Annotated in this window: 58 protein-coding genes, 4 tRNA genes and 1 other RNA gene (1 of these 63 cut by a window edge); 56 read left to right on the forward strand and 7 right to left on the reverse strand. The window is 42.1% G+C overall.

Annotated elements, in window-relative coordinates; genetic code table 11:
- The first annotated feature begins 143 nt into the window (after positions 1–143).
- The 3 genes from ACESPO_RS04330 to ACESPO_RS04340 all read left to right on the forward strand — a co-directional run bounded on the left by ACESPO_RS04330 (position 144) and on the right by ACESPO_RS04340 (position 448).
- Positions 144–216: transfer RNA gene (locus ACESPO_RS04330), tRNA-Asn, on the forward strand.
- 39 nt (positions 217–255) lie between these two features.
- Positions 256–327 (forward strand) — tRNA-Glu (locus tag ACESPO_RS04335).
- Between the two features lie 50 nt (positions 328–377).
- Positions 378–448 (forward strand) — tRNA-Cys (locus tag ACESPO_RS04340).
- 159 nt (positions 449–607) lie between these two features.
- Here the strand turns inward: ACESPO_RS04340 and ACESPO_RS04345 are convergent.
- Entirely contained in the window at positions 608–2,854 is a 2,247-nt protein-coding gene (locus tag ACESPO_RS04345) for a glycoside hydrolase family 3 protein (RefSeq protein ID WP_120106126.1), read from the reverse strand.
- A gap of 283 nt (positions 2,855–3,137) precedes the next feature.
- Between ACESPO_RS04345 and ACESPO_RS04350 the strand changes: the two genes are divergently transcribed.
- From ACESPO_RS04350 to ACESPO_RS04400, 11 genes are all read left to right on the forward strand, one after another.
- Positions 3,138–4,364, forward strand: coding sequence for a helix-turn-helix domain-containing protein (locus ACESPO_RS04350; RefSeq protein ID WP_009263311.1), 1,227 nt, complete (start codon positions 3,138–3,140; stop codon positions 4,362–4,364).
- 56 nt (positions 4,365–4,420) lie between these two features.
- Positions 4,421–5,293 (forward strand): DUF2238 domain-containing protein, encoded by an 873-nt coding sequence (locus tag ACESPO_RS04355; RefSeq protein WP_270602895.1) that lies wholly within the window; start codon positions 4,421–4,423, stop codon positions 5,291–5,293.
- 126 nt (positions 5,294–5,419) lie between these two features.
- Positions 5,420–7,354, forward strand: coding sequence for a DUF3114 domain-containing protein (locus tag ACESPO_RS04360; RefSeq protein ID WP_499788518.1), 1,935 nt, complete (start codon positions 5,420–5,422; stop codon positions 7,352–7,354).
- 23 nt (positions 7,355–7,377) lie between these two features.
- A complete protein-coding gene (locus ACESPO_RS04365) occupies positions 7,378–8,118 on the forward strand; it encodes a hypothetical protein (RefSeq protein ID WP_499788519.1) in 741 nt (246 codons plus the stop codon).
- Positions 8,119–8,198: 80 nt separating this feature from the next.
- Positions 8,199–9,008 (forward strand): class B sortase, encoded by an 810-nt coding sequence (gene srtB / locus ACESPO_RS04370; RefSeq protein WP_499788520.1) that lies wholly within the window; start codon positions 8,199–8,201, stop codon positions 9,006–9,008.
- Between the two features lie 38 nt (positions 9,009–9,046).
- Positions 9,047–9,235 (forward strand): DUF951 domain-containing protein, encoded by a 189-nt coding sequence (locus ACESPO_RS04375; protein ID WP_016439570.1) that lies wholly within the window; start codon positions 9,047–9,049, stop codon positions 9,233–9,235.
- Positions 9,236–9,365: 130 nt separating this feature from the next.
- Positions 9,366–9,653 (forward strand): 30S ribosomal protein S6, encoded by a 288-nt coding sequence (rpsF, locus tag ACESPO_RS04380; RefSeq protein ID WP_008976959.1) that lies wholly within the window; start codon positions 9,366–9,368, stop codon positions 9,651–9,653.
- Between the two features lie 19 nt (positions 9,654–9,672).
- Positions 9,673–10,122 (forward strand): single-stranded DNA-binding protein, encoded by a 450-nt coding sequence (locus tag ACESPO_RS04385; protein ID WP_008976958.1) that lies wholly within the window; start codon positions 9,673–9,675, stop codon positions 10,120–10,122.
- Between the two features lie 46 nt (positions 10,123–10,168).
- Positions 10,169–10,432, forward strand: a complete 264-nt coding sequence (rpsR, locus tag ACESPO_RS04390; RefSeq protein ID WP_008976957.1) for a 30S ribosomal protein S18 — start codon at positions 10,169–10,171, stop codon at positions 10,430–10,432.
- Positions 10,433–10,683: 251 nt separating this feature from the next.
- Positions 10,684–12,987 (forward strand): hydratase, encoded by a 2,304-nt coding sequence (locus tag ACESPO_RS04395; protein ID WP_390109135.1) that lies wholly within the window; start codon positions 10,684–10,686, stop codon positions 12,985–12,987.
- Positions 12,988–13,028: 41 nt separating this feature from the next.
- Complete coding sequence (locus ACESPO_RS04400; protein WP_499788521.1) at positions 13,029–13,739, forward strand: DUF6062 family protein; 711 nt, start codon at positions 13,029–13,031, stop codon at positions 13,737–13,739.
- On the opposite strand, the gene ACESPO_RS04405 is transcribed toward ACESPO_RS04400, so the two are convergent.
- On the reverse strand, positions 13,734–14,306 hold the full coding sequence (locus ACESPO_RS04405) for a biotin transporter BioY (RefSeq protein ID WP_499788522.1): 573 nt from the start codon (positions 14,304–14,306) through the stop codon (positions 13,734–13,736). The genes ACESPO_RS04400 and ACESPO_RS04405 overlap by 6 nt on opposite strands.
- A gap of 94 nt (positions 14,307–14,400) precedes the next feature.
- Here ACESPO_RS04405 and ACESPO_RS04410 point away from each other — a divergent pair, with 94 nt between their 5' ends.
- From ACESPO_RS04410 to glgB, 3 genes are all read left to right on the forward strand, one after another.
- Complete coding sequence (locus tag ACESPO_RS04410; RefSeq protein WP_270458006.1) at positions 14,401–14,535, forward strand: hypothetical protein; 135 nt, start codon at positions 14,401–14,403, stop codon at positions 14,533–14,535.
- Positions 14,536–15,456: 921 nt separating this feature from the next.
- Positions 15,457–17,892: a P-loop NTPase family protein gene (locus tag ACESPO_RS04415; RefSeq protein ID WP_499788523.1), complete on the forward strand. Its 2,436-nt coding sequence runs from the start codon at positions 15,457–15,459 to the stop codon at positions 17,890–17,892.
- Positions 17,893–18,077: 185 nt separating this feature from the next.
- Positions 18,078–20,000, forward strand: coding sequence for a 1,4-alpha-glucan branching protein GlgB (glgB, locus tag ACESPO_RS04420; RefSeq protein ID WP_035103069.1), 1,923 nt, complete (start codon positions 18,078–18,080; stop codon positions 19,998–20,000).
- A gap of 4 nt (positions 20,001–20,004) precedes the next feature.
- On the opposite strand, the gene ACESPO_RS04425 is transcribed toward glgB, so the two are convergent.
- Genes ACESPO_RS04425 through trmB form a run of 3 tightly spaced genes read right to left on the reverse strand, consistent with a single transcriptional unit; the run spans position 20,005 to position 21,176 of the window.
- A complete protein-coding gene (locus ACESPO_RS04425; RefSeq protein ID WP_009263299.1) occupies positions 20,005–20,337 on the reverse strand; it encodes a thioredoxin family protein in 333 nt (110 codons plus the stop codon).
- Entirely contained in the window at positions 20,315–20,488 is a 174-nt protein-coding gene (locus ACESPO_RS04430; RefSeq protein ID WP_165854660.1) for a hypothetical protein, read from the reverse strand. The genes ACESPO_RS04425 and ACESPO_RS04430 overlap by 23 nt, the downstream gene beginning before the upstream one ends.
- A gap of 22 nt (positions 20,489–20,510) precedes the next feature.
- Complete coding sequence (trmB, locus tag ACESPO_RS04435; RefSeq protein WP_009263297.1) at positions 20,511–21,176, reverse strand: tRNA (guanosine(46)-N7)-methyltransferase TrmB; 666 nt, start codon at positions 21,174–21,176, stop codon at positions 20,511–20,513.
- 205 nt (positions 21,177–21,381) lie between these two features.
- On the opposite strand from trmB, the gene ACESPO_RS04440 reads away from it, so the two are divergent.
- From ACESPO_RS04440 to tadA, 19 genes are all read left to right on the forward strand, one after another.
- Positions 21,382–21,693, forward strand: coding sequence for a hypothetical protein (locus ACESPO_RS04440; protein WP_117576926.1), 312 nt, complete (start codon positions 21,382–21,384; stop codon positions 21,691–21,693).
- Between the two features lie 3 nt (positions 21,694–21,696).
- The gene (locus ACESPO_RS04445; protein ID WP_016439575.1) at positions 21,697–22,746 is read left to right on the forward strand and encodes a V0D/AC39 family V-type ATPase subunit; all 1,050 of its coding nucleotides are present in this window, start codon (positions 21,697–21,699) and stop codon (positions 22,744–22,746) included.
- Positions 22,743–24,674, forward strand: coding sequence for a V-type ATP synthase subunit I (locus ACESPO_RS04450; protein ID WP_008976944.1), 1,932 nt, complete (start codon positions 22,743–22,745; stop codon positions 24,672–24,674). The genes ACESPO_RS04445 and ACESPO_RS04450 overlap by 4 nt, the downstream gene beginning before the upstream one ends.
- 26 nt (positions 24,675–24,700) lie before the next feature.
- Complete coding sequence (locus tag ACESPO_RS04455; RefSeq protein ID WP_008976943.1) at positions 24,701–25,129, forward strand: ATP synthase subunit C; 429 nt, start codon at positions 24,701–24,703, stop codon at positions 25,127–25,129.
- A gap of 4 nt (positions 25,130–25,133) precedes the next feature.
- Positions 25,134–25,442, forward strand: a complete 309-nt coding sequence (locus ACESPO_RS04460) for a V-type ATP synthase subunit F (RefSeq protein WP_008976942.1) — start codon at positions 25,134–25,136, stop codon at positions 25,440–25,442.
- A gap of 19 nt (positions 25,443–25,461) precedes the next feature.
- On the forward strand, positions 25,462–26,049 hold the full coding sequence (locus tag ACESPO_RS04465; protein WP_008976941.1) for a V-type ATP synthase subunit E: 588 nt from the start codon (positions 25,462–25,464) through the stop codon (positions 26,047–26,049).
- Positions 26,042–27,808: a V-type ATP synthase subunit A gene (locus ACESPO_RS04470; protein WP_270457995.1), complete on the forward strand. Its 1,767-nt coding sequence runs from the start codon at positions 26,042–26,044 to the stop codon at positions 27,806–27,808. The genes ACESPO_RS04465 and ACESPO_RS04470 overlap by 8 nt, the downstream gene beginning before the upstream one ends.
- Before the next feature lie 12 nt (positions 27,809–27,820).
- Positions 27,821–29,203 (forward strand): V-type ATP synthase subunit B, encoded by a 1,383-nt coding sequence (locus ACESPO_RS04475; protein WP_008976939.1) that lies wholly within the window; start codon positions 27,821–27,823, stop codon positions 29,201–29,203.
- Positions 29,204–29,253: 50 nt separating this feature from the next.
- Positions 29,254–29,868 (forward strand): V-type ATP synthase subunit D, encoded by a 615-nt coding sequence (locus ACESPO_RS04480; protein ID WP_008976938.1) that lies wholly within the window; start codon positions 29,254–29,256, stop codon positions 29,866–29,868.
- Between the two features lie 214 nt (positions 29,869–30,082).
- Positions 30,083–30,964, forward strand: a complete 882-nt coding sequence (locus tag ACESPO_RS04485; protein WP_008976937.1) for a YitT family protein — start codon at positions 30,083–30,085, stop codon at positions 30,962–30,964.
- 177 nt (positions 30,965–31,141) lie between these two features.
- Positions 31,142–31,214, forward strand: a tRNA-Lys gene (locus ACESPO_RS04490).
- 144 nt (positions 31,215–31,358) lie between these two features.
- A complete protein-coding gene (locus ACESPO_RS04495; protein WP_412402356.1) occupies positions 31,359–32,237 on the forward strand; it encodes a DUF5685 family protein in 879 nt (292 codons plus the stop codon).
- Positions 32,234–32,872 carry a J domain-containing protein gene (locus ACESPO_RS04500; protein ID WP_117500803.1) on the forward strand — a complete coding sequence of 213 codons (639 nt, stop codon included), beginning with the start codon at positions 32,234–32,236 and terminating at the stop codon, positions 32,870–32,872. The genes ACESPO_RS04495 and ACESPO_RS04500 overlap by 4 nt, the downstream gene beginning before the upstream one ends.
- Positions 32,863–33,399, forward strand: a complete 537-nt coding sequence (locus ACESPO_RS04505; RefSeq protein ID WP_120106138.1) for a hypothetical protein — start codon at positions 32,863–32,865, stop codon at positions 33,397–33,399. The genes ACESPO_RS04500 and ACESPO_RS04505 overlap by 10 nt, the downstream gene beginning before the upstream one ends.
- 129 nt (positions 33,400–33,528) lie before the next feature.
- Entirely contained in the window at positions 33,529–34,362 is an 834-nt protein-coding gene (locus ACESPO_RS04510; protein WP_270196716.1) for a M15 family metallopeptidase, read from the forward strand.
- 268 nt (positions 34,363–34,630) lie between these two features.
- Positions 34,631–34,990, forward strand: coding sequence for a hypothetical protein (locus ACESPO_RS04515; protein ID WP_008976932.1), 360 nt, complete (start codon positions 34,631–34,633; stop codon positions 34,988–34,990).
- A gap of 30 nt (positions 34,991–35,020) precedes the next feature.
- On the forward strand, positions 35,021–36,559 hold the full coding sequence (locus tag ACESPO_RS04520; protein WP_499788524.1) for a nitrite/sulfite reductase: 1,539 nt from the start codon (positions 35,021–35,023) through the stop codon (positions 36,557–36,559).
- Positions 36,560–36,676: 117 nt separating this feature from the next.
- Positions 36,677–37,507 (forward strand): hypothetical protein, encoded by an 831-nt coding sequence (locus ACESPO_RS04525; protein WP_499788525.1) that lies wholly within the window; start codon positions 36,677–36,679, stop codon positions 37,505–37,507.
- Positions 37,508–37,531: 24 nt separating this feature from the next.
- The gene (gene tadA / locus ACESPO_RS04530; protein ID WP_008976929.1) at positions 37,532–38,023 is read left to right on the forward strand and encodes a tRNA adenosine(34) deaminase TadA; all 492 of its coding nucleotides are present in this window, start codon (positions 37,532–37,534) and stop codon (positions 38,021–38,023) included.
- Positions 38,024–38,101: 78 nt separating this feature from the next.
- Here tadA and ACESPO_RS04535 read toward each other — a convergent pair whose 3' ends face one another.
- Entirely contained in the window at positions 38,102–39,439 is a 1,338-nt protein-coding gene (locus tag ACESPO_RS04535; RefSeq protein ID WP_499788526.1) for a C1 family peptidase, read from the reverse strand.
- 358 nt (positions 39,440–39,797) lie between these two features.
- Between ACESPO_RS04535 and ACESPO_RS04540 the strand changes: the two genes are divergently transcribed.
- The 7 genes from ACESPO_RS04540 to ACESPO_RS04570 all read left to right on the forward strand — a co-directional run bounded on the left by ACESPO_RS04540 (position 39,798) and on the right by ACESPO_RS04570 (position 47,367).
- Positions 39,798–40,349: a TetR/AcrR family transcriptional regulator C-terminal domain-containing protein gene (locus ACESPO_RS04540; protein WP_009263281.1), complete on the forward strand. Its 552-nt coding sequence runs from the start codon at positions 39,798–39,800 to the stop codon at positions 40,347–40,349.
- A 207-nt stretch (positions 40,350–40,556) separates the two neighbouring features.
- A complete protein-coding gene (locus ACESPO_RS04545; protein ID WP_009263280.1) occupies positions 40,557–42,164 on the forward strand; it encodes an ABC transporter substrate-binding protein in 1,608 nt (535 codons plus the stop codon).
- Between the two features lie 96 nt (positions 42,165–42,260).
- Positions 42,261–43,226 (forward strand): ABC transporter permease, encoded by a 966-nt coding sequence (locus ACESPO_RS04550; RefSeq protein ID WP_009263279.1) that lies wholly within the window; start codon positions 42,261–42,263, stop codon positions 43,224–43,226.
- A complete protein-coding gene (locus tag ACESPO_RS04555) occupies positions 43,216–44,133 on the forward strand; it encodes an ABC transporter permease (protein ID WP_009263278.1) in 918 nt (305 codons plus the stop codon). The genes ACESPO_RS04550 and ACESPO_RS04555 overlap by 11 nt, the downstream gene beginning before the upstream one ends.
- Before the next feature lie 36 nt (positions 44,134–44,169).
- A complete protein-coding gene (locus ACESPO_RS04560; RefSeq protein WP_009263277.1) occupies positions 44,170–45,192 on the forward strand; it encodes an ABC transporter ATP-binding protein in 1,023 nt (340 codons plus the stop codon).
- Positions 45,167–46,132 carry an ABC transporter ATP-binding protein gene (locus ACESPO_RS04565; protein ID WP_009263276.1) on the forward strand — a complete coding sequence of 322 codons (966 nt, stop codon included), beginning with the start codon at positions 45,167–45,169 and terminating at the stop codon, positions 46,130–46,132. Before ACESPO_RS04560 ends, ACESPO_RS04565 begins: the two co-directional genes overlap by 26 nt.
- 26 nt (positions 46,133–46,158) lie before the next feature.
- Positions 46,159–47,367 carry a MalY/PatB family protein gene (locus ACESPO_RS04570; protein ID WP_009263275.1) on the forward strand — a complete coding sequence of 403 codons (1,209 nt, stop codon included), beginning with the start codon at positions 46,159–46,161 and terminating at the stop codon, positions 47,365–47,367.
- A 353-nt stretch (positions 47,368–47,720) separates the two neighbouring features.
- Here the strand turns inward: ACESPO_RS04570 and ffs are convergent.
- Positions 47,721–47,982, reverse strand: an RNA gene (ffs, locus tag ACESPO_RS04575) — signal recognition particle sRNA large type.
- A gap of 132 nt (positions 47,983–48,114) precedes the next feature.
- On the opposite strand from ffs, the gene ACESPO_RS04580 reads away from it, so the two are divergent.
- From ACESPO_RS04580 to atpA, 13 genes are all read left to right on the forward strand, one after another.
- Positions 48,115–49,857 (forward strand): B12-binding domain-containing radical SAM protein, encoded by a 1,743-nt coding sequence (locus ACESPO_RS04580; protein ID WP_499788527.1) that lies wholly within the window; start codon positions 48,115–48,117, stop codon positions 49,855–49,857.
- Between the two features lie 59 nt (positions 49,858–49,916).
- On the forward strand, positions 49,917–50,090 hold the full coding sequence (locus tag ACESPO_RS04585; protein WP_499788529.1) for a hypothetical protein: 174 nt from the start codon (positions 49,917–49,919) through the stop codon (positions 50,088–50,090).
- A 56-nt stretch (positions 50,091–50,146) separates the two neighbouring features.
- Positions 50,147–51,166: an AIR synthase-related protein gene (locus ACESPO_RS04590; protein ID WP_016439583.1), complete on the forward strand. Its 1,020-nt coding sequence runs from the start codon at positions 50,147–50,149 to the stop codon at positions 51,164–51,166.
- Positions 51,166–51,648: an Lrp/AsnC family transcriptional regulator gene (locus ACESPO_RS04595; RefSeq protein WP_008976925.1), complete on the forward strand. Its 483-nt coding sequence runs from the start codon at positions 51,166–51,168 to the stop codon at positions 51,646–51,648. The genes ACESPO_RS04590 and ACESPO_RS04595 overlap by 1 nt, the downstream gene beginning before the upstream one ends.
- Positions 51,648–52,820 carry a pyridoxal phosphate-dependent aminotransferase gene (locus tag ACESPO_RS04600; RefSeq protein ID WP_499788531.1) on the forward strand — a complete coding sequence of 391 codons (1,173 nt, stop codon included), beginning with the start codon at positions 51,648–51,650 and terminating at the stop codon, positions 52,818–52,820. The genes ACESPO_RS04595 and ACESPO_RS04600 overlap by 1 nt, the downstream gene beginning before the upstream one ends.
- A gap of 14 nt (positions 52,821–52,834) precedes the next feature.
- Positions 52,835–53,332, forward strand: coding sequence for a tRNA (cytidine(34)-2'-O)-methyltransferase (locus ACESPO_RS04605; RefSeq protein WP_008976923.1), 498 nt, complete (start codon positions 52,835–52,837; stop codon positions 53,330–53,332).
- Positions 53,333–53,459: 127 nt separating this feature from the next.
- Entirely contained in the window at positions 53,460–53,699 is a 240-nt protein-coding gene (locus ACESPO_RS04610; protein WP_016439584.1) for an AtpZ/AtpI family protein, read from the forward strand.
- On the forward strand, positions 53,692–54,084 hold the full coding sequence (locus ACESPO_RS04615; RefSeq protein WP_008976921.1) for a hypothetical protein: 393 nt from the start codon (positions 53,692–53,694) through the stop codon (positions 54,082–54,084). Before ACESPO_RS04610 ends, ACESPO_RS04615 begins: the two co-directional genes overlap by 8 nt.
- Before the next feature lie 14 nt (positions 54,085–54,098).
- Positions 54,099–54,818 (forward strand): F0F1 ATP synthase subunit A, encoded by a 720-nt coding sequence (gene atpB, locus ACESPO_RS04620; protein WP_008976920.1) that lies wholly within the window; start codon positions 54,099–54,101, stop codon positions 54,816–54,818.
- A 62-nt stretch (positions 54,819–54,880) separates the two neighbouring features.
- Positions 54,881–55,147, forward strand: coding sequence for an ATP synthase F0 subunit C (atpE, locus tag ACESPO_RS04625; RefSeq protein WP_008976919.1), 267 nt, complete (start codon positions 54,881–54,883; stop codon positions 55,145–55,147).
- A gap of 72 nt (positions 55,148–55,219) precedes the next feature.
- Positions 55,220–55,735, forward strand: coding sequence for a F0F1 ATP synthase subunit B (gene atpF, locus ACESPO_RS04630; protein WP_008976918.1), 516 nt, complete (start codon positions 55,220–55,222; stop codon positions 55,733–55,735).
- The gene (atpH, locus tag ACESPO_RS04635) at positions 55,723–56,271 is read left to right on the forward strand and encodes an ATP synthase F1 subunit delta (RefSeq protein ID WP_008976917.1); all 549 of its coding nucleotides are present in this window, start codon (positions 55,723–55,725) and stop codon (positions 56,269–56,271) included. Before atpF ends, atpH begins: the two co-directional genes overlap by 13 nt.
- A 34-nt stretch (positions 56,272–56,305) precedes the next feature.
- Positions 56,306–56,656 carry the 5' portion of a F0F1 ATP synthase subunit alpha gene (gene atpA, locus ACESPO_RS04640; RefSeq protein ID WP_008976916.1) on the forward strand. Its footprint extends 1,152 nt past the window's final position, so only the first 351 of its 1,503 coding nucleotides appear in the window; it begins with the start codon at positions 56,306–56,308; its stop codon lies off the right edge, out of view.

A 56,656-nucleotide genomic window follows, 5' to 3' on the forward strand; every position in this document is an offset into this window, starting at 1 on the left:
AAGTGCAGTAATGTATGGAGCTGACTGTTACTAATCGGTCGAGGGCATAACCAAGTGGTGATAGGAGAATGGATGGAGAGAGAAAAAACTTAGAAAAGTAGTTGACTGTATGTGATTTTGAAGGTATAATATCTTCAGGTTAATCCTCAATAGCTCAGTCGGTAGAGCACTCGGCTGTTAACCGAGTTGTCGTTGGTTCGAGTCCAACTTGGGGAGTTTAGAAATAATTATTTCTAAAAGTGAAAAGACGAATAAGGCTCCTTGGTCAAGCGGTTAAGACATCGCCCTTTCACGGCGGTAACACGGGTTCGATTCCCGTAGGAGTCATTTGAGCATAAATGATTCATTTGGCTCATATAATAAAATATATAAGTTATGGCGCCATAGCCAAGTGGTAAGGCAAAGGTCTGCAACACCTCTATCACCAGTTCAAATCTGGTTGGCGCCTTAGAAAGTATCGAAGTGATTCGGTACTTTTTTGTGCGGTAAAAGTTCTTTGGATTTTGTGTAAGAATGATTATGTCAAAGATTTTTAACAATTTCATGAGAAATGAAAAGAGAGGGCAAACGGATGTGCCCTCTCCTTTTTAGTTATTGGGTAAGATTTTTAAAACTCAAGCCCAAAATTCATTTCATAGTAATTTCCTTCGCTGTCACGGTAAGCGTATGCTTTGCCGTTCTCATCCTTCATTTCTTCCGGCATATAGAAGTCTTTGTCATATCCCGGTACGTCGTTGCGAGATACGCAGACACCGTCGGCATTGACAGCGAGAACACTGTCATCTTTTGGAAGGGTGATCGGCATTTTTCCGCTTGGAGTATAGGCACCGGTAATAATATCAATCGTTGCTTCCGGGAAAGTGTCAAATCCAGCGAGCAGTGCGTCAGAATAACGTTCGACATTTCCCACCATCCATGCGAGTGTAAAGTTAATATTAGAAATCACCTTTCCTCCATTTGCATGGATTGCTTCTGAAATCACGCGGATCTCATCAGTGCCAAGAAGTGTTGTTTCTTCGTGTGTCGCCTCAGCTGGTCTTCCGAGATCGTCAACATCGTGGACAGTTTTGTTCTCGCAGATATCCAGTTCGAGATATCCTTTTGTTGCGTTGAAGTATTCTCCGGAACTTGGACTTGCGAAGAGGAATGCATAGTCAGCATCCTCGTAATGATCTGTAAGTGTCACTCCTGGAGTTTCGGCTAAGATGCTGTGCAGTTTTTCTGTAAGCGCCTTGGCAGTATCTTCTTTTGATGCAAATCCTTTTGCAAAGATTTTTTTGTCTGCAAGTTTTTCTGCTGTCAGAGGGAGAAGCTGTTCTTTGTTTTTCAGAAGGACAACAGATTTGCGGTGTACGTCATCGGCATGTTTCCAGTGTACCGGATTTGCAATCACTTCTTTTGCAGTCTGCGGATCACGGTATGGGTTTTCAAAGACACCAAGTTCGAACATTTCTTTTAATGTGTGTGCGGCCGCAGTTGTGAGAGCTTCTTCAGACAATGTGATCTGCTCTAATGTATATCCGTCAGGAATTTTGTGCGCACCGTCTGTATAGTAGCCATTTGTTCTTCTATCTAAAGCTTCTTTTGCGGCAAATACATCAAAGGAACCGCTGATGATATCGACACCGGAATTAACTGCAAGTGCGATTCTTTCAGGAATGTCAAGTTCTTCCACACCCCATGCCATATTGATGGTGATACCGGAGTCGCTGTTGATATAGCCTTGGAAGTTCATCTGATTTTGCAGAAGTTCCTTTAAGAAAAACTGGTTAAACGCAAATCCAACTGGAATCATTTCAATCGGATTTCCATTCATGTCGTACTGGATGCCGCTCTTTTCAGCTGCAGGTTTTGCATAATAAGGCATGATAGAGGATACGTGGTTTGCAATAGAAGATCGGAATCCTGGCAGATGGTATTTCTGTAAGCTGTTTTCTGTCTGGTAGACATTCCATTGTCCTTGTTTGTAGTGTGGGTCAAATCCATTTTCACGAGCACCGCCGCCAGGGAAATGTTTGACAGTCATTGCAACACCATCTGTTGTTACACCATCTTTGCTTCCCTGAATGCCTGGAACAAGGCGGTCAAAAATATTGTTGATCAGTTCTGGATCTTCGCCGAACGTACCGTAAGTACGCTGCCATCTCGGATCAGATACGACGTCTGCCATGTACATATATCCTTTTTTCATTCCGGTTGCATCCCATTCTTCACGGATGCATTCTGCAAAATCATCGATCAGGTCAAGGCTGCTTCCTTTTACGGCAGCGGCAATTCCCATTGTTCCCGGCCATGTGGCAAATACACCAGCGGCATCGTTCATACCGAAGACGATCTCTCCGTTTTCGTTTCGTGAGTTTGATACCATGAGAACCGGAATCGCATGTGTTTCGCCTTCAGCAAGTGCATTCAGTTCGTTCATCCAGTCTGCCAGTTCGTCCGGTTTTGGATTTTCGCGCAGGATAAAGTGTCGGATTCCCATATCTTTTACTGTATACGTGGTTCCGTGATATTTTTCGGCGTTAAAGATCGTAGTGTCTTTTTCAATTACTTTTTCATCAAGAAGTCCGGTTGCATCGACTGCCTCTTTGTCTTCCTGGTAAGCTCCCATTTTTAAAGAATTGATGAAGAGCAGACCGATCTTTTCCTCGGAGGAAAGTTCCTCTGCAAGTGCTTTGGCACGTTCTGAAGGAGTTTTTCTCCAGTCTTTGTAAGTATTTAATGTTCCGTCACCGTTTAAGTCTTTGAAATAAAGACCATCGGATTCGATCACATCTTTGGCTGTTACACCAATCGTAGGCCCATTTGGGTTCTTATAGTAGCGAATCATTTCTGTTGCCTTTTTTGTTGACATTATTTTTTCTCCAATCTTATAAATTTATTCTTTCAGAAATATTTGTGGCAAGTAGATTCCAATTAGCAATCACTTGGAAAATCCGGAAGAATATACTTTTATTTTATCGTATTTTGTGAGATGAGATATTAAGAAATATGCTATAATATTATTGAAATATGCTGTCAGATGAAAAATAGCGGACAGTAAAAGGTATGTAAAAATAAGTCTGATTTTCTAAAATAAGGTTTAGGAAAGAATAGGGCAGCTTAGGGGGAAGAAGAGTTGTGAAAGGAGAGGAAACATGAAAACACATGAAGAACTGGTGCAGACTGCCAGAGTGCTGCACAAGGCGCTGAAGGTTGACCTGACAATCTACGGCGGTGACAGAGACTGTATTGTGAAATTCACAAAAAACCCATATCCCGAGGAATTGTGTGGAAAACTTTGGGATCATCCGGAGAAAATGTGGAAACATCTTGGGAAAGCGAAGGAAGATAGTGTTTCTTATCAGTATTTTCCAGAATTTCATCTCGTCTGTATGAATCTGAAGGTCATAGAGGAGGATGAGAGTTATTATCTGTCAGCAGGACCATTTCTGACGGAGCATTATTCAGAGCAGCTTGTCTTGAAAATTCTTCATAGCCAGAAGCTGTCACTTTCCAGAAAAGGGAAGTATGAACTCTTGTATTCACAGCTTCCATATTTTTCAAACCGGGCAAAATCGATGGCAGATGTCCTTTCGTATCTGATCAAAGTTTGTCCTGAGTGGAAACAGATCCCGGTCATATATGAGGAGATGCCCGGGCAGGAGGAATGTGTGAAAGAAACAAGGAGAGAAAGGGAAGGGCTGTTAGAGAAGACAGATGTTTTGCTAAATTACGAGACGGAACGGCGATGGAGGGCTGCGGTGGAACAAGGAGATTTCCAGATGGCAAGGCGTGGAATCTCTCAGATGAGTAAAGGAGAATTTTTCTATCGAACCCCGGATAATCCGCTTCGTTCACAGAAGAATCTTTTGTTTACAGTCAATACAATCTGCAGAATTGCGGCAGTGGATGGGGGAGCAGATGTTGTGAGAGTACACGAGATCAGTGATTTGTTTGCGATCCGCATCGAGCAGGCGAGAAGCGGGTTGGAGACAACGATGTTGGAAGAGGAGATGTTGCGCGCATATTGTCAGATTGTGATGGAGACGAAGACGAGGGGACATTCAGCGCCTGTGGCAAAAGCAATCCAGTATATGTATGCACATTTTGATCAGCCGCTTACAATGGAGAAAATTGCGGAGGCGATTCATTTTAGTCCGGGGTATTTGTCGAGAACTTTCAAAGCAGAGATGCATGTGACAGTCGGAGAATATTTGAACCGGCTTCGCATTGAGAAGGCAGAGGGAATTTTAAAAACAGGAGATTTCCCGGTTATGGAGGTTGCGATTATGACTGGATTTTCCAGTTATGCGAAATTCAGTGTAGAGTTTAAAAAATATACGGGAAAAACAGCGCGGGAATATATGGCAGCCATTCATTGACTATCCAAGGAGAGTTTGCTATGATTTCATAAAATAAATGAACAAAGGAGGACGCTATGAGACAAAAGATAAAGGACCGGATGCGGGCACTGAAAATGGAGATTCGGGAGCACAAGAGTTCTTTTATAGTGTATGTGACCCTTCGCGCACTTGTGATCCTTGTGATGATTCTTCAGATATTCAATCGAAATTATGAAGGGGTTTTCTACTGTATACTGACCTTGATTCTTCTGATGATTCCAAGCTTTATTCAGATGGAACTGAAGATAGAACTTCCGACGACACTGGAGATTTTTATATTGATCTTCATTTTTGCGGCGGAGATACTGGGAGAAATCGGTTCTTACTATACAAAGGTAGCGAACTGGGATACGATGCTCCACACGATCAATGGATTCCTTGCGGCGGCGATCGGATTTTCCCTTGTAGATATTCTGAATCGGAATGAAAAAGTGAAAGTACAGTTATCACCTCTTTTTATGGCAGTTGTGGCATTTTGCTTCTCTATGACGATCGGTGTCATGTGGGAATTCTGGGAGTGTGGAATGGATTTGTTTTTGGGTATGGATATGCAGAAAGACACGATCGTACACAGTATTTCCACTGTGATGCTGGACCCGACCGGAGGGAATCGGGTAGTGCATATTGATAATATTAAAAATACTGCCATCAATGGGATGGAATTGGGCTTAGGAGGTTATCTGGATATTGGGCTGATCGATACGATGAAAGACTTATTTGTCAATTTCATCGGTGCGGTTGTATTCTCAATTATCGGATTCTTTTACGTAAAGCAGAGAGGAAAGGGAAAATTTGCAAACCGTTTTATTCCAAGGATCAAAGATGAGAATGCAGATTTCCTGAAAATTGTGGAAGAGGATAGAAAAGCTGAAAAAGTCCAGAAAGAGGATTCTGACAGCAATCCCTAGTATATAATAGAGACAAAAGAGAATAGACTACATAGGGAACGGGAAAACTGAAAGAAAGTTCTGAGATGCATATAAGAAGCGAAATCGGCATAAAAAAATTAAGATAAGAAAAGAAGCGGGAATCGAATGAGAAAGAGCGTGTGGAAAAAAAGAAGAAGGATCATTTTGATAATCTGTGCAGGCATTTTCGCGGGAATCACGCTCCTGACGGGGACAGGAAGCGGTGGAAATGTATTTGCACAGAGGGTCGATGAAAACGAGGCAACTGCATCTGGGGAAGCCAGACAGGATGGTAGTATCCAGAATGATCGTGTTCCGGATGATGGTGCTCGAAATGAGAATGTTCTGGGTGATGGGGACCAGGCGGAGAAATCTCAGGAGGAACAAGGGGAGATTTTTGTAAAGGATGTGCTGGAAGAACTCACCTATATGAGAGTGAGGCTTGGCAGACGTTATCTGGGGAGAGAGGCAGAGTATGATATTTACGGAGCAAGAACCATTGTGCAGCCAAATGAGGGAGAAAAACAGATTATAATCCGAGATGGGAATTGTGCAGAAATTTTTTATGGGACATACAGAGGTGTGAAAGAGTATGAGTCTTACACAGAGCTGTCAGATATGTTGGATGCACAGTTCTTTTTACTTCCCATTATCAACCTGGAATTGACGGATCAGAGGATTAAAGAACAGAATTATGAGATGGAATTTACAGAGGAAGAGCAGCTCGAAGGATTTCTGACGGCACTTTCTTATGTGGGAGCAGTGGATATTGAGGCGGTACAGCTTACGGCAGTGAGAATTCGGTTTGATGAAATGTATCGGCCGGAGGAGGTACAGTTTCATCTGCAGTCAGAGACGATTGCGGAGGAGGATCTCCGGACTGTGGAGCAGGAACTGCAACAGCAGTATGCTTACGATGATGTTGTGGAAGAAGTATCCTTTGAGGACAGGTACAATGAAATTTTGCTGAAGATACAGGAAATTGTCCCGGAGAAGGATGTGACGGCAGAACAGTATATTGAAGATTTGTCAAATGTGGCGCGGGCAGCAGATGAGAGTTTTCTTGCGATTTTGAGAGACCAGTCAAAGCAACTGATAAAGAAGGATGGCTGGGATCGCCGAGCAGTATTTGCCTATCTGGAAGCAATCGATGCAAGATTCGGGGAATTTCGGGAAGATTCTCTGACAGAGATCCCTCAGGAAACCTATTTAAAAGAACTGGAAGATACATTTGCAGAAGTACACAAGGTTGGCTCGGGTGTCTACACCTATATGTTTGAAGTCAGTGGGCTGAAAGCGAAAGAGAAGGCGCAACTTGTCATCTCTCAGATGGGTGGCTATATGGATGGGAATGAGATGCTTCAGTTGGCAGGTGAGTATCAGTTTGACAGTGAGATGCCGCCGCATGCGGAATTTCTGGAGTCCTATGCTGCCTGTGTACGGACTGCATGGCAGAAGAAGAGTGGATCGTATAAAATACTGGATGATCAGAAAGTACATCAATTTCGAATGTACATCGACAGGCAGAATATTCAGTATGTGAGAAGTCATTTTGCTGGGAAGACTGATTATGAAAAGCTGCAAAATTATGCGAAGCAGTATGAGTTTTCTCTATATTATGGGGAACCTTCCAGACATCACAATAAGATTCTGCGCAAAGGAAGATTTGAAGTGCAGGAATATGACAAGGTGCTGACACCGAACCGGTTGTCAGAATTTATTATCGACGTGCAGACAGGAGCCTTTATTACGGAGTGGGATATTTTGAAAGTGGATGAAGTAACAGGAATTGTGAGTAACTCGGAGGCATATCCAAAGCAGAAGACGATCGAAGGCAAGACAATTGTTGACACAGAGTCTTTTAACTATGCACCTGCAAATTATGAGGAGGCTCACCAATGTCTGGATGTGCTGCCGGCCTCTCCGGACAAGAAAAGGGGGGACGCAACCTATCTTGAGAATCAAGTGAAGAAGACAATGAAAAAAGTGTGGAAGAGTCCTGAAAAATATCATTACAGAGAGCGGTATCGTTCTGCGAAGGATTATAAAAAGGAAAAATAAAAGGGCAGTAGGAGGAAACCAGGATGAAAAAGGAGAGAAAGTGGCTGTGTGGTATACTGGCTGCAGTGATATTGGGCAATATGACCGGCTGTGCAGAGCAGATTTCGGGCAAGACAACGGTAAATCGTATTCTGGCAGAAGAATCTTATATTAATGTCATACTTGGAGAGGGTTATCATCAGCAGGAAGTGCGGTTTGATCTGAAAAATGACAGAGCAGTGATTCCGAAAGATGTGCAGTGGGGGATGCACAGTTATCGAAACGGAATTCAGGTCGGAATTTCCTACGGAGAGAGCGAAGGGTGTGAGATCTATGATTCAGATCCGGAAGTAAATCCAGAACTGTATGAAGAATCGTATTTGGATTCTATTCGAGAGCTCAAGTTGAATGTGTCGGATATCCGAAAAAATAATTATAATATCAAGGTTGTTAAAAAAAAGCAGCTGGAAGCATTTGAACAGGAACTTGCGCTGATGTCGGGAGTTGTGATCAAGGGGGAATATGAACTGACAGGAGTCAACATTGAATTTGACCGGAGATTCCGACCAGTCAAAAAGACCTTTCGACTTCAGGCGCTGGATGAGTCGCAAATGCATGAAGAGAAAAAAGACGAGAAAAAATGTATTCAGGAATTTGGATATAATATAGGAAAAGTCCGGTTTCAGACTTCTTACCGCGATGTCGAGAAAAAGATACAGAAAGAGTGGAAGAAAATTTTGGAAGCAGAGAGAACTGAGGCACTTCTTCCCTACAGGAATCAATAATTGCAATCAAGCCATGAATGTGCTACACTCCAACTATACAAAGGAAGCTTTGCATATGAGGAGGTGAAAGAGAAGCGGTTATGGCAAAAAAGCAGGAAAGATCAAGGAAAAAAGGAAAGAAGAAAAAATCAGGATTGCTGAGCAATCTTATTTTGATACTGGCAGTGTGCGTATTTGTATTTTCCGGCTATCAGCTCTACCAGATTTTTTCCGAGTACCATGAAGGAAAGAAGGAGTACGAGGAGATCAGAGAACTTGTCATTCAAGAAGAGCCAAAAAAGAAAGAACCGGAAGAAGAGAAAGAACCGGAAGTTCAGCCACGCTTTACAGTTGATTTTGCGACATTGCAGCAGATGAATCCCGATACTGTTGGATGGATCCGCTTTGAGGAGCCGTCAGAGATCAGTTATCCGGTTGTCAAAGGCAGAGATAACGAAGAATATCTGACGAGAACTTTTGAGGCGAATGACAACAAGTTAGGAACACTTTTTGTAGATAAAGATAATACTGGTACTTTTACAGACCGCAACACAATCATCTATGGACACAATATGAAAAATGGAACGATGTTTGCTCAGCTGTTAAAATATAAAGAACAGGATTTCTTTGAGAAATATCCGTATTTTTCTATCTATACTCCTGATGGAAAAGAATCAAAATACCAGATTTTTGTGGCGGGAGTTGTAGAGGATACTGCTGTAAATTATCAGTTTGCATTTCAGTCGGATGAGGAGTTTTTAAATTACATTGAGACGATCAAAGGAACATCACTGTATACGCCGAATGTGGAAATCGACGCAGCATCTCAGATTGTGACACTTTCTACCTGTACAAATGTTGCTGATGAGGAGCGATTTGTCGTGCAGGCAGTAAAAGTCAGTGAACAGTAAGACAGACAAGGAAGGAAACGGCAGAGGAGGGACAAGAGATGGCTAATGTATATGAAGTCGGGGACGTCGTCCGCATGAAGAAAAAACATCCGTGTGGTAGCTACGAGTGGGAGATTCTTCGTGTCGGAGCAGACTTCCGTTTAAAATGCACAGGTTGTGGACATCAGATTATGATTACAAGAAAATTAGTAGAAAAAAACACAAAAGAAATCAGAAAAAATGCTTGAAATCAGTAGAATCTTATGGTATAGTATTGACTTGTGATATATTGTTGTTTGCAGACAAGCGTCCGCGAACGATATTTCCTTGTTCCTGACAAGGTTCAGGGACCAAGAGACCATAAGGAGGTGCAAGAACATGAACAAGTATGAATTAGCTGTTGTAGTCAGCGCAAAAGTTGAAGATGACGTTAGAGCAGGAGTAATCGAAAAAGTAAAAGAGCTTATCGCTCGTTTCGGTGGAAATGTGACAGACGTTGATGAATGGGGTAAGAAAAGATTAGCTTACGAAATTCAGAAAATGAAAGAAGGATATTACTATTTCATCCACTTCGAATCTGATTCTACTGTTCCAGCAGAGCTTGAGAGCAGAATGCGTATCATGGAAAACGTTATCAGATTCTTATGCGTAAAACAAGAAGCATAGAGAAAAGAGGATAAATCGTATGAATAAAGTAATTTTGATGGGACGTCTGACAAGAGATCCAGAAGTGAGATATTCACAAGGTGACAGCGCAACTGCTGTTGCAAGATATACATTAGCAGTAGACCGCCGCTTTAAACGTGACGGAGAGGCAAGTGCCGACTTTATCAACTGCGTAGTTTTCGGAAAATCAGCAGAGTTTGCAGAGAGATATTTCCGCCAGGGATTAAAGGTTGTTGTAAGTGGTCGTATTCAGACAGGAAGTTACACAAACAGAGATGGTGTGAAAGTTTACACAACAGATGTTGTTGTAGAAGATCAGGAATTTGCTGAGAGCAAAGCTGCAAGCGAAAGCAGCATGGGAAGCTACCGTCAGGCAAGTCCAAGTCCATCACCAGCTCCAAGTGCAGATATTGGAGATGGGTTCATGAACATTCCAGATGGAATTGATGAAGAATTACCATTCAGTTAGACGATACAATGAGTAGATTTGTATAAATATAGGAGGTAATACCACAATGGCTTACGATAAAGGTAACAAAGCTGATTCTCCAATGAAGAGAAGAGGCGGACGCAGAAGAAAAAAAGTTTGTGTATTCTGCGGTAAAGAAAACAACGAAATCGATTACAAAGACGTAGCAAAATTAAGAAAATATGTTTCTGAAAGAGGAAAAATTCTTCCAAGAAGAATCACAGGAAACTGTGCAAAACATCAGAGAGCTCTTACAGTAGCAATCAAGAGAGCAAGACATATCGCTTTAATGCCATACGTTCAGGACTAAGAAATGCAGAGGCTAAAATCTCAGAAAAGAGGTTTTGGTCTCTTTTTTTGTCTATTTGTCAAAGGCTGGGGAAAAAGAAGTTCCCTTGCAGTTCGGTGTAAAAGTACATTTTGTATGAGAAAGAACAGTTTTCCTAGGTTTGTATTATCTAAATAATATTCGCTATTGAAATGAATGACAGATAAGTCTATAATAAATCCATATAACTCGAAAAAATCAGACAACTGCAAAATGTACAGGAGGTACTGTGTATGGTGAAATTATATAATCAAGGAGTGTATCTGCTAAATGGGTCAGAGATTGTGCCAGATGGAGAAGATGCTGTAAGGGAGATAGAAGGCAAGGTGGGGCATGTTGTTTCCAAAGAGGAAGCGGCAAAGGAGACTATTGCATACCGCATTCTGAAGGAGCACAATACGTCTCCGGATATGGAGCACCTCAGAATCAAATTTGATAAACTGACTTCGCACGACATCACTTTTGTGGGAATTATTCAGACGGCAAGGGCATCGGGACTGGAACGGTTTCCGATACCGTATGTGTTGACGAATTGTCATAACAGTCTGTGTGCGGTCGGTGGGACGATCAATGAAGATGATCATATGTTTGGACTGACCTGCGCGAAGAAGTATGGAGGAGTGTATGTTCCACCGCATCAAGCGGTAATCCATCAGTATGCAAGGGAAATGCTTGCAGGCGGAGGCAAGATGATCCTCGGCTCTGACAGCCATACACGCTATGGTGCACTCGGTACAATGGCAATTGGCGAAGGAGGACCGGAGCTTGTCAAGCAGCTGCTGAATAAAACATATGACATCCGCATGCCAGAGGTGATCGCGGTATATCTGGATGGACAGCCTTCAGTCGGTGTGGGGCCACAGGATGTAGCGCTTGCGATTATCAAGGCGACTTTTGCAAACGGATATGTGAATAATAAAGTCATGGAATTTGTAGGACCGGGAGTAGAGAAATTAAGTGCGGATTTCCGAATCGGAATTGATGTGATGACGACAGAAACGACATGTCTGTCTTCTATCTGGAAAACAGATGCTGTCATAGAGGAGTTTTTTGAGATCCACGGAAGAAAAGAGGATTTTGAGAAGCTTTCTCCAGGTGAGACAGCTTACTATGACGGAATGGTATATGTAGATCTTGACAAGGTTGAGCCGATGATCGCGATGCCGTTCCATCCAAGCAATGCCTATACAATCCGCGAACTGAATCAGAATCTGAGCGAGATTCTTCATGATGTGGAGCAGAAAGCGCTGGTAAGTCTTGGAGGAGATGTGAATTTCACATTGCAGGATAAGGTGCGGAACGGAAAGCTTTATGTGGAACAGGGCATCATCGCCGGATGTGCAGGTGGAGGATTTGAAAATATCTGTGCTGCTTCTGAGATTCTTTCAGGATGCGGAATCGGAGCAGATGAGTTTACACTCAGTGTGTATCCGGCAAGTACACCGATCTACATGGAGTTGGTGAAGAATGGGGCTGTTGCAAAACTGATGGAAGCCGGGGCGGTTGTGAAGACAGCATTTTGCGGTCCGTGTTTCGGTGCAGGGGATACCCCGGCAGATGGGGCGCTCAGCATCCGGCATTCTACAAGAAACTTCCCAAATCGGGAGGGATCAAAATTACAGAGTGGACAGATTGCTTCTGTAGCTTTGATGGATGCAAGATCGATTGCGGCAACTGCGGCGAATAAGGGATACCTTACATCGGCGGCAGATATGATGGACAGAGAATATCAGATGCCGAAGTATCATTTTGATAGTAATATTTATGCGAATCGTGTCTTTGACAGTAAAGGAATTGCAGATCCGTCAGTCAAGATTAAACTTGGACCAAACATTAAAGACTGGCCGGAGATGCCGCCGCTTCCGGAACATCTCCTTTTGAAGGTGGTATCAGAGATTCATGATCCAGTCACGACGACTGACGAACTGATTCCGTCTGGAGAGACTTCCTCCTATCGGTCCAATCCGCTTGGATTGGCAGAATTTGCCTTGTCGAGAAAAGATCCGGCATATGTAGGCAGAGCGAAGGAAGTACAGAAGGCACAAAAAGCAATTGAGCAAGGACAATGTCCGCTGGAAGTGTTGGAAGAGCTGAAGGATGTGATGGAAGTTGTGCGCAGGAGATATCCGCAGGCAGGTGAGGGGACACTTGGAATCGGAAGTACGATATTTGCAGTGAAGCCGGGCGACGGATCTGCGAGAGAGCAGGCAGCCTCCTGTCAGAAAGTACTTGGCGGATGGGCAAATATTGCAGAAGAGTATGCTACCAAGCGCTATCGCTCAAACTTGATCAACTGGGGTATGCTCCCGCTTTTGACAGACGAAAAGGAAGAACAACTATCGTTTCACAATGGAGACTATATTTTCTTCCCGGATATTTTAGAAAAAATCAAACAAAAGGAAAATAAGATTACAGCTTACATTGTAAAAGATGATCTGGTGGAGGTCACATTCCGGTTGGGAGAAATGACGGAGAATGAGCGAGAAATCATCCAGAAAGGCTGTCTGATCAACTATTACAGGGACCAGAACAGGTAAGTGCTATAGGATCCTGATTAGATTATGAGGAGAAAAAACAGATGAAAGAGAAGTTATATACGATTCCGGTAAATGATGCGTTTCGGGAGGACTGTGAATGTCCTCTCTGCAGTATTTACCACAAGCTGGAACAGGATGCTCTTGAATATGCACTGCGTCCATCTACTTATATGGTAAGTGAGCGCAGGGAAGAGAGTGATAAAGTAGGATTTTGCAAAAGACATGCAGCGATGTTAAATGAGATGCCGGATCGGCTGGGGCTTGCACTGATCTATAAGACGCATATGGATTCTTTTATCAAGGAAATTGAACAAAGGCAGAAAGAACCGGTAAAGCAGGCATCGTTTTTCAAGAAAAAGACAGAAGCCTCAGGATTGGCTGCTTATATCGGGCAGTTGGAGAAATCCTGCTTTGTCTGCGAGAAGATCGAGAAGACGTTCCATGATTATTTAGGTACAATCTTTCATCTGTATAAGAAAGAGGAAGAATTCCGGAAATTGTTTACCTCCTCGAAAGGATTTTGTACAAAACATTACGGGATGCTGTATGAGATGGCGCCGGAAAGACTTGGCGGCGCTTTGCTGGATTCCTTTATCAGTGAATTGAATCAGCTCTATCTGGAAAATATGAAGCGCGTGCGGGATGACCTTAGCTGGTTTGTCGATAAGTTTGATTATCGATTTAAGGACGAACCGTGGAAAAATTCCAAAGACGCGCTTCCAAGAACTTTGACAAAAGTAAACGGCTTATAAAAGCAGAGCTTTCAACCGCTTCTGGATCGTAAGACCGACGAAGAGGGCAATCAATATTTTTGTAATATCAAAAAAGAGATAAGGAACTACTCCGATCATCAGACCTTCTGCAAAGGATAGGTGGAGTTGTACACAGAGCCAGACAGTTCCAAACAGATAGTTTACTGCGGAGCCGAGCAGCATTCCGATCAAGATGACTGCAGGTTTTTTTAAGAATCGCTCTGCGATCCACCCGGATAGGATTGTGAGAAAGATCATTCCGACAAGGTAGCCTCCGGTCGGTCCTGCGAGTTTTCCGAGACCTCCTGCGAATCCGGAGAAGACAGGAAGACCAATAGCTCCGAGGAGAAGATAGACGAGATAGCTTACAGTGGCAGCTTTCCATCCCAGTATAAAGATACTGATGTATAAGACCAGGTTGGTCAGAGAGAGGGGAACCGGGCTAAATGGCAGCGGGATGGAAAGCGGCGCTAAAATACAGGTGATTGCGGTAACAAGTGCAATCCGTACAAGCAGGTGCGTTCTGACTTGTGGATGTTTGGTAGTTGCTGAAGGTATTGGATTCATAAGTGTTGTAAGTTCCTTTCTTTTGCTAAAATTTATGGAGATCAAATATATTGTGTATCCCATATGAAGCATATTATAATTTGGGGAAAACTAAATGTCAACATATTTAAAAATAAAGTTAACAATTAAAACCGGAAGTGTATGTCCAAAAGTCTATGACGGAATAGAAATGAAATTAATTGATAATAAAATTAAAAATAAGATAAAAACAGAAAATATAATTATATAAAAAGAAAAATAAAAAAACATATAAAAAACTGTTGACAAAACAGAAAATATAATGTATTATAAATTCAACAAAAGAAATCCAAAGAAATTAAAAAAGTAATTTTCATACAAAATTTTCTAAAGATTCTAGAAGAATTTGAATATGACAAGTAGACGGAAAAGGAACTTTTGAAAATATTTCAGATAACCGGAAGCGGATACTTGAATATAAAAGAAAAAATGAGAGTTTTGATTTGTGAAGACTTAAAGAAATTTCAGAGGATGGATGATCGGAAGGAGGCTGTTACCATTGGATATGACATCGTTTACAATTCAATATGTGAGTGGTCGGGCAAATAAAAGTTCCTGCGAGAACGGCCTTTATCATAGATAGTTCGATGATGAAAAAATAATGAAGAAAGTAATCGGAGAAAGAAAAGCTACCATATGATTTAGAATTGCAGAACATATTGAATAAAGAAAATAGACCACAGAAGTTCGGAGAGTTTAGAGGATGTGTAAAGAAACATCTAATAAAAAATCAGAAACAATATATATAATCGGTATAGAGAGAATTAGTTTTATATGAGTAGCGAAAAGAGTATTGATATGAAATGATTTGAAGGAGGAAAGCAATCCGATTATAAAAAACGAACGAGAAATGGTATCGAAGATTTGGAAATCGGAGACCTTAAGAAAAATCGAAATCAATTAAAGATTGATTATGAAAAGAATGAAGGCCGGCAGGAACAGAAGGTGTTAGCTTCTCCGCTGAGAATAAATAGAATGGATAAGGATAAGATTTAGATAGCCATTATAATTTCAAAGAAAATTATAATGGCTATTTTTTTGACAGAATGGAGTTGGTGTGATAAACTATGATAGTATTGGAGTAAGCAAATATAAGAATGGGAAGTAAATTATAATAGATGAGGTGATTGTATTGGATAAATATGAATATCGCGTAAAGACAGAGCAGATGCTCGAGTATATGGAACAAAAAGCATATGGGAAGGCGATGGAGATTGCAGATACGATTGATTGGCGTAAAGTAAAGAATGCGTCTATGCTCTGTTCTGTAAGTGAGATTTACGAGCAGAATGAAAAGTATGAAAAAAGCCGCGATGTCCTATTCATCGCATATGATCGCACCCCGGGAAGTAGAAAGATTATATACCGGCTTGGAATTTTAGCTCTCAAGCTGGGAGAACCATCGGAAGCTATGGACTGCTATGAGGAATTTGTATCAGTCGCACCGAAAGATCCGAACCAGTATATTTTACGTTATAAGATTCTGAAAGCACAGAATGCTCCAATTACACAGCAGATTGAAGTACTGGAAGAATTTAAGAAAGCAGAATATATAGAGAAGTGGGCGTATGAGCTTGCAAAATTGTATGATGAGGCAGGGATGATCACGGAATGTCTGGAAGAGTGCGATGATCTGATTCTTTGGTTCAGTGAAGGAAAATATGTGTATCAGGCCATGGAACTGAAGATGAAGTATAAGCCTTTGACACCTTTACAGCAGGAGAAATACGATCAGAAACCTGACGGACCGATGACGCCGAGCCAGAAGTTTGTTCAGAAATTAAGAGAGAACCAGTTGGATACGTCTACTGCAACGATTCCGACTGGAGAAGTGAAGGAAGCAATAAAGGAACCACAGCTTCAAAAGCAAGTGACAGGTCAGATGAAGATTGAAGAAATCCTTGCAAGCTGGGAAGAAAAGCAGAAAGAAGTCATGGAAGTCATCGAGCAGAAACGTCAGGAAGCAGAGGCAGACAAGGAGATTGTGGAACTGAAGTCCGAACCGGAAGCAGCAACTCCGGAGGATGTCCGCCGACTGATGGAAGAGCTGGAAGGAAAGAAAGAGGATGAAGCTTTAGAGGAAGCATCTGCTTCAGAGCCTATGGAAGCGGAAGCAGAACCGGAAGTCATCGAGGAACCAATTGAAGAGCAGACATTTGCAGAAGAAGATTTTGAAGAATGTTTTGATGATGAGATTGATGAGGAACTCGAAGAGTTTGAAGAACTGGACATTCCTGAATGGGATGAACAGGAGATGGAGGCGATGACAGAAGATCCGGTGGAGGTGATCGAAGAATCTGAGGAAGAAGTGATCGAGGAACCGGAGAGTATTTTTGAAGAGATGTCGGAAGAGGATGTTGCGCAGGTGCTGTCGAAAGAATCGGAAGTAGATGAGGAGACAGAACTGTACGAAGAGGAAGAAATTTCGAGAGATCTGTCAGAAGGACAAGAAGAGATGGATCCGGAAGACGATGACGAAGACAGCTTTGATCCGAATGATTTTGAAGAAGTAGAAGATGGATATGATATCCGTGACTTTGAAGAGGAAATAGCAGCTTTTGAAAGAGAGAGAAAGGAATCGGAGGAGGACGAAGACGACGATGATTTTGACCTTCTGAATGAGACGATCCCTCTTTCGAGAATTGAAGTGGCAAAAGCGGCAGCAACTGGCAAGACAGGAAAGATTCCAGTAGATGAGATTGCAAATGCACTGGGAGCTACGGGAACTTTTGGACAGGGAACAACCGGATTTACTGTTCAGGCAAAATATGATCTGGAAGCACAGAGTGAAGTGGGACTTCGTGCCGGATTGACCGAAGAGCAGAAGAAATTATTCTCTTATTTTGTACCAGTAAGAGGAATGAGCGAACAGCTGGTAGATGTTTTAGAGCAGGACAAGCAGTGTACGAATCGACAGGGAACGTCAAAGACAGGAAACTTGCTGATCATTGGGCGAAAAGGTTCCGGTAAGACGGTTCTGGCTGTGGATGTGGTAAAAGCAATTCAGAAACAGAGAAAATTAAAGCAGGGAAAAGTAGCGATTATTACCGGAGATTCTCTGAATAAGAAAAAGATCAAAGAGATCGTATCGAAGTTATATGGAGGCGCTCTGATCATTGAGAAGGCCGGAAGAATGAATGAAAAGACAGTTCAGCGGTTGAATAAGGCTATGGAGAGAGATACCGGAGAGCTTCTGATTGTTTTGGAGGAGCAGAGAAAGCCTTTGGATCGTCTGTTATCTTCTAATAAAGAATTCAGAAGAAAATTCACCTCTCGTCTGGAAGTGCCGATCTTTATCAATGATGAGCTTGTTACATTTGGTCAGACATATGCAAAGGAAAATGGATTCAAGATTGATGAAGTAGGTATTCTCGCACTGTACAGCCGGATCGATATGCTCCAGAGAGAGGATCATGTTGTGACAGTAGCGGAAGTCAAAGAGATCATGGACGAGGCGATTGAACATGTGCAGAAGACAAATGTCAAGAAAATCGTCAAGAGAGTGTTAGGAAAAGGAAGAGATGACGCAGACCGCGTGATCTTGTCTGAGAAAGATTTCAATATATAAGACGGGAAAGAGTCTGGATACAAAAGAAAAAGGTAATTTTTCAAGAAAAAAAGAGAAAATTTTTGGAGAAAAATTACAAAAAAAGAGTTTTGACAAGGTGAAAAATTGTCAAAACTCTTTCTTTTTGTATGGGTCTAAAGTATAATGAAAGAAATATCAGTAAATGGACTGGAAAGGTGAATGATATGGGAAAAGCAATGAAAAAGAATACGAAAATGTCGTATGAAATAGGAGAGCTGGATCAATATCTGTTTGGACAGGGTACACATTATGAAATTTATAAAAAGCTAGGTGCGCACAAAGCAAAGAAGGGAAAGAAAGAAGGAATCTATTTTGCAGTATGGGCACCTCATGCACAGGAGATATCTGTCATTGGTGAGTTTAATCAGTGGGATCGAACAGCCAGTCCGATGAAGCGACACGAACCTCTTGGAATTTATGACTGTTTTGTGCCGGAAGCAAAAGAAGGGATGCTGTATAAGTTCTGCATTCGGACACAAGAAGGAGAGTATTTATACAAGGCAGATCCATTTGCAAATTATGCGGAAGTAAGACCAGGTACCGCTTCCAGAATTGTGGATATCGAAGATTTGAAGTGGACAGACAGTAAGTGGATGAAGGACAGAGAAACCTGGGATCACAATCATGAGCCGGTGTCGATTTATGAGGCACATATCGGTTCCTGGAAGCGTCATCCGAGGGAAGAGGAAGATGGATTTTATACTTACCGGGAATTTGCCCACGAGGCTGCCGCCTACATAAAAGAGATGGGATATACACATATTGAACTGATGGGGATTGCAGAGTATCCATATGATGGATCCTGGGGATATCAGGTGACCGGGTATTACGCACCGACTTCCCGCTATGGAACACCGGAAGATTTTGCGTATATGATCAATTATTTCCACAGGAATAAGATTGGGGTAATCCTCGACTGGGTTCCGGCACATTTTCCGAAAGATGCACATGGCCTCGCAAATTTTGATGGGGCACCATTGTTTGAATATGCAGATCCCAAGCAGGGAGAACATCCGGACTGGGGTACGAAGATTTTTGATTATGGCAAGGCGGAGGTAAAGAACTTTCTGATTGCCAATGCACTGTTCTGGGTGGAAAAGTTCCATGTGGATGGGCTTAGAGTGGATGCGGTTGCCTCGATGCTTTACCTGGACTATGGAAAGGAAGATGGACAGTGGATTGCCAATAAATATGGTGGAAATCAGAACCTGGAGGCGATAGAATTTTTCAAGCACTTAAATTCCGTTGTGCTTGGAAGGAATCAAGGGACGATGATGATTGCAGAAGAGTCGACAGCATGGCCGAAAGTGACTGCAGAGCCCGAGTATGATGGTCTTGGATTCAGCTTGAAGTGGAATATGGGTTGGATGCATGATTTTACAGAATATATGAAGTTGGATCCGTACTTTAGAAAAGGGTGCCACAACCAGATGACGTTTGCGATGAGCTATGCTTACAGTGAGAAATATGTACTTGTCCTTTCTCATGATGAAGTTGTTCATTTGAAATGTTCCATGATCAATAAAATGCCGGGACTTGGCTTTGACAAGTTTGCAAACTTGAAAGCGGGATATGCATTTATGATGGGACATTCCGGCAAGAAGCTATTGTTTATGGGACAAGACTTTGCACAGCTGCGGGAGTGGAGTGAAGAGAGAGAGCTGGACTGGTACCTGCTTGCGGAGGAAGAGCACAGGCAGATGCAGGCATTTACAAGAGATTTGCTCCATCTCTATAAGAAGAACAAAGCATTGTATGAATGTGATGTTATGCCGGAAGGGTTTGAGTGGATCAATGCAGATGACAGGGAGCGAAGTATTTTCAGCTTTATCAGACATTCGAAAGACGATAAAAAGAATTTGCTGTTTGTATGTAATTTCACACCGGTGGCAAGACCAGATTACCGCGTGGGAGTATCAAGAAGAAAACAGCTGAGATTAGTGTTAAACAGTGATGAGAAGCAGTATGGGGGAACCGGTGCAGAACGTCCGGTGATCTATAAACCGAAGAAACAGGAATGCGATGGAAGACCGTATTCCATCGGCTACGATCTTCCACCATATGGTGTGGCAGTATTTGAATTTTAATAGGTTAAGAACGGGTATAGGAGAGCATCTCCAGAATACGTTTTTTTAAGACTTGTCTGGAAAGAATCCCGCTCATCATACCGAGCGCTTCTCCGTGGGAAAAAAGAAGGAATGTGGGTACGATTTCGATCCCGCATTCCTTTGTCAGTTTTTCATATTTTTCTGTATCAATCCGGATTACTTTCAGGTCTTTGGCAAAGTCGTTCTCAATCTCATCGACAAGAGGAAGCATCATATTGCATTTGGGGCACCATGTCGCAAAAAAGACGACAAGTACAGGCTGTTTTTCTTTGAAAATATAGGAATGGAAAAAATCATTTTCCAGAGCAGCAGCCATGTGGATCACCTCCGGGACATCTGCATTTTGCATTTAAAATGTGATATACTTCCACCCAGGATCTGCGGATCGCGCAGAGCTTTTTCTTTAGAAATGGCTTGTCATACAGATAACAGTTCATCTTACATTTCATACGGTTACAGCATTTCATAAAAAGATTCCTTTTCTTCTTACTATATGCATTGGAAAGAACTGCGTGATGCGATCAGTTTGTGGATCGGGTTGCCCATGGATGAGAATTTCTGTTCATATTCCGTCATTACATTTCCTTCATTCATGACAGGATCATGGTGAAGGTCGAAAGTGTGAGCATTCAATGTCCATCCTGCTTCGGTCACTTGTTCCAAAGAGAAGTCAAAGAGCGGACGGTTGTCTGTCTTAAATTCTACTGTGCCGTCGGCTGCCAGCACACGATCGTAGCGGGCAAAAAATTCTTTGGAAGTCAGTCTTCTTCTTGCATGGCGTGCTTTCGGCCATGGATCTGAGAAATTCAGATAGATCTTTTCCACTTCTCCTTTTTCAAATACCTCAGAGATATCTGCAGCATCCATGCAGATAAAGCGGATGTTCGTCAGTCCTTCGTACTCCTCGGAGTCGAGCTTTTCAAGAGCGCGCAGAAGAACACTGGAGTAGCGCTCAATCCCGATGTAGTTGATCGTTGGATATTTCTTTGCGAGGGTAAGCAGGAACTGTCCTTTTCCCATACCGATCTCGATGTGGATCGGGTGGTTGTTTCCGAAAAGTGTATGCCAGTTTCCCTTCTGTTCTGTCTCATTTTTGATCGCAGCAGCATGTGCTAAAATCACGTCATCTGCATGCGGTATATTTCTAAGTCTCATAGATATCGTTTCTCCTTCTGTTTCAAATCGGATTTTATTATACCATTTTTGTGTGAAAAAGCAAAGAAAATCGCATCAGTGGAAGTGTGAAATTATACAAAAGAAATTTTATGTCAAAAATAAATTTGTTAAATTTCCCGATGGATATTTTCGAAAATGAGAGTATGATAATACAATAGATAAAATAAGGAAAGGGAGGCAGAGTATGGATTCGATTATTAGTAAACTGTCAGAAGTAGAATCTGCAGCAGAGTTGATCGTGCAGCATGCAGAGGAACAGAAGCATATACTTGATGAGCAGATGAAGGAAAAAACGGACAAGTTTGACCGGGAACTCGCTGCGGATACAGAAAAGAAACTAAGTGAAATACGTGCCGGTATGCAGGGCAGTATGGACTTCGAGCTGGAACGGCTCAGAGAAGAAAGTGCAAAAACGATCAATGCATACAAGAGAGAATATGAGTTGGAGCATGAGCGGTATGCGCAGGAGATTATAAAACGTATAACTGAGGTATAAGACATGGGAAATTTGCTTGTATATAGTGGGATCACTACAAAGATACGTGCTATGAGATCGAGACTCTTGTCTGAGAAAGATTTTGAGGAAATATCAGCGCTCCACAATGTACCAGAAGTAGTCGCTTATTTGAAGAAACACTCGGCATATGCAGATGATTTTGCCCAGATTGATGAGAACAAACTTCACCGCGGAGACGTAGAGAAAATATTAGTTCAGTCACTCTATGATGATTATTCAAGACTGTACCGTTTTTCGGGAATAGAAGTACGGAAGTTTATGAAACTATATCTGAAGAGATATGAGGTCGATCTGATCAATTATTGTCTGCGGATTATTTTTAACCATTATGAACAGCCGTTTGATTTGAATTATAAGCGAACTTTTTTTGACAGATATTCACAGATTTCTATTGAAAAACTGATTACTTCCAGAACGATTGAGGAGTTCGTGGACAACTTGCAGGGAACTGAGTATTATGAACCGCTCAGAAAGCTCAGGGATTCCAATGCATCAACACTGTTTGATTATGATCTGGCACTGGATCTGTATTACTACACAACGCTGTGGAAGGAGAAGAAAAAGGTCTTAAAGAAAAGAGAATTAGAGATCTTTACAAGAGATATTGGTTCTAAGATCGACCTTCTGAATCTTCAGTGGATCTACCGCGCAAAGAAATATTTTAAGATGCAGCCGGCAGATATTTATTCGATGATCATCCCGATTCATTTCAAGATTCATCGGGATACGGTGAAAGAGCTGGTGGAGACTGCTTCAGTGGAGGAGTTCATCGCGCATGTTGCCAGCACATATTATGTAAAAAGATATGATTTCGATGATCATCATACGATAGAAAGAGTCTATTTTGAATGTATCCAACGGTTATATACGGTGGATGAAAGACGGAATCCATATTCCATTGCTTCAATTAACACATACCTTTTCTTAAAAGAAGAGGAGATTAAGCGATTGACCAGTACATTAGAATGTATCCGTTATGGATTGACGCCGAAAGAAACATTAGATTATACAGGGGGTGTTATACAGAAATGATAGTAAAGATGAAGTTCATAAGTATTACAGGACCGAAAAATGACATCGACCGTGTAACTGACCAGTATCTTTCCAAATATGAGATTCAACTGGAAAATGCGCTTTCTGAGTTGAAAACTACAGAGAATCTTCAGCCGTTTGTGGAGATCAATCCATACCGGGAAGCATTGGAAAAGGCGAAACAGCTCGCCTTGTATGTCAAGGATCAGAAGCCGGAAGATACACCGGAACTTTCCATTGAGGAGATATTCCACACAGTGCGCGATGCGAATCATGATTACATGGAACTGCGTGCAAAGGAAAATGACTGGAAGGTAGAGCGGGAGATGTTAAGAGAACGTCTGCTTGCACTTGCACCGTTCCGTCCGTTGAATTTTAACCTGCACAATGTTCTTCAGTTCCGCTATATTAAGTTTCGGTTCGGAAGGGTTCCGGTGGATTATTACCATCGCCTTGAAAAATATGTGTACAGTGACATGGATGCATTGTTCATTGAAGGCGGGAAAGATGACAGCTATGTGTACGGAGTGTATTTTGTAGCGAATAAGGCAGCCGATAAGACCGATTCGATCTTCCAGTCGCTGCATTTTGAACGGATTTATCTGCCGGATGAATATCAGGGAAATACAGAGGAAGCCTATCAGAAGCTGGAGCGAGAGATTGAGGAGATCACAGCAAAGATTAATGGGATTGATGACGAGATCAAGCTGACGCTGGCAAAGAAGGCCGGACGTCTTTTGGAGGCGAGAAACCGGCTTGAGATGCTCTGTGAGAACTTCGATGTCCGAAAGGTTGCGGCTTGTGTAGAAGATCAGCATGAGGACTTTTATATTTTGTGTGGTTGGATGGCGGAAAAAGATGTGGAATCTCTTCTGAAAGAAGTGAAAAATGATCCGAATATTTTTATTTTTGTAGAGGAGGATAATTCCGGATACTTCGGAGCGCCTCCAACTAAGCTTGAGAATCCAAAGTTGTTTAAGCCGTTTGAGATGTTTATCAAGATGTATGGACTGCCGGCACACAATGAGATGGATCCGACAATCTTCGTGGCACTGACTTATACATTTATCTTCGGTGCGATGTTTGGAGATGTAGGACAGGGTCTCTGTCTGTTCCTTGGAGGAGCAATCCTTTATAAGTGGAAGAAACTGAACCTTGCGGGAATTGTATCTGTCGCTGGACTGTTCTCTACATTTTTTGGCTGGATGTTCGGAAGTATTTTCGGATTTGAAGATATTATCGAGGCAAAATGGTTAAGACCAATCTCCCATATGACGAATCTTCCATTTATTGGAAAGCTGAATACAGTATTTATTGTCGCAGTTGCATTTGGTATGGGAATTATCCTGTTATCGATGGTGTTCCACATTATCAATGCTCTCAGGGCACACGATGCGGAAAACGCATGGTTTGATGCGAACGGACTTGCCGGACTTGTATTTTACGGTTCTGTGACAGCGGTTCTTGTGTTGTTTATGACAGGGCATAAGACACCGGCAGGAATCGTGATGGCAGTGATGTTTGGAGTGCCTTTGATTCTGATGGTATTGAAAGAGCCTCTGGCAAAGAAAATTGAAAAGAGCACTGAGAAGATGACAGAAGGAAAAGTGATGTTCTTTGTGCAAGGATTTTTCGAATTATTTGAAACATTACTGAGTTATTTCTCAAACACATTATCGTTTGTCCGTATCGGGGCATTTGCTGTCAGCCATGCGGCGATGATGGAAGTGGTCCTGATGCTTGCAGGCGCTGAGGCGGGGACACCGAACTGGCTGATCGTTGTACTCGGTAACCTGTTCGTATGCGGTATGGAAGGGCTGATCGTAGGGATCCAGGTACTCCGTCTTGAGTATTATGAGATGTTCAGTCGTTTCTACAAAGGAAATGGACGAGAATTTAAACCATACAAAATCATTAAGAAACAATAGGAAAATTTCATTAGGAGGCTATTATTATGACATTAGCAACAAAATTAATTCTGATCGCAACTTTAGTATTAAGTATCATTCTTCCATTCGGATATTATCTGATCGGAGAGAAAAACAAGAAGCGTTATAAAAGAGCAATCGGAACAAACGCATTCTTCTATTTTGGAGCATTTCTTGTGGCATCGATCATGATGTTCGGAGGAAATGTACAGGCTGCAGAAGCTGCTACTTCTGCTTCTATCGCAACAGGTCTTGGATATATCGCTGCCGCTCTTGTTACCGGTTTATCATGTATCGGTGGTGGTATCGCCGTTGCCAGTGCTGCTAGTGCTGCTCTTGGAGCAATCAGTGAAGATTCTAGCGTACTTGGTAAATCATTGATCTTCGTAGGTCTTGCAGAAGGTGTCTGCCTGTATGGTCTGATCATCTCCTTCATGATCTTAGGTAAATTATAAGCCGATGAAGATGTATTTGATCAGTGATAATGTAGATACCTACACAGGGATGCGTCTTGCGGGTGTAGACGGAGTCGTCGTGCATGAGCGCGGCGAACTCTATGAGGCGCTTCAGAATGTCATCAAAGATAAGGAAGTAGGAATTGTCCTTCTGACCGAAAAATTCGGACGGGAATTCCCGGAGATCATTGATGATATTAAATTGAAGAGAAAGATGCCTCTGCTCGTGGAGATCCCTGACAGGCACGGAACCGGCCGTAAGAAGGACTTTATCACATCCTATGTAAATGAAGCCATCGGGCTGAAACTATAATGAAACAGAGGGCGATGACATGACTTTAGAAGAAAAAATTGAAAACTTGCAGGCAGCTTCGATGGAAGAGGCGAGAGCCCAGGGAAATGCAATCATCCAGAATCACAAAGAAGCGCTGGAAAAACTTTATAACGAGCATACAGAGACTGCACTCAGACAGGCAGAACTGAAGCTGAAGGCAGAGACGGCAAATGCAAAGCATGAGGTCAACAAAGCCATGGCAAAATCCCAGATTGATCTGAAGCGTGAGCAGGGAAAATGCCAGACAGAGTTAAAGAACAGACTGTTCCGCAGAGTGCATGTTCTTGTAGATGAATACATGCAGACAGAAGCGTACACAGAACTTCTGTCTTCTTATATCCACAAAGCAATGGCATTTGCCGGCGGGGAACAGGTGACGATTTATATTAATCCGACAGATGAAGATAAAAAAGCAGAATTAGAAGAGCGCACGGGAGCTTCCTTGACCGTCAGCAGAGAAGACTTTATCGGAGGGATCCGGGCAGTCATCCATGCGAAGAACATTCTGATCGATCACTCCTTTAAGGCGTCCCTTGCAGAAGAATACGAGAAATTCTTGTTTTTAGGAGGGAAAGAAAATGCTTAGAACGGGAAAGATTTACGGGATCAATGGTCCGGTTGTTTACCTGAAAGGAAACACGGGATTTAAGATGTCGGAAATGGTATATGTTGGGAAGGAAAGACTTGTCGGGGAAGTGATCGCCCTTGATAAAGAACGGACAACGATCCAGGTGTTTGAGGAGACGACAGGGCTTCGGCCGGGTGAAACGGTTGAGGCGAGTGGAGATGCGATCTCTGTCACACTGGCACCAGGAATCCTGAACAACATTTTTGACGGAATTGAAAGACCGTTGGAGCGTATCGCTGAAAACTCCGGTGCATATATCAGCAGGGGTGTCAGTGTAGACTCACTTGATAAGACAAAAAAATGGAGCACACATATGACGGTTTCTGTCGGGGACGAGGTTCACGGCGGACACATTATCGCGGAAGTTCCGGAGACGGCGGCGATCGTGCACAAATGTATGGTTCCTCCAAATATCAGCGGAATGATCACAAAGGTAGTGCCGGATGGAGAATACACGATCGATGAGCCACTTGTGACGGTGGAATTGGAGAGTGGAAAGACGATCGACCTTACGATGACACAGAAATGGCCGATTCGTGTGCCGAGACCGACGCATCACAGATTTCCGGCATCCAAGCCGCTTGTGACCGGACAGCGTATTCTGGATACGATGTTCCCAATCGCGAAGGGCGGAACAGCCTGTGTGCCTGGTGGATTTGGTACTGGAAAGACAATGACACAGCATCAGATCGCAAAATGGTCGGATGCCGACATTATCATTTATATTGGATGTGGAGAGCGTGGAAACGAGATGACACAGGTATTGGAAGAGTTTACTCAGCTTGTGGATCCGAAATCAGGAAATCCGTTGATGGATCGAACAACATTGATCGCCAATACATCCAATATGCCGGTGGCTGCCCGTGAGGCGAGTCTTTACGCAGGTCTGACACTTGCAGAGTACTACCGTGATATGGGATATGATGTCGCGATCATGGCAGATTCCACTTCTCGTTGGGCGGAGGCGCTCCGTGAGTTGTCTGGACGTCTGGAGGAGATGCCGGCAGAAGAAGGATTCCCGGCTTATCTTGCATCAAGACTTTCTGCATTCTACGAGCGTGCCGGAATGATGCACAATTTAAATGGAACAGATGGTTCTGTATCGATCATCGGTGCGGTATCTCCGCAGGGTGGAGATTTCTCTGAGCCGGTTACACAGAATACAAAGAGATTTGTCCGCTGCTTCTGGGGACTGGATAAGAGTCTTGCATACTCTAGACATTTCCCGGCGATCCACTGGCTGACAAGTTACAGTGAGTATCTGATGGATCTTGCACCGTGGTATGCAAAACATGTCTCAGATAAATTTATTGATTACCGGAATCAGATGATGGCACTTCTCAATCAGGAGAGCAGTCTGATGGAAATCGTAAAACTGATCGGAAGCGATGTGCTTCCAGATGATCAGAAGCTGGTACTGGAGATTGCAAAAGTGATTCGTCTTGGATTTTTACAGCAGAATGCATTTCATGCAGATGATACATGTGTCTCTCTGGAGAAACAGTTTAAAATGATGGAGGTCATCCTTCACTTATATGATAAATCAAAGGCATTGATCACGATGGGAATGCCAATCTCGGTATTGAAAGAGGAAGACATCTTTGAGCGTGTCATAGCGATCAAGTATGATGTCCCGAATGATAAACTGGAAATGTTTGATGACTACATGCAAGCCATCGATCAATTTTATGACCGTATTATGGAAAAGAACGCATAAGGAGGCTGTGTCATGGCAATAGAATATTTAGGACTGAGTAATATCAACGGCCCTCTTATCGTGCTTGAGGGCGTAGAAAATGCTTTCTATGAAGAAATCGTAGAGTTTGTTGTAGAGGGCAATCAGAAAAAGATCGGACGTATTGTTGAAATCTACGAGGACAAAGCGGTGATCCAGGTGTTTGAGGGGACAGAAAATATGTCCCTGACTAATACGCATACAAAGCTGACTGGACATCCGATGGAAGTTGCATTGTCACCGGATATGCTGGGACGTACATTTAACGGTATCGGGGAACCGATCGATGATCTCGGACCGATCACTTCCACACTCCGCAGAAATATCAACGGACTTCCGTTAAATCCGGTAAAGAGAGAATATCCGCGTAACTACATTCGCACAGGAATCTCAGCGATTGACGGACTCACCACACTGATCCGAGGACAGAAGCTGCCGATTTTCTCCGGCAATGGACTTCCGCATGACCAGCTGGCGGCACAGATTGTAAAACAAGCGTCGCTGGGAGATGATTCGGATGAACAGTTTGCGATCGTATTTGCGGCGATGGGTGTGAAACATGATGTTGCAGAATTTTTCCGCAGAACATTTGAAGAGAGCGGGGTTGCCGATCACGTTGCGATGTTCTTGAATCTCGCAAATGATCCGGTGGTAGAACGTCTGATCACACCGAAGGTAGCATTGACTGTGGCAGAGTATCTTGCATTTGAGAAGAACATGCACATTCTTGTTATTCTCACAGACATGACATCTTTTGCGGAGGCGATGCGAGAAGTATCTTCTTCCAAAGGAGAGATTCCAAGTAGAAAGGGATTCCCGGGATATTTATACAGCGAACTGGCAACAATCTATGAGCGCGCCGGAATCGTGGAAGGTGTCAACGGTTCTGTGACACAGCTTCCGATTCTGACAATGCCAAACGATGATATTACGCATCCGATCCCAGACCTTACAGGATACATTACCGAGGGGCAGATTGTTCTCGATCGAAACCTTCATGGACAGTCTGTCTATCCGCCGATCAATATCCTCCCATCTCTTTCCCGTCTGATGAAGGATGGTATTGGAAAAGGATATACGAGGGAGGATCATCAGGATCTTGCAAATCAGCTGTTCTCTTCTTATGCAAAAGTAGGAGAGGCGAGAAACCTTGCATCGGTTATCGGAGAAGATGAACTTTCGCCGATTGATAAAAAATATCTCGAATTCGGTAAGGAATTTGAGGCAAGATACATCGGACAGGGTATGGAAGAAAACCGGACGATCGAGGAGACACTGGATCTTGGATGGGAACTGCTTCGTATGCTTCCAAGAGAAGAGCTTGACCGAATTGACACGAAGATTCTGGAACGCTTCTACGAGAAGAAGGAAGCATAAAAAAAGAAAGAGAAGAAGATTAGAATATCTGGAAAGGAGCCGAGTGTGTTATGGATCCACGTACATTTCCCACAAAAGGAAATCTGATTCTTGCAAAAAATTCTCTGGCACTTGCGAATCAGGGATATGAGCTGATGGACAAGAAACGAAATATTCTGATCCGTGAGCTGATGGATCTGATTGATCAGGCAAAAGAGATTCAGGAGAAAATTGATTCGACATTCACATATGCTTATAAATGTCTGCAGCGTGCGAACATCGAACATGGGATCAATCTCGTATCTCAGATTGCCTACACCGTTCCAATTGAAAAATCAATCCGGATCAAAAGCCGAAGTATTATGGGAACAGAAATTCCATTGGTCACTTATACGCCGGAGATGGAGGCGCCGACTTATTCTTTCAGTACGACAAAAGAATCTATTGATGTGGCGCGTGAGGCCTTTAAGCAGGTAAAAGATCTGACAATCAAATTGTCGATGGTAGAGAATGCTGCGTACCGCCTTGCGGGAAATATTAAGAAGACACAGAAACGTGCCAATGCATTAAAGAATATCACAATACCGACTTATACAGCACTTGTGTATTCTATTTCCAATGCGCTGGAGGAAAAGGAGAGGGAAGAATTTACCCGTCTGAAAGTGATCAAGCGGATGAAAGAATAGGATCGTTTCCAAAAATAATTTTGGGAAGTCCGATTTCGTTCTTGAATATTTGAATTGAAAATGATAGAGTATACTTTAGAAAAGTAGAAGAAGGTATACTGTCATGAGAAGAGTCGGAAAAGTCAGAAGTGAATATAGAGAAAAGAAGCAGGTCGGGAAGGCCTGCTTCTTTTCACTTTATCCGGCTAAATGATTAAAGAGAAGGAGTGGGACCATGAAAGAGGCGACAAAAGCAGAGTTAAAAGAAGTCTTCAGCTTAAAAAGAATTATGTGGGTGCTGATCGGAAATACGATCTATTCTTGCGGAATTGCCGCATTTGTATTGCCGAATGACTTGATCACAGGAGGAACAACAGGAATTGCGTTGATACTGGAACATTATTTCGGTCTGCCGATCGGATTGTCTGTTGCAATTTTTAATATAGTAATGTTTATCCTGGCAATCTTGATTCTCGGGAAATCATTTGCGCTCACAGCGCTGATCAGTACGTTTTATTTCCCGTGGATCTTATCGCAGTTTCAAAAAGTACAGTTTATTCAAAATATGACAGATGATTTTCTGCTCGGAAGTATTTTTGCAGGACTGATGCTGGGACTTGGAGTTGGGCTTGTCATCAGAGCCGGAGCTTCCACTGGAGGTATGGACATCCCACCGCTGATCTTAAATAAGAAATTCGGACTTCCGGTATCTATTGGGCTCTATGTATTTGATTTTACAATTTTGATCATTCAGATGTCCTTCAGAGACAAAGAGCGGATCTTATACGGAATTTTACTTGTTCTAATTTATTCAACACTGGTAGACAAAGTGCTTCTTATGGGTAAGACACAGATGCAGGTAAAGATCATCAGCGATCATTACGAAGAGATCAATAAAGTGATCCAGGAGAAACTGGACAGAGGTTCTACCTTCTTCAAGACGGAATCTGGATATCTCAGAAAAGATTCTTTTGCAATCATGACAGTCGTATCGTCAAGAGAATTACCGAAGCTGAACGAACTTGTGCTTGAGATTGATAAGCAGGCATTTATTGTGATCAATCAGGTCAATGAAGTCATGGGACGAGGGTTTACACTGCATAAACAGGCAGAGTAATTGTCCGGGAAATAGTTTGCGGACGGCCGGAGATTATATGGAAGAAATGTGATCTCCGACCACGCAAAAAATATTTCAAAAAATTTGAAAAAATTTAAAAAATTGCTTGCATTCTCTAAAAAACTGTTATATAATATCACTTGTGTTAAGGAAACACAAAAACAAAATAAAGAAAATGCGCGATTAGCTCAGTTGGTAGAGCACCTGACTCTTAATCAGGGTGTCCAGGGTTCGAACCCCTGATCGCGCAGTTAGGAAGCACTGTTTTTGCAATCTTTGAATTGTGGGGGCGGTGCTTCTTTTCGATATTTTTCATAGATTTTTAAGAAATTTCTCAACATTTTAGAATGCAGTTATGATATAATGCTGAACAGTGGAGTGAAAGGAGACGGAAATGTTCGGATATGTGACGGCGTATAAGCCGGAGATGAAGATGAAAGATTTTTATAAATATAAGGCATACTACTGTGGACTGTGTCATGTGCTGGAAGAACGACATGGACTCAGAGGTCAGGTTACACTCACATATGATATGACATTTCTTGTGACGTTGCTCACTTCCTTGTATGAGCCAAAGACGGTTCATGAGAAGCATCGGTGTATGGTGCATCCGCTAAAAGAGCATGACATGCTTTTCAATGAGATTACAGAATATGCAGCGGATATGAACATTGTGCTGACGTATTACCATTTTCTAGATGACTGGAAGGATGAGAAGAGCAAGACGGCGCTTGTAGGACTTCATACTTACCGGAAATTATACCGGCAGGTAGAAGAGAAGTATCCGGAGAAATGCAGAGTAATCCGGAAATGCCTTGCAAAGCTTCAGAATTATGAGAAGGCGGGCGAGACGGATATCGATGCGGTTTCAGGCTGTTTTGGGAAATTGATGGGAGAACTTTTCTTATTTCGAAAAGATGTCTGGTCGAAGAATCTCTGGAAGATGGGGTTTTATCTTGGAAAATTTATTTATATTTTAGATGCCTATGACGACTTGGAGAAAGACCGGGCGCAGGGCAGTTATAATCCGCTTTTGAAGATGGCAGACGAAGAAGGATATGAGGAGAGATGCAGGCAGATGCTCACGATGATTCTTGCAGAGTGCAGCAACTGTTTTGAAATGTTGCCATGTGTGGAAAACATAGATATTCTGCGAAATATTCTGTACGTTGGCGTTTGGAATAAGTTTGAGGAAAAGTCTGCGGCCGAGGACACGGCAGGAAAGAGTAGATTAGAGGAAGAAATAAAAGGAGAAGACAGAGGAGAATTATGATTACAGATCCATACAGTGTGCTGGGAGTGCCGTCGAGCGCTTCCGATGATGAAGTAAAGAAAGCGTACAGAGAACTGATCCGGAAGTATCATCCGGATTCCTATGTGAACAATCCGCTTTCTGATCTGGCGGAGGAGAAGTTTAAAGAAGTGCAGGAAGCTTATGACCAGATTATGAAGCAGAGGGAGAATGGAGGGTATTCTGGAGGCTATGCGGGAAATTATTCCGGAGGGTATTCTAGTGGTCAATCTTATTCTTCCGGCAGTGAGGATGATGTGAAGATGCAGGCGGCATGCAATTATATCAATGCAAGACATTACCGGGAAGCTTTAAATGTACTGTCAAGCATGTCGAATCAGAATGCGCGCTGGTATTATTGTAGTGCGATTGCCAACTATGGTGTGGGAAATAATCTTGTGGCAATGGAGCATGCGCAGCGTGCAGCATCGATGGAGCCGGGCAATCCGGAATATACAAATTTAGTCAATCAGTTCCAGTGGAGGGGACAGCGTTATCAGAATACCGGATATGGTTATGGCAGACCGACATTTGGAACTGGAAATATGTGTTGTGATCTGTGGTGTGCGGATCAGATGTGTGAATGTATGGGAGGCGATCTTTGCTCATGCATGTAAATGCAAGAAAAATAGCATTGTCAGGGGTACTGGCTGCATTTGCAGTCGTGCTGATCGTGCTGGGGAGCATATTTGAAACAAGTACCCTGTTTCTGCTGGCTGCAGCGGCATTTTGTGTTGGAATAGTGGTCAGAGAGTGGGGGATTGCTTACGGCGCAGCATTTCTTACGGCATGTACTCTGCTTGGTGTGATCGTTTCTCCGCAGAAGATGTACTGTGTGACATTTGCGGCAATGGGAATCTATCTTCTGCTTGCGGAGGCCGGATGGGAAGCGCTTGCGAAAGCAGAACGCATTCAGAAGAAAAAGATAATTTTGTGGGTGTGGAAATATCTCGTATTTAATAGTATGTTTCTTCCGGCATTGTATTTTTTTCCATCCTTACTGGTTGCCAAGAAGATGACGAAGACGTTGTTTTTCGTTATGGCAGCAGCGGGACAGGCCGGTATTTTTATTTTTGACAGAGCACACATTTATTTTCAGGCAGAAGTATGGGGCAGGCTTAGAGGAAAGGTAATGAAACAGTAAGGGAAGCCGGTGAGGAGCTTTGTTTACAGAAGTTCCCATGAAAAGTTTTCGGCACGATTCTTTAAAAAAACGAAAAAACATGGTATAATAAAAATGTTACAGGAAAATCAGCAGGAAAAGGAAAAAATTATGTGGATAGATGATGAAGCACTGGCGAGGAAAGACAGGAATCAGAAGCGCAAGTTTGAAATGCTGAAGAAGATTGCGATTACTCTCGCAGGGATCGCACTTGTGGCAGGGCTCGCAGCAGGAGGAGCTGTCGGTATTTTCGTTGGAAAGAGGACAGAAGCAAAAGCAGTTGATGCCAAAGTTGCGAAGGCAGTCAAAGAAAGTGAAGCCAAAGCGGCAAAGCAGAGTTCGGATAAGAAAGAGAAGGACACTGTCGATGAAGAGAAGAAAAAAGAGTGGAATTTGACATTGGTGAATAATACACATCCGCTGGATGAAAATTATCAACCGGAACTTGCGGAAGTGGAGAATGGTTATACATTTGATGCAAGAGCAGCAGAGTCGCTCAAGGAGATGCTTGCAGCGGCCAGAGAAGCGGGACTTAGTCCTCAGATTTGCTCGGCATATCGTACGATCGAGGAGCAGAAGGCAATCTATAATCAGACGATGCAGGAGTGGATCGATCAGGGAATGACCTATCTGGAGGCATTTGAGGAGACAGGAAAGTCGGTGGCATACCCGGGAACGAGTGAACATGAGCTGGGACTTGCTGCGGATATTGTATCTTCTTCTTACGGGATGCTGGATGAAGCTCAGGCAGACACCGAAGAGGCAAAATGGCTGGAAGAGAACTGCTATAAGTATGGATTTATTTTAAGATATCCACCGGATAAGATTTCGGAGACAGGGATCATTTATGAATCGTGGCATTACCGGTATGTCGGAAAAGAAGATGCAAAGAAGATCATGGACAGTGGTGTGACACTGGAAGAATATCTGGGAGAAACTTATTAAGAATCGTTTCCAAGGGGAAATGTCTGCAATGGCAGAGAGAAAAAATTCGCATGCAGACAGAAAATAGGCAGTAAAAATAGGCATAGAAACTTGTATAGGCAGGCAGTATAAGGGGAAACTACACTTATACTGCTGCTTTTTTTGAAGAGGAAGTCATAAAGAATTTACGTTCTGTTCTCTTTACCTTTTTTCTATTGTCTGATAAAATAGAACCCAAAGAATTGGCGATAGATTTCATATCCTTAAATTTTTTAGAAAAGAAGCGAGTGTGAACAAAGTGAAAATAGAGGTAATCGATACGCAAAAAGAAGACCGGACGGAAAACCTGCAAAAGAAGCTCAGCGGTAAGACGATGTTGGAGAGGAGATATGAGCAGGAATTGATGAAGGTGAAAGCGGCGGCAGACGCAGAACTGGAAGACCGTGACAAAGGAGAAGTGAACCCGTATACAGGCAGAGAATATGATACAAATACAGTCCGGGTACACGCAGATAAGATTGGATATGTGCAGGTGTATGACCGCAGTATCCATGGGTGGGAGACCATGACAGAATGGGCATTTCTTGGGAAGGAAGAACAGAAGAAAGTGACGCTGGGGGATGCCTATGAACCACCAGTATTTGTGTAATCCGGCAAGAGAAGAGGAAAAGGAGCAAATATGGAAAGTTACAAAGAGTTTTTAAAAAGTGAAGTACAAGAATTTAGAAAAGCAGGACACAGATTTTTGGAGAAGGAGATCAGCAAGGCAGAATTTAAAGGTATTTCTGGTGGGATGGGTGTATATGCGCAGCAGGATCAGAAGTCCTTTATGATCCGTCTGCGGACACCGTCGGGATTGATTTCCAAGGAACATTTAAATCTGATTCTTTCTTATGTGCACAAGTATGGTCTGGAGAAAGTACATTTGACGACGAGACAGGCAGTGCAGCTTCATGATCTGGATATTGACAGTGTATGCGATATTATGGAAGATGGGATCAATCATGATCTGTTTACAAGAGGAGGCGGCGGTAATTTTCCGAGGAATGTCTCCTTGTCTCCGCTTGCGGGAGTGGAAAAAGCAGAGGCATTTGATGTGACACCGTATGCGCTGCAGGTTGGAAACTATTTCCTTGGAAATGCTCCTTCATACAAGCTTCCGAGAAAATTGAAGGTGGCATTCTCTTCGGATGAGAAAGATACGGCGGCTGCTTCTATCAATGATATGGGATTTATGGCAGTGTCTGAGAAGGGGATTCCGATGTTCCGCATGTGGCTTGCCGGTGGGATGGGACAAGGTCCGGCAGTAGCAGTTCCTTACCCGTCACTGGTCCGTCCACAGGAAGTGCTGTATTACGTTGAGGCGATGATCCAGCTGTTTATGGCAGAAGGGGATTATGAGAATAAGGCGAAGGCACGTACGCGTTTTATTCCGAGAAGAATGGGGACAGAGGCGTTCTTAGAATGTTTTGAGAAACATCTGGAAGAAGTGAAAAAAACACATCAGTTCGAGGAGATTGCGCCGGTTGCGGCAGAAGGAATGTCTTCTTGTGAAGACTTGAATGGTACTTGCATCGCACAGCGTCAGGAAGGTCTTTATACAGTGATCCTTCACCCGGTATGTGGTCAGCTTGCGGCGCAGGATCTTGAGAAGATCGCAGCATTTGTGGAGCGAGTGGAAGCGGCTCAGATTAGATTGAGCATGGAAGAAGAGATGTATGTCCGCAACTTGACACGGGAGCAGGCGGAAGAGCTTCAGGCGATGATGGCGCATATGATGCAGACACCGGTTGCACGTACACTGAGTTGTGTCGGAACTCCATCTTGCCAAATGGGAATTTTGCAGAGCCAGAAGCTTTGCAGGGGAATCCTTGCGGCAGTGAAAGAAGCCGGACTTTGCGAAAGCCGGCTGCCAATGATTCAGATCAGTGGATGTCCGAACAGCTGTGCAAGGCATCAGGTGGCAGAGATTGGATTTGCGGGAAGAAAAGTAAAAGTCGGAGATCGGTCGGAAGATGCGTTCCAGCTTTTCGTGGGAGGTTCTGTTTCCGGAGCAGATACACATATGGGAGAACTTCAGGGAGTAATGCTTGCAAGTGAGATTCCGCAATACATTGTAGAATTAGGAAAGCTTTTGGAGCGGGAAAAGAAGACTGTGACAGAGATCGCAGAGTGTGAGTGCTTTAAAGAACTGACAGAGAAATTTTTAGTTTCATAGAAGGACAGAGCGTGTTTGAAGGTGCAGAGAAGCTGAAGTTCAGACACGCTCTGGTTCTTTTTTTCCTGGCTTGTGCATAGATTAAGAAAAAGACAAGTTGAGGGATGTTGCGGAAATATGGGACAGCAAATCTGTTATTTATATGAATATAAAGAATCTGTACCAGTGAGAAATGTTGGCTTTATCCGGGCAGAGCAGAAACGAGACGGAGCTGTTTTTAGCATCTGTGCGAAAGGAATCGTGGAACATGCAAATGAGAAATTGGAGATTTTTGGATTTTGCATGAAACATGGAAGTTGTGAAACAGTCTCTCTTGGGGAGCTTCTGATCGTGCATGGGAGTGTATCGCAGATGGTGGAGACAGAGGAACGGCTGGATGGTCTGGATGGGATTTTGATCAAGTGTGAAGAGAAGGTTCTCTACGCGGCGGTATGGGAGCCGGTAAAAGTAAATTTTACCGGATGCGTCAGAAGAGAAAGCCAAAAAGAAGAGATAGAAGAAAAGTCAAGTGAAGGAAATGACGCAGAGGCGGAAGAAAGCTTTGCGGAAGAAAGTGTGCTGGAACAGGAGATTGATCCGGAGCAGTGTGCGTGTGTAGGGAGACAGACAGACGATGAGGAGTGCGGTGGAAAGGAACGTCTGCAATGTAGGAAAATTCGGAGAAATGATCTGGGGGAACTTGCGCGCGGAGAGTGGAAGCTGGCGAACAACAGTTTTTTGCTGCATGGTTACTACAACTATCATCATCTGCTTCTGATCGAGGAGGGGGATGACTGCATACTTGGTGTGCCGGGGATTTATCACCGGAGAGAGCGGCAGGCGGCAGAGTGCTTTGGTTTTTTGGAATTTCGGGAAGCAGAAGGATTGCCGGTCACACTTTCTGAGCAAGAGCGAAATGATTATGAGAGATTTGGATATTGGTGCAGAAAAGTAGAAAAAGGACAGTAGAAAGAGAGCAGAGGAAACAGGAAGATGAATCAGGATGAAAAGTACATGAAAGAGGCAATTCGGCAGGCGAAGAAGGCATATGCGCTGAAAGAAGTGCCTATTGGCTGTGTGATCGTATATCAGGATAAAATTATTGCAAGAGGATATAACCGGAGGACGATTGACAAGAATACGCTTGCCCACGCGGAGCTGATCGCAATCAGGAAGGCGAGCAGGAAGATGGATGACTGGAGGCTGGAGGATTGTACTATGTATGTTACGTTGGAGCCATGTCAGATGTGTTCGGGAGCGATCGTGCAGTCGAGGATGAAGAAAGTTGTTGTCGGATGTATGAATCCAAAAGCGGGATGTGCAGGGTCGATTTTTAATCTGCTGCAAGTGCCGCAGTTCAATCATCAAGTAGAACTGGAGATTGGAGTGTTGGAGGAGGAGTGCAGTCAGTTGATGAAATCTTTCTTTCGGGAGCTGAGAGAAGAAAAGGCGAGAAAGAAAGCGGAGGAAAACTCCGTGGAATAAGAGGGCGATTTGTGGAAAAGAAAGCAAAAAAACAGAAGGTACGTGGATAACTTTCCAGTGCCTTCTGTTTTTTAAAAATTATAATGCGAGTGAGCCCATTGGATCCCAAGGTTCTAGGAGGATCGGTTCAGATTCATATTCTTTGACAAATTGTTCCGGAAGGTATTTTTTATTGACAACAACCTGGTACATATATTCGTCAAACCATGCATCATTCATGACATAGTAGCCTTTCTTACCGGATTTTTCTCCCCAACTGTTTTCGACACGCCAGCGATCTGGGTTTCCGTTCTCGTCTAGATTGACACCCATAAATGTCATTGCGTGTGTCATAAGGCTCTCATGATAGTCCAGACGCTCGGCTTTTGTCATATGGTAGGTGGTACCGAGAAGTTCTTCCGTCTGATAGAGGTCAAGATCCATCACACCGTTCTCGCCGCAGGAATATTTTCCGACATCACAGCCGAACCATACCGGGGAACCGTCCTGCATCTGTGCGATTGCGGCTTTCTTTAACTCTTCAATTTCCAGATTTAGGTAGCGCACCGGGCGTCCTTCTTTGACATTTCCAAGATATTTGACGCTGTAGCTGCGGTGGTATGGTTTGTCGCTGGTTGGAGCGTTGATCAGGCTAATATAGTCATCGAGATTCAGACCGATGTACTTTTCGTAAAATTGCTGAGGAGTGATCTGTGTATCGCGATGGAAGTTCTTATCTTTGTCGCGCACTTCAAAATCGAATGTCTTCGGAGGTTCACCGAGACAGATGCAGAGAATGCGGTAGATTTCATTCATCATAGATTCTTTCTGCATGCGAAGTTCATCGATAGAAGCCCCGGATTCGTTCGCTTTGCGGAGGGTGCAGGCAAATTCACGAAGTTTTTTTGTCATATATCCTGCCATTTCGCGTGTTGCAGAAGAGCAGGCTGTCTCCGGCATCGCATCCTTCGGGACGAGACCGTATTTGCGGATAATGCTGCACAACATATCCCATTGACCACCGTCTCCGAGCGGGTCTGTAAGAAGGTGGGAGATCAGTCTTCCATTTACAGGTTCCTTAAGTGTGTCAAGAATGCTTTCTAAGAAATAATTTGCTTTCTCAAGTTTGTCGTAGAATAAAGTATAATTCTGTGACAGCTCAAATGTCTCGAGATTCAGTTTTTTCATGACTTCAAAGCGGAATGTGTTGAGTGCGGCGAACATCCAGCAACGTCCACTCTGCATCTGATTGGTAATCTCTCCTTGTTCAAGGGAGATGGAAAATTCGTGTCTTGTGCTGCGGGCTGCCTCGCTGTTTCTGGATGATTTTAAGAGTCCATTTACAGTGACGGCATTTTTCGCAACAGTGTGAAGTGTGTTTGCGCGGAAATCATTCTGAAATGCTTCCAGTGTTTCTTTTGTGAGTGATTCCTTCATTTGATAACCTTCTTTCTGCTCATTCGTTGTGTTAAAGATTTTGTCTATCTGTATTTTACCACCGGAGAAATCTAGTGTAAATGAGGAAATAAACAAAATAAAAAGTGATTATTACCAAGTGAAGATTGAGATTATTTTTTATGTAGATTTTCTTAATGCTTTCTATATGAAAAGTAAACTTTGTGAAAAATAGTATTCCTTATTTTAGATTTAGTTAGTGTTTAGAAAATGTGTTTTTATTCAAATTTTTCATAGAAAACATCAATAATTACATTGCAAAAACTGATTGGACTTTCAAAAAAACACTTGCTATAATCAGTTCTAGTAATAAATCAACTGGTTGTGAAAGGGTGGAAGTATGGGCTTGAAGGTTGATACTAAGCAGATTTTGGCAGATTCATTTTGCAAATTGCTAGAAAAAAATTCTATTGAGAATGTTTCTGTTCAAAATATTGTTGATTATTGTGGCGCATCGAGGACTACTTTTTACAATCATTTTTCGGATAAATATGAGTTGATGATTTGGATTTATAAAGAGGATATGAAAAAAATTTGGACGGGATGTTTAGGGGATTGGAAAGAAAATGCAATAAAAGTATTGGAATATTTTAAGGAAAAACGTTCTTTTTATTTAAACATATCTCAGCATGCAGGTCAGAATTCAATTCAAGAAGAAATGACAGAAAGATTAGTGCTAAATGCGGAGAATTATTTAAAAGAAAAGGCGGGTACAAATTTGTTTAGGGACGAGATAGAATATGCTATTAGGATTTATAGTAGAAACGTGATAGATGAAATTTTTAATTGGTTAAAGTCTTCAAATGCATGTTCTACTCAAACAATGGTTAAAAATATGTCAATGTGCATGCCGTTTGTATTAATGAAATATTTTGTGGATAAAAGAGTATAAAACATAAAGGAAAGCTGTAATGGCTTTCTTTTTTATTGTTTAACTTTTCATCATATCATAAATTTTTTGAAAAATAACTTTACAAAAAAATAGAAATGTAAATTTGTTTTACAAATATACTTATTTATCAATTCTCATTAAAATGAAAGCTTATTATAATTAAGTTGTACAAAATAATTTTAAAAGGAAATCTTGAGGAGGAAACAAATGAAGAAAAAAGTTTTAGCTCTTTTTCTTGCTTCACTTATGGTAGTGGGAGTATTTACAGGATGTGGAGCTGGGAATGAGAAAAAAGAAAACAACACAAAAACAGAAGAGACGGCAAAGAAATCTGAAGGGAGTACATTAAGAATTGCAATGGGTTATAAACCGAATTCACTTCAGCCAAGTGCGCAGAGTAGTGATGACCTTGTGAGTGCAATTCGACCAATTTATGAGCCTTTGTTTGCAGAAACAAAGGAGGGATTAGAGTATTATTTGTCTGATAACCTTGAGATTTCTGAGGATGGGTTAACATATACACTTCATATCAATGAAAATGCTACATGGAGCGATGGAAAGCCGGTAACGGTTCAGGATGTAATGTTTACGATTAATTATGGAGTTGAGACATATGGAGGGCCAACCTCTTTTACCCAGATTAATGGGAAAGAAGTCCTTTTTAATGAAAAAGATGATAAAACATTAGAAATTGTACTTCCAATGGTATATGACAATTATACAAGAACTTTGGCACAGTTTTATCCAATGCCGGCACATGCATTTGATAATGACCCGACAAAAGTTGATGATAGTAATTATTTTAAAACTACAGAGATGGCTACGTCTGGTGCGTATGTTGTAAGTGAAATTAATGAGGATAGTTTTGTATTTAAGGCAAGAGATGATTATTATAGAGGAACTCCTACCGTTAAGACAGTCATAATGAAAACAATCGGAAGTGGAAGTACAAAACAGATTGAATTTGAGAATGGTCAAATTGATTATATGCGTGTGACTTCAGCAGAGGAGTTGAAAAAATATCAAGAAGCAGATGACAAATACAATATGTATAGTGTTTCTGAAGCGCGTTTAAATTATATTCAGCTGAATCCAAATGGGTCAACTATGTCAACGTTATCGGATGATGCAAGGAAAGCAATTTTTCTTGCTCTCAATAAAGATGATATTATTCAATTTGCATGGGGAACAGATGAGCTTGCTAAGCCAGCAAACAGTCTTCTGACTCCGGATCAATCTCTTTATAATAAAGAGTGTAAAGGATATGAATATAATTTAGAAGAGGCAAAAGCACTTGCTGAATCATCAGGTCTTGCTGGAAAGACATTGACTTATATTTATAATGCGGATAGAGCAAATATGGAAGCGGTTGCAACCGTTGTGCAGCAGCAGTTAGCAGCAATCGGAGTAAATGTTGTTATTGAAAGTTGTGATACATCAACATTTTTCCCGAGATTTTTCGCGAAAGAGGATAGTGAATACGCAAATACATGGGATCTTGGAACAAACGGATGGGATTCGCAGAGAGGAACAAACTGTGGACAGACAATTAGTTATCTTACAAACCGTCTTTCAGATTGTGGCTATAGTGAGGAAGTTTCTGGGCTTGCTACAAAGGCATTGAGTACTGTAGATACAGATGAAAAGCAGGATCTTTGGAATGAAATTCAAGATAAAGCACTTGCAGAATGCTGGGAATATCCATTGACTTATACAAATTATGTTATGGTTTCACAGAAGAATGTTACGGGACTAGATGGATCTTCTGTAATTCCAGAATTTATTGATTATTTGTCAATTGAAGTGAAGGAATAATCAGTAATACAAAATTTAAAATGAGTAAAGGAATGTGACTTTGTTGAAAAACGAGTCACATTCTTTCTCATTAGATTTTTATGGAGAAAAAATTATATGGGAAAATATTGCTTTAAAAAATTAGTTCGAATGATTATAGTTATGTTCCTTATTTCATTTTTTTCATTTGCAGTAATATATTTTGCTCCAGGTGATATTTCAGATATGTATGTGACGGCAGATATGACAGAGGAACAAAGAGAAAATCTAATAGCAGAATTAGGACTAGATAAAAGTATGGTGGAACAATATGGAGCATGGGCAATGAAAATGTTACGTGGTGATATGGGAGTTTCTCTGTCAAATAAATCTGCTGTGTGGCCACAGTTTCAAGAAAGACTTCCGGCAACTGTACTATTGATGGGGAGTTCGATTATTTTATCGCTAGTGCTCTCGATTCCACTTGGATTATGGTCTGGTTATAAGAAAAATACTTGGGTAGATAATTTAATTAGTTCAATTTCATATATAGGTATGTCTTTGCCATCGTTTTGGTTTGGTATGCTATTGATTATTTTCTTTTCTGCTATTTTACATTTGCTTCCTTCGTCTGGTATGCATACGGTAGGAAATGAATCTGTATTTGACACATTTAAACATATGATTTTACCTTGTATTACATTAAGTATTGGTCATGTGGCAGTATATATTCGTTACATAAGGGCTAATACAATTGGACAGTTGAGTGAAGAGTATGTATTAACAGCAGAAGCAAAAGGAAATTCTCAGAGAAAAACATTATTTGGACATGTTTTCAAAAATACATTATTGCCTATTATTACATTGCTTGGTATGAATCTCGCATCTTTAGTATGTGGTTCCTTTATTGTAGAATCAGTATTTGGATGGCCAGGTATTGGAACACTTGCGATGACGGCAATCGGAGCAAGGGATTATCCAATTATTATGACATATGTCATGCTTTCAGGTTTCTTGCTCGTGATGGGAAATTTTCTCGCAGACTTATTGTATGCTTTTGTAGATCCGAGAATTAAGCGGGGAGGTACAAGAAATGGAAGATAGAAAAGAAATTGATGAGAAGTTATTTCGGCAATTGGAGAGAAAAAATTCTCAGCAATATACAGCAAAATATCAAAACGTATGGGTCAGCATTTTGAAAGAATTAAAAGCAAATAAGATTGCAATAATCTGTTTGGTTTTGTTAATGATTTTGGCTATAGCGGTATTATTGGCTCCATTAAGTCCGTATGATCCGTATGCATTGGACGCAACACAACGACTTCAAGGAATCTCGAAGGCCCATTGGTTTGGAACAGATGAATATGGAAGGGACTATTTCACTAGAACGCTGTATGGGGGAAGAGTATCATTGTTAGTAGGATTTATGTCGATGATTATGACGATTGTGATTGGAACGTTGATAGGTGTATTTTCTGGATATGTGGGAGGTAAAATAGATACACTTTTAATGAGTTTTACCGATATTTTCCTTGCATTACCAAGTATGCTTTTAATGGTAATATTGAATACATTTTTGAAACCGGGGCTATCAACATTAATTGTGGTATTGAGTCTATTTTCATGGGCATCCGTAGCAAGAATCACACGAGCAGAAACAATGTCATTGAAAGAGAGAGATTTTGTTGTTGCAGCAAAGAATCTTGGTGCATCTAATTGCCGAATTATTTTTGTACATATTATTCCTAACATTGTAGGTCCGGTAATTGTAGCTGCAAGTTTAAGTGTCGCAAGCGCGATTTTAACAGAATCTTCACTCAGCTTTCTTGGGCTAGGTGTGCAGATTCCGATGGCATCGTGGGGAAGTATGCTTCAGGCAGCGCAGACTTATATTTTAGATTATCCTTTGTTGGCAATATTTCCAGGGGTCATGATTTTAATTACGGTGCTTAGTTTTAATTTACTTGGTGATGTGTTGAGAAATGCACTGGAACCTAAGATTGTGGATTGATTTATTTCGTGAATCCAAAAGAAAGGAAAAAAGAGAATGAGTGATTTGTTAGAGATGAGGAAGGTTTCAGTAACTTATGATACATACAGTGGTATGGTTCAATCGGTGAGAAACATTTCGTTTTGTGTAAAAAAAGGAGAGACGGTTGCGCTAGTTGGAGAATCAGGTTGTGGAAAATCAGTGACAGCTAAGAGTATTATGGGATTAATTAAAAAGCCGGGTAAAATTTCAAAAGATAGTGAAATTATATTTTCGGGAACTAACATTCAAAAGTTTTCAAAAGATCAATGGAGAAAGTTTCGTGGAAAAGAATGCTCTATGATTTTTCAGGATGCTCTTGTGTCTTTGAATCCGACAATGAAGATTGGAAGACAGATTATAGAAAACTTAGACAATCATGCAAAAGAGCTATCAAAAGAAGAGAAGGAACAAAAAGCAATAGAGATGCTAACGCTTACAGGAATTCCAGATGCAAAACAATGCCTGATGAAATATCCACATGAGCTTTCAGGAGGTATGAGACAGCGGATTATGATTGCTATTGCATTAATTACTCATCCTAAATTGTTGATTGCAGATGAACCTACAACTTCCTTAGATGTAACGATTCAAGCACAGATTCTGAAACAGATGAAAAGTTTGCAAAAACAATTAAATATGGCAATTTTGCTTATTACACATGATCTTGGGATTGTCGCAGATATTGCAGATAAGGTAATTGTGATGTATGCAGGGAGAATTGTAGAGGAAGGGGAATGCCGTGAGATTTTTTATCGTCCGGCACATCCATATACAAAAGCTCTTTTAGAATCTGCACCTAGATTAGATCAAAATGGAAAACAAATGCTTCGAGCGATTGAGGGAAGTATTCCGGATATGACAAATCCCCCAGAGGGATGCGCGTTTTGTATGCGCTGTCCTTACGCAATGGAGGTGTGTGCAGCTTATATACCTGAAGAGAAAAAAATATCGGAATCGCATCGCGTATCCTGCTGGTTAATGGATAAACGTGCAGAAAGGGAAGGAACTAATAATGAAAGATCGCAAAAAAATCTTTGAAATAAGACACTTGAAAAAATATTATTCAGTGTCACAGAAGCAGTGGTTAAAAGCAGTAGATGATGTTTCTTTTGATATTTATGAAGGAGAAACACTTGGGATTGTCGGTGAATCAGGATGCGGAAAAACGACTTGTGGAAAAACTTGTCTTGGAATGATTGAAAAGAGTGGAGGAGAAGTTTTGTTCATGGGACAGGATGTTCATTCTATGAAAAGAAGAGAGCATTTTGAATTTACAAAAAAAGTTCAGATGATTTTTCAGGATCCTTATGCATCACTAGATCCCCACCAGAAAGTATATAATATTATTGCAGAGGGGATTCGTATTCATAAAATGGCCAAAGGGAAAAAAGAAGAAGAAAAAATGGTTTCAGAACTTTTGGAAATGGTCGGCTTGAATGCAGAACATGCATCTAGAAATGTCCATGAATTTTCAGGGGGACAAAGACAGAGAATAGGAATAGCAAGAGCGCTTTCAGTAAATCCAGAATTTCTTTTTTGTGATGAACCAATTTCGGCATTGGATGTATCTATTCAAGCTCAAATCATAAACTTACTTATGAAACTTCAAAAAGAGAGAAAGCTTACAATGCTTTTTATTGCACATGATCTTTCAGTTGTTAAACATATTTCGGATCGAGTTGGTGTTATGTATTTAGGGAGGATGGTAGAACTGACAATGGCAGATCAATTGTATATAAATCCTAAACATCCCTATACACAGGCTTTGCTATCAGCTATTCCAATTGCGGATCCAGATGAATGTAAAAGAAAAGAAAGAATTATGCTAGATGGAGACGTCCCGAGTCCTATAAATCTTCCATTGGGATGTCGTTTTGCAAGTCGATGCAGTAAATGTATGGAGATATGTAAAAGTATAGAACCCAATATGATAGAAGTTGAACAGGGACATTTTGTTGCTTGTCATTTATATAAATAAAAATAAGGAGAATGGAGAGGAATAATATGAAGTATGATTTTGTATCTATTATTGATCGTCAGGGCAAAGATGCTATGGCTGTGGATGTAGTAGGAAAATTTTCCGGTTTTGAATTGCCACAAGAAGGATTTGATTTTATTCCGATGTGGGTTGCAGATATGAATTTTGCAACAGTACCTACAGTTCAGAAAAAGATTTTAGAAAGAACTGAACATCCAACTTTTGGATATTTTATTACAAGAGATGAATATTATGAAGCGATTATAAACTGGCAAGAAAAAAGAAACAATGTTGCTAGGCTTACAAGAGAATGCATTGGTTATGAGAATGGTGTATTGGGGGGAGTTGTATCGGCTTTAAATGCTTTTGCAACTCCGGGAGATAGTATACTTGTTCATAGTCCTACTTATGTGGGGTTTACAGGAAGTATTACAAATGCAGGATATAAAATTGTGTTGAGTTCGCTAAAAAAAGATGAAGAAGGCATTTGGCGTATGGATTATGAAGATATGGATAGAAAGATAAAAAAGAACCGAATTCACGTTGCTGTATTTTGTAATCCGCATAATCCTACAGGAAGAGTATGGGAACGAGAAGAACTTAGAAAAGCTCTTGAAGTATATCGTAAAAATGATTGTATTGTTATCTGCGATGAAATTTGGTCTGATATTATTTTAAATGAAAATCAGCATATTCCTATGCAATCTTTAGATGAAGATGCAAGAAACAGAGTGATTGCTCTTTATGCGCCAAGTAAAACTTTTAATTTAGCAGGATTGATTGGAAGTTATCACATAATTTATAATCCATATTTGAGAGATCGTGTGAGAGCGTGTAGTAGTAAATCTCATTACAACTCTATGAATGTACTTTCAATGTATGCATTGATTGGAGCATATAGTAAAGATGGTATGGAATGGGTAGATGAATTGAGAAAAGTACTTTCCCAAAATATTAATTACGCATACGATTTTATTAATAAATATTTTGAAGGAGTGGAACTGAGTAAACCGCAGGGAACTTATATGTTATTTCTAGATTGCAGAAAATGGTGTGAAAAGCATCATATAAGTTTAGAAGAGATTTTGAAGAAAGGACATCGTGTTGGAGTGGGTTGGCAAGATGGAAGACCGTTTCATGGGGAATATGCAATTCGCATGAATCTTGCACTTCCCTTTACAAAAGTTCAAGAAGCACTTAAAAGGCTTGCAGAATATGTTTTTTGCTCAAAATAGCATTATTAGTTGGAAATAAATCATTCGATTTTTGCCTATCAATTAGAATACATCGAAAAATAGGAATAGTAGTAAAGATCACCTATTATGAGAGTAATATCGTCAACTTAAAACATATTCAAAATAGATAAAAGCACTTGACAAGATGTAAAATATGTTGCCTCGCATTGATTTGATATGCTCAATGCGAGGTGTTTTTATGAATACAAAAATTATGGTATATTTCTTTTTGAAAAATAATAAAAGAAAGAGCAGGATATACAGCTTGGTATATCCTGCTCAGAATGGGCATTGTATTCAATATATTAATTAATGATATTGATGTTATTTGCCCAAGTAAGTCCATATTTTTTTCGTGCGTTACACTTCGAACTTACCTCCCGAACGTTACCTCGGTAGTTAACTCAGCCCAGGCACCCTTACGGCACCCGGAGGTCTCTGCTTAGTGCTGCTTCGTTCCCGACCTGACACGGTTCACAGAGTTCCGTCGCGTAAGACCCAAGCCTCAACGCCACTTTCCGAGGGCAGCTTCACAAGCATAAGCCCTCCGTGTAACATCACCCCCACTATAGCGGATTGTGGGTACAAGGTACCGCTAACACCCCGGCTGCACGAGTCTATATTTTACCTTGTTTATGTAAAAATGTCAACTGGGAATTGCGAAAAAGTACAATATATAGTAAAATAAAACAATATTTCAGGCGCAGATTTGCCGCAAGGTACAGTTGGCGCAGAAAAGAGGCGTATATGAACATTTTATTAACAGCGATCAATGCGAAATACATCCATTCCAATCTGGCCGTGTACAGTCTTCGGGCGTATGTGCCGGAATATCGGGAAGAGATACAAATTGCGGAGTATACGATCAACCAGCAGGTAGATAATATTTTGATGGATCTGTACCGGAAGAAACCGGATATTCTTTGCTTTTCCTGTTATATCTGGAATCTGGATTATGTAGAGCAGCTTGTGAGGGAGGCAGGAAAGATTCTTCCAGGAGTGCCAATCTGGATCGGAGGCCCCGAAGTATCTTATGACAGTCCGGCAGTTCTTCAGAGACTTCCGGAAGTATTCGGAGTGATGAAGGGAGAAGGGGAAGAGACGTTCCGGGAGTTGGTACATTACTATATGGAAGGTGGAAGTCTGGAGAAGATTGACGGGATCACTTACCGGGGAGAAAAAGGGCAGATTCTGGACAATCCATGGCGCCCGGTAATGGATCTGAGCAAAGTCCCATTTGTCTACCATGACATGAAAGATTTTCAGAATAAGATTGTTTACTATGAGACAAGCAGAGGATGTCCGTTTTCCTGTAGTTACTGCCTTTCTTCAGTAGACAAGTGCCTGCGTTTCCGTGATTTAGAGCTCGTGAAGAAGGAATTACAGTTTTTCCTTGATGAAAAAGTGCCGCAGGTGAAATTTGTAGACCGGACGTTTAACTGTAAGCACGGACATGCGATGGAGATTTGGAGATATTTGATTGAGCATGACAATGGGATTACGAATTTTCATTTTGAAGTGTCGGCTGATCTCCTGAATGAGGAGGAACTTTCTTTGATCAGTCAGATGCGACCGGGACTGATCCAGCTGGAGATCGGCGTACAGTCTACCAATGCGAGGACGATCCGGGAGATCCGCCGGACGATGAAGTTTGAAGAGGTGGCACGCATCGTCAGACAGATCAATGCTTACGGAAATGTCCATCAGCATTTGGATCTGATCGCGGGGCTTCCGTATGAAGATTACGAGAGCTTCCGAAGATCTTTCAACGATGTCTATGCGCTTGCACCGGAACAGCTGCAGCTAGGTTTTCTGAAAGTGCTGAAAGGCTCCTATATGGAGGAACAGAAGGAACAGTATGGGCTTGTGTATAAGAGCAGACCACCGTATGAAGTGCTTTACACAAAGTGGCTTCCTTACAGCGATGTGCTTCGCCTAAAGAGGGTGGAAGAGATGGTAGAAGTTTACTATAACAGCAGACAGTTTTCGTACACACTTGGGGCGCTTGAAAAGGCATTTCCGGATTCCTTTTCTATGTATGAGCAGTTGGGCGCATATTATGATGAAGAGGGACAGACCTTTTTAAGTCACGCGAGGGTGACACGGTATGAGATTCTGTATGCATTTGCGAAGAAGATAGATCCGGAGAGGGAAGAATTGTATCGGGAACTGCTTATTTTTGATTTTTATCTCAGGGAAAATGCAAAAAGCCGACCGGCATTTGCGGGAGAAGAGACGGTGAAAAAAGAAGAGCAGCAGCAATTTTATGATGAAGAAGCAAAAGCACATAAGTATCTTGCAGGATATGAAAAATGGGACAAACGACAGTTGCGGAAGATGACACATATCGAACGGTTTGGCTATCGAGTGACCGAAGATGCTGCCAGAGGAGAGACGGTACTTTTATTTGATTATCAGAATCGGAATCCACTGAACTATGAGGCGCGTGTGGTAGAAGTTTGTGAGATGGAAGAAGAAACAGTATTTTAGAAAAAGATTCGGGAAAATCCGCTTTTGGTTTCTTGCAAAAGAGGAAGAAACGGTATAGAATGAAGAAATATCTTCCGGTAGGAAGGGAAGAAATGTGCAATAGTAGTTGGTGGAAGAAAGGAAGAAGAACAATGAATTTTTATAATAAGAAATTTCGAAAGATTGCATCGGTGATCATTATCGTAATTATTGTAGCAATGATTCTGACCGGAGTTGTGCCATATTTGTTCTAATCATATAGGAGCAGAGAACAGATGATGGGCAGAACAAAAGAAAGGACTGGGAAAGCATGAAAATAGGGAATGTGTCAGGAACTGTGCTGAAGCGTTCTATTTTAAAACAATTACATACTGTCAGAGATGAGTCGATGTTTGAACCGACTTCTGAGGAAATGTGTGCGGGGATTCGCGTAAAAGAGTCGGCTCCGGTGATTTTTTCCGGGACTTCGGTGTATGGAAGTGCGAAAAGTATCGGCATATTTGCGATGGCGCGAGCGGTAAATGATATTGCTGCCCGAGGTGCAGATCCAATCGGTGTGGATGTGCAGATCCAGCTTCCGCCTTATGCATACGAATCCAGATTGAAGGCGATGGTAGAATGGATGGAGCAGGCGGCAGAGAGGCAGAACCTTCAGATCCTCTGTGCCAAGGCGGAAGTAAGTCCCGCCATCTGCGAGGCGATTGTGCATGTCAATGCAGTTGGAACGGCGGAAGAAGAGATTCCTCAAAAGATGGTAGCAGAAGCAGGGCAGGATATTGTGCTTGCAGGATGGATCGGGCTTGAGGGAATGCTGCGGGTTGCAGGCAGGAAAGAAGAAGAGCTGGCGAAGAGATTTGTTCCGGCATTTTTAAATCGAATCAAAGGGATGGAGCAGGAATTGTTTGCGCTGGAACAGATCTGGACTGCCAGAGAGCATGGCGCTTCGGCAATCTATCAGATCGGTCCGGGAGGAATTCTGGCGACACTGTGGGAAGCAGCCGAGGCAGCTGATGTAGGGCTGGAAGCAGATATGAAGAAGATGTCTATTCAGCAGGAAACAGTAGAAATCTGCGAATATTTCCGCTTGAATCCGTATCAGATGACGTCAGTGGGAAGTCTTCTGATCTTTACACAGAATGGAGAGGCGCTTGTGCAGAAACTTCAGGAGGCAGGAAAGCAGGCAGCGGTCATCGGACATACGACGAACAGGAAGGAGCGCGTGTTGTCTGGGGGAAGCGAGCGGCGTTTTCTGGACAGACCTCAGCCGGATGAGCTTGCAAGGATCTATGAGTCATTTATCGAACAGGACAGGAAAGAAGGGAAAGTATAATGAGAAGAGAGATTTTAAAATATCTTGAAAGGAACAGCAAAATAAATCTGCAGGAGTTAGCAGTACTGCTCGGCTCAGATGAGGTGATGATTGCAAATGAGATCGCGCAGATGGAGAAAGAGAAGATCATCTGTGGCTACCATACGCTGATCGACTGGGAGAAGACCGGTGAGGAGCAGGTGGTTGCTTTGATCGAGGTAAAAGTGACACCACAGAGAAATCAGGGATTTGACAGGATTGCAGAGAGAATTTACAACTATCCGGAAGTCAATGCAGTGTATCTGATCTCGGGGGGATATGATTTTCTGATCACATTGAAGGCAAGGACTTTAAAAGAAGTGTCTGAATTTGTATCAGGAAAACTGGCGCCGCTGGATGCCGTGCTGAGCACAGCGACCCATTTCGTATTGAAGAAGTACAAAGATCATGGAGCAGTACTTGTGGCAAAGACAGAATCAGAAAGGATGTTGGTGACACCGTAATGAGGAATCCGTTAGCAAAAAAAGTAGTAGAAATAGAGCCTTCGGGAATCCGTAAGTTTTTTGATGTCGTCAATGAGATGAAAGATGCCATTTCTCTTGGAGTTGGGGAGCCAGATTTTGACACGCCTTGGCGGATCCGGGAGGAAGGAATTTATTCTCTGGAAAAGGGAAGGACATTTTATACATCAAACTCTGGGCTGAAGGAATTAAAAGAAGAAATCTGTAATTATATTCAGAGAAAAATATCTGTCGTATACGATCCAAAGTCAGAGGTAGTCGTGACAGTCGGCGGGAGCGAGGGAATTGATATCGCAATGCGTGCAATGCTCGATCCGGGCGATGAAGTGCTGATCCCACAGCCGAGTTATGTATCGTATCTTCCGTGTGCGGTACTTGCAGGCGGTGTGCCGGTTGTGATCCCTCTTCAAAATAAAAATGAGTTTAAGCTGACAAGAGAGGAGTTGGAGGCGGCAATAACACCTCGCACAAAGATTCTTGTCCTGCCATTTCCAAATAATCCAACGGGGTCGATCATGACAAGGGAGGATCTGGAACCGATCGCAGAAGTGGTAAAAGAGCATGATCTGTTTGTGATTTCGGATGAAATTTACTCAGAATTGAGCTATCAGGGAGAGCATGTATCGATCGCAGAGTTTCCGGGTCTCCGGGAGCGGACGATCATGATCAATGGATTTTCCAAAGGGTTTGCGATGACCGGATGGAGGCTTGGGTATGCGTGTGGTCCGGCGGAGATTATTGAGCAGATGATTAAGATCCATCAGTTTGCGATTATGTGTGCGCCGACAAATAGCCAGTATGCAGCGATCGAAGGACTTAGAAACTGTCAGCCGGAAGTTGATGAGATGCGGGAAGCTTACAATCAGAGAAGAAGATTTCTCATGCATGAGTTCAGAAGGATCGGGCTGAAATGTTTTGAGCCGTACGGAGCATTTTATGTGTTCCCGGATGTTTCCGAGTTTGGAATGACATCAGAAGAATTTGCCACGAGGTTTCTCGAGGAAGAGCGGGTGGCAGTTGTGCCGGGGACTGCCTTCGGGGCAAGTGGAGAAGGATTTATCCGTATTTCTTACGCGTATTCTCTGGAAGATCTGAAGGTGGCGCTTGGAAGGCTGGAAAGATTTATTGAACGTCTGAGGGAGCAAAAGAGATAAAGGAGGCAGAAGAAATGTTAAATATCGTGTTATTTGAGCCGGAGATCCCGGCGAATACAGGAAACATCGGGAGGACGTGTGTGGCAACAAACACACGACTGCATCTGATCGAACCGCTTGGATTCCGACTAAATGAAAAAGCAATCAAACGGGCCGGTATGGATTACTGGGACCAGCTGGATGTGACAACCTATATTGACTACAATGATTTTCTGGAGAAAAATCCGGGGGCAAAGATCTATATGGCGACGACAAAGGCTCCAAATGTCTATACGGATGTAAAGTATGAGCCGGATTGTTATATCATGTTCGGGAAGGAGAGCGCAGGGATCCCGGAGGAGATTTTAGTCCACCATAAAGAAGACAGTATCCGTATTCCGATGGTAGGGGATATCCGCTCACTGAACCTTGGAAATTCTGTGGCGATCGTACTTTATGAGGCACTTCGTCAGAATCAGTTCGCAGGAATGAATTTAGAGGGGCATTTACACCGGTTAGAATGGGATATATAATCATAGGAAGATTCACTAAAATTATAGACAGAATTAATAAAGAAACTGTAAAAAACCTAGACAAGAACCCTAAAAATGTTATAATAAAAAGGACAGGAAAATATGAATTGAAAGTAGGGATCGAGTTATGAAGTATAAAAGAAGTGTGTATCGTACATTTGCACTTATTACACAGCTTGGATTAAGTATGATCACCCCTATTTTTTTGTGCGTTTTTCTTGCGGTGTTTTTGGAAAAAAAGTTCTCCATTTCACTGTTTATCCCATTGGTGATCATGGGTGTGCTGGCCGGAGGACGCAACACATATTACTTGGCAAAACATGCAAATGAAGATCCAGAAGAGAAAGAGGAACATAAAGATGAATAGTGCAGACAATACAGTGAAGGAACTGGCGGCTGGCATAATTGTATATGGAATTCTGGCACAGATCATCTGTCTGGTCGTGACGGATAATACGTTGTCTGTTGCGGTTGGTCTCTGGATCGGAATTGCAACGGCACTCGGTATGATGATACATATGAAGCGGTCGATCGAGGATGCTCTTGACTTTGGGGAAGAGGGTGCACCGAAGCATATGCGTAAGACATATGTAATCCGTCTTTTTGTTGTTGCAGTCGTATTTGGAGTGACAGCTTACTTTCAGGTAGGCAATATCATTGCGGCGCTGATCGGCGTTATGAGTCTGAAGATCTCGGCGTATCTCCAGCCGTGGACGCACAGAGTATTTGTAAGACTCCAAAAATCTAAGTAAAGGAGGGTGATCATGTGGGAACTGGCTTAGGAATTTTAGCTGCAGACGGACCTGATTTTATGATACACGGGCTTGTCAAATTTCACTTGTTTGGGCAGGAACTGTGGCTGACAACGACACATGTCAGTGTACTGGTTGTGTGCGTACTTCTTATCATTTTTGCACTCATTGTCCGCAGTAAGCTCCGGGATACCGAAGGGGAACCTGGAACATTGCAGAACATTGCAGAGATGGTTGTGGAAGCGCTGGACGGCATGGTAAAAGGCAGCATGGGGAAAAATGGAATCCCTTACCGGAATTATATCGGAACGCTGTTTTTATTCTTGATCGTCAGCAACCTGTCAGGGCTTCTTGGACTTCGTCCACCGACAGCGGATTACGGTGTAACACTTCCACTTGGTGTGATAACGTTTATACTGATCCAGTATAATAACATTCGTTACAACAAGGTCGGAGCATTCACCGGATTGTTTAAACCGCTGCCAATTTTATTCCCGATCAACTTGATCGGTGAGATCGCGGTACCGTTCTCGCTTTCATTGCGTCTGTTCGGAAACGTTGTATCCGGAACAGTTATCATGGGTCTTTTATATGGCCTGTTATCGAAGTTCGCAATCGGATGGCCAGGTATCTTGCACATATACTTTGACATCTTCTCAGGATGTATTCAAACATATGTGTTCTGTATGCTGTCAATGGTATTTATCAATGATAAATTACCGGAAGCAGAATAATCAGCCTCTTAGCAGGCAGGGAAATTTTACGAAAATGAATTGTAAAACAGGAGGAATTTATTATGAGTCAAATTACAAACGAAGCATTAATCTTAGCGTGTTCAGCAATCGGTGCAGGTCTTGCGATGATCGCAGGTATCGGACCTGGTATTGGACAGGGTGTTGCAGCAGGTCATGGTGCATCTGCAGTTGGTAGAAACCCGGGAGCAAAATCAGACATCACATCCACAATGCTTTTAGGACAGGCCGTAGCAGAGACAACAGGTCTTTATGGTCTTGTTATCGCGCTGATCTTATTATTCGCTAACCCATTATTAGGTCAGTTATAAAAAAGAGATTCCGTACAGAAGCAGATTGAAAAACGGAAGAGATGAAAATAATAGAAGGAAGGAGGCTGAACCTTGGAACGTTTATTTAACCTGGATGCACAACTGCTGTTCGATGCGTGTACACTTGCAATTGCGATGTTCGTACTTTTCACACTGTTGTCCTACCTGTTATTTGAACCGGTCAGAAAGATGCTTGACGAGCGTAAGAGACGGGTAAAGGAAGAACAGGATACTGCAAAGAAAGAGAGAGCAGATGCTGTCGTATTCAAAGAAGAATATGAGACAAAGTTAAAAGAAGTGGACAAAGAAGCGCAGGTCATCCTGAGCGAAGCCCGCAAGAAAGCGATGAAGACAGAGTCACAGATTGTTGCAGAAGCGAAAGAAGAGGCAGCCCGTATTATAGCGCGTGCAAACGCAGAGGTTGAATTAGAGAAGAAACGTGCATTGGATGAGATGAAGCAGGAGATGGTAGCAATTGCTTCTCTTATGGCAGGAAAAGTCGTAAAGGCTTCGATCGATACAAATGTACAGGAAAGTCTAATCGATGAAACATTAAAAGAAATGGGTGAACGTACATGGCTAAGTTAGTTTCTAAAACATATGGTGATGCATTGTTTGCCGTTGCTGTTGAGGAGAACAAGATGGATCTGTTCTTCACAGAGGTTCAGGATGTGCTGGAAGTTTTACGCACAAACGAAGAACTGAGCAGATTAATGAATCATCCGAAGATCATCAAAGAAGATAAAGTGAAGATCATCGAAGAAACATTCGGCGGTCATGTATCCCGCGAGATCATTGGACTGATGACATTATTGATCACAAAAGGTCATTACCCGGATACAGTGTCCGTATTTGAATACTTTATCGGACTTGTAAAGGAAGAAAAGAAGATCGGTATCGCAAATGTGACGACAGCTTTTGCGCTGAGCGACAAACAGAAAAGTGATATCGAGAAACGTCTGCTTGAGACAACACAGTATGAGACATTTGAGATGAATTACGATGTTGATGAAAGTCTGATCGGAGGCATGGTGATCCGTATCAAAGACCGTGTTGTGGACAGCAGTATTAAGACGAAGCTCTATGAATTATCAAAACAGTTGAGAAAGATCCAGATTCACTAGAGCACAAAAAATAGAAGGAAGGTGGATTCGCTCCATGAATTTAAAACCAGAAGAAATCAGCTCTGTCATTAAAGAACAGATTAAAAGATATGCATCAGAGTTAGAAGTATCTGATGTTGGAACGGTTATTCAGGTAGCCGATGGTATCGCGCGTATCCACGGACTGGAAAATGCAATGCAGGGAGAATTGTTAGAGTTCCCTGGAGAAGTATATGGTATGGTATTGAACCTTGAAGAAGACAACGTTGGTGCGGTTCTCTTAGGTGATAACAGAAACATCAACGAAGGTGATACTGTAAAGACAACAGGCCGTGTAGTAGAAGTGCCGGTCGGTGATTGCATGTTAGGCCGTGTAGTAAACGCGTTAGGTCAGCCAATCGATGGA

Origin of the sequence: Coprococcus sp. HPP0074 (assembly GCF_964238105.1) — a bacterium.
GTDB lineage: Bacteria > Bacillota > Clostridia > Lachnospirales > Lachnospiraceae > Faecalimonas > Faecalimonas umbilicata.

What these genes read in the sequence shown, in the direction of transcription:
- ACESPO_RS04345 (WP_120106126.1), bottom strand. Translation starts at nt 2,854, where the DNA reads ATGTCAACAAAAAAGGCAACAGAAATGATTCGCTACTATAAGAACCCA.
- ACESPO_RS04350 (WP_009263311.1), top strand. Translation starts at nt 3,138, where the DNA reads ATGAAAACACATGAAGAACTGGTGCAGACTGCCAGAGTGCTGCACAAG.
- ACESPO_RS04355 (WP_270602895.1), top strand. Translation starts at nt 4,421, where the DNA reads ATGAGACAAAAGATAAAGGACCGGATGCGGGCACTGAAAATGGAGATT.
- ACESPO_RS04360 (WP_499788518.1), top strand. Translation starts at nt 5,420, where the DNA reads ATGAGAAAGAGCGTGTGGAAAAAAAGAAGAAGGATCATTTTGATAATC.
- ACESPO_RS04365 (WP_499788519.1), top strand. Translation starts at nt 7,378, where the DNA reads ATGAAAAAGGAGAGAAAGTGGCTGTGTGGTATACTGGCTGCAGTGATA.
- srtB (WP_499788520.1), top strand. Translation starts at nt 8,199, where the DNA reads ATGGCAAAAAAGCAGGAAAGATCAAGGAAAAAAGGAAAGAAGAAAAAA.
- ACESPO_RS04375 (WP_016439570.1), top strand. Translation starts at nt 9,047, where the DNA reads ATGGCTAATGTATATGAAGTCGGGGACGTCGTCCGCATGAAGAAAAAA.
- rpsF (WP_008976959.1), top strand. Translation starts at nt 9,366, where the DNA reads ATGAACAAGTATGAATTAGCTGTTGTAGTCAGCGCAAAAGTTGAAGAT.
- ACESPO_RS04385 (WP_008976958.1), top strand. Translation starts at nt 9,673, where the DNA reads ATGAATAAAGTAATTTTGATGGGACGTCTGACAAGAGATCCAGAAGTG.
- rpsR (WP_008976957.1), top strand. Translation starts at nt 10,169, where the DNA reads ATGGCTTACGATAAAGGTAACAAAGCTGATTCTCCAATGAAGAGAAGA.
- ACESPO_RS04395 (WP_390109135.1), top strand. Translation starts at nt 10,684, where the DNA reads ATGGTGAAATTATATAATCAAGGAGTGTATCTGCTAAATGGGTCAGAG.
- ACESPO_RS04400 (WP_499788521.1), top strand. Translation starts at nt 13,029, where the DNA reads ATGAAAGAGAAGTTATATACGATTCCGGTAAATGATGCGTTTCGGGAG.
- ACESPO_RS04405 (WP_499788522.1), bottom strand. Translation starts at nt 14,306, where the DNA reads ATGAATCCAATACCTTCAGCAACTACCAAACATCCACAAGTCAGAACG.
- ACESPO_RS04410 (WP_270458006.1), top strand. Translation starts at nt 14,401, where the DNA reads ATGTCAACATATTTAAAAATAAAGTTAACAATTAAAACCGGAAGTGTA.
- glgB (WP_035103069.1), top strand. Translation starts at nt 18,078, where the DNA reads ATGGGAAAAGCAATGAAAAAGAATACGAAAATGTCGTATGAAATAGGA.
- ACESPO_RS04425 (WP_009263299.1), bottom strand. Translation starts at nt 20,337, where the DNA reads ATGGCTGCTGCTCTGGAAAATGATTTTTTCCATTCCTATATTTTCAAA.
- ACESPO_RS04430 (WP_165854660.1), bottom strand. Translation starts at nt 20,488, where the DNA reads ATGAAATGCTGTAACCGTATGAAATGTAAGATGAACTGTTATCTGTAT.
- trmB (WP_009263297.1), bottom strand. Translation starts at nt 21,176, where the DNA reads ATGAGACTTAGAAATATACCGCATGCAGATGACGTGATTTTAGCACAT.
- ACESPO_RS04440 (WP_117576926.1), top strand. Translation starts at nt 21,382, where the DNA reads ATGGATTCGATTATTAGTAAACTGTCAGAAGTAGAATCTGCAGCAGAG.
- ACESPO_RS04445 (WP_016439575.1), top strand. Translation starts at nt 21,697, where the DNA reads ATGGGAAATTTGCTTGTATATAGTGGGATCACTACAAAGATACGTGCT.
- ACESPO_RS04450 (WP_008976944.1), top strand. Translation starts at nt 22,743, where the DNA reads ATGATAGTAAAGATGAAGTTCATAAGTATTACAGGACCGAAAAATGAC.
- ACESPO_RS04455 (WP_008976943.1), top strand. Translation starts at nt 24,701, where the DNA reads ATGACATTAGCAACAAAATTAATTCTGATCGCAACTTTAGTATTAAGT.
- ACESPO_RS04460 (WP_008976942.1), top strand. Translation starts at nt 25,134, where the DNA reads ATGAAGATGTATTTGATCAGTGATAATGTAGATACCTACACAGGGATG.
- ACESPO_RS04465 (WP_008976941.1), top strand. Translation starts at nt 25,462, where the DNA reads ATGACTTTAGAAGAAAAAATTGAAAACTTGCAGGCAGCTTCGATGGAA.
- ACESPO_RS04470 (WP_270457995.1), top strand. Translation starts at nt 26,042, where the DNA reads ATGCTTAGAACGGGAAAGATTTACGGGATCAATGGTCCGGTTGTTTAC.
- ACESPO_RS04475 (WP_008976939.1), top strand. Translation starts at nt 27,821, where the DNA reads ATGGCAATAGAATATTTAGGACTGAGTAATATCAACGGCCCTCTTATC.
- ACESPO_RS04480 (WP_008976938.1), top strand. Translation starts at nt 29,254, where the DNA reads ATGGATCCACGTACATTTCCCACAAAAGGAAATCTGATTCTTGCAAAA.
- ACESPO_RS04485 (WP_008976937.1), top strand. Translation starts at nt 30,083, where the DNA reads ATGAAAGAGGCGACAAAAGCAGAGTTAAAAGAAGTCTTCAGCTTAAAA.
- ACESPO_RS04495 (WP_412402356.1), top strand. Translation starts at nt 31,359, where the DNA reads ATGTTCGGATATGTGACGGCGTATAAGCCGGAGATGAAGATGAAAGAT.
- ACESPO_RS04500 (WP_117500803.1), top strand. Translation starts at nt 32,234, where the DNA reads ATGATTACAGATCCATACAGTGTGCTGGGAGTGCCGTCGAGCGCTTCC.
- ACESPO_RS04505 (WP_120106138.1), top strand. Translation starts at nt 32,863, where the DNA reads ATGCATGTAAATGCAAGAAAAATAGCATTGTCAGGGGTACTGGCTGCA.
- ACESPO_RS04510 (WP_270196716.1), top strand. Translation starts at nt 33,529, where the DNA reads ATGTGGATAGATGATGAAGCACTGGCGAGGAAAGACAGGAATCAGAAG.
- ACESPO_RS04520 (WP_499788524.1), top strand. Translation starts at nt 35,021, where the DNA reads ATGGAAAGTTACAAAGAGTTTTTAAAAAGTGAAGTACAAGAATTTAGA.
- ACESPO_RS04525 (WP_499788525.1), top strand. Translation starts at nt 36,677, where the DNA reads ATGGGACAGCAAATCTGTTATTTATATGAATATAAAGAATCTGTACCA.
- tadA (WP_008976929.1), top strand. Translation starts at nt 37,532, where the DNA reads ATGAATCAGGATGAAAAGTACATGAAAGAGGCAATTCGGCAGGCGAAG.
- ACESPO_RS04535 (WP_499788526.1), bottom strand. Translation starts at nt 39,439, where the DNA reads ATGAAGGAATCACTCACAAAAGAAACACTGGAAGCATTTCAGAATGAT.
- ACESPO_RS04540 (WP_009263281.1), top strand. Translation starts at nt 39,798, where the DNA reads ATGGGCTTGAAGGTTGATACTAAGCAGATTTTGGCAGATTCATTTTGC.
- ACESPO_RS04545 (WP_009263280.1), top strand. Translation starts at nt 40,557, where the DNA reads ATGAAGAAAAAAGTTTTAGCTCTTTTTCTTGCTTCACTTATGGTAGTG.
- ACESPO_RS04550 (WP_009263279.1), top strand. Translation starts at nt 42,261, where the DNA reads ATGGGAAAATATTGCTTTAAAAAATTAGTTCGAATGATTATAGTTATG.
- ACESPO_RS04555 (WP_009263278.1), top strand. Translation starts at nt 43,216, where the DNA reads ATGGAAGATAGAAAAGAAATTGATGAGAAGTTATTTCGGCAATTGGAG.
- ACESPO_RS04560 (WP_009263277.1), top strand. Translation starts at nt 44,170, where the DNA reads ATGAGTGATTTGTTAGAGATGAGGAAGGTTTCAGTAACTTATGATACA.
- ACESPO_RS04565 (WP_009263276.1), top strand. Translation starts at nt 45,167, where the DNA reads ATGAAAGATCGCAAAAAAATCTTTGAAATAAGACACTTGAAAAAATAT.
- ACESPO_RS04570 (WP_009263275.1), top strand. Translation starts at nt 46,159, where the DNA reads ATGAAGTATGATTTTGTATCTATTATTGATCGTCAGGGCAAAGATGCT.
- ACESPO_RS04580 (WP_499788527.1), top strand. Translation starts at nt 48,115, where the DNA reads ATGAACATTTTATTAACAGCGATCAATGCGAAATACATCCATTCCAAT.
- ACESPO_RS04585 (WP_499788529.1), top strand. Translation starts at nt 49,917, where the DNA reads ATGAAGAAATATCTTCCGGTAGGAAGGGAAGAAATGTGCAATAGTAGT.
- ACESPO_RS04590 (WP_016439583.1), top strand. Translation starts at nt 50,147, where the DNA reads ATGAAAATAGGGAATGTGTCAGGAACTGTGCTGAAGCGTTCTATTTTA.
- ACESPO_RS04595 (WP_008976925.1), top strand. Translation starts at nt 51,166, where the DNA reads ATGAGAAGAGAGATTTTAAAATATCTTGAAAGGAACAGCAAAATAAAT.
- ACESPO_RS04600 (WP_499788531.1), top strand. Translation starts at nt 51,648, where the DNA reads ATGAGGAATCCGTTAGCAAAAAAAGTAGTAGAAATAGAGCCTTCGGGA.
- ACESPO_RS04605 (WP_008976923.1), top strand. Translation starts at nt 52,835, where the DNA reads ATGTTAAATATCGTGTTATTTGAGCCGGAGATCCCGGCGAATACAGGA.
- ACESPO_RS04610 (WP_016439584.1), top strand. Translation starts at nt 53,460, where the DNA reads ATGAAGTATAAAAGAAGTGTGTATCGTACATTTGCACTTATTACACAG.
- ACESPO_RS04615 (WP_008976921.1), top strand. Translation starts at nt 53,692, where the DNA reads ATGAATAGTGCAGACAATACAGTGAAGGAACTGGCGGCTGGCATAATT.
- atpE (WP_008976919.1), top strand. Translation starts at nt 54,881, where the DNA reads ATGAGTCAAATTACAAACGAAGCATTAATCTTAGCGTGTTCAGCAATC.
- atpH (WP_008976917.1), top strand. Translation starts at nt 55,723, where the DNA reads ATGGCTAAGTTAGTTTCTAAAACATATGGTGATGCATTGTTTGCCGTT.